The following is a 54,721-nucleotide window of genomic DNA, read 5'->3' as shown; positions in this document are numbered from 1 at the left end:
GCCCAGGGGTTGGACGACATCAACCCCTCGAAGCTGATGCACACGTGGCGGGCCAGGTCGGCGGGCGCCTCGGGGCGGCCGTGCGCGGCCAGGTAGGCGGGGCTGGCGCAGACGACGCGGCGCACCTCGCCGACCTTGGTGGCGATGAGGCCGCTGTCGGCCAGCTCGCCGATGCGCAGCGCCAGGTCGACATGCTCCTCCATCAGGTTGACGATGCGGTCGACCTGGATCAGCCGGACATCGACGTCGGGGTACTCGCGCAGGAATTCGACGACGACCGGCAGCAGGTGCAGCCGCCCGAACACCACCGGTGCCGAGATGACGAGCTGGCCGTGAGGCCGGGCGTAGGCGCCCGAGGCGGCGCGCTCGGCCTCGTCCACCTGCTCCAGAATCTGGCGGCTGGCTTCCAGGTAGTCGCGGCCGGCGTCGGTCAGCTCCAGGCGGCGCGTCGAGCGGGCGATCAGGCGGGCCTTGAGCTGGGCCTCCAGCAGCGTGAGCTTGCGGCTGACGGTGGCCAGCGGCTGCTCCAGCTTGCGCGCTGCGGCGGAGAGGCTGCCGGCTTCGGCGATGGCGACGAACACGGTCATGGCTTCGAAGCGGTCCATTGACGCCGACCCTTCCAGATATCGAGAGAAAGATTACGAATCCTGCCGACTGGTGCTGCCGGGCGCAAGTTTCTACATTCACGCCACCATCTCTCAGGAGCCCGCCATGTCCCGCCCGCCCTTCCCCCCGTTCTCACCGGCCACCGCCGTGCAGAAGGTGCGCATGGCCGAAGACGCCTGGAACAGCCGCAACCCAGCGCGCGTCGCGCTGGCCTACACGCCCGACGGCCGCTGGCGCAACCGCTCGACGTTCGTGACCGGCCGCGAACAGATCGAGGTCTTCCTGACCGCCAAGTGGGCACGCGAGCAGGACTACCGGCTCATCAAGGAGATCTGGGCGCATGGCGACGACCGCATCGCGGTGCGCTTTGCCTACGAATGGCACGACGCCGACGGCCAGTGGTGGCGCAGCTACGGCAACGAGAACTGGGCCTTCGACGCGCAGCGCCTGATGCACACCCGCCACGCCAGCATCAACGACGTGGCCATTGCGGAGGCCGAGCGCCTGTTCCACTGGCCTCGGGAGGGGTCAGGCCGGCGGCCGAACGAGCACCCGTCGCTCAGCGACCTGGGGCTGTAGCCATGAAGCCCGCGCTCGCCACGCCCAGCGATGTCGCCTTCACGCCCACCGTCAAGGCGCTGCAGACGCGCAAGGGCTCGCGCCACGCCTACGCCCGCATGGAGCAGGGCGGCGGCTGGGAGAGCCGCATCACGCCCGAGCTGAAGGACGAGATCGAGGCGCAGATCAGCGTCATGCTGGCCACGGCCAATGCCGAGGGTCAGCCGTATGTGCAGCACCGCGGCGGCCCGCCGGGCTTTTTGCATGTGCTGGACGAGCACACCATCGCCTTCGCCGACTTCGCCGGCAACCGCCAGTACATCACCCAGGGCAACCTGAGCGAGAACCCGCGCGCCTTCCTGTTCCTGATGGACTACGCCGCGCAGCGCCGCATCAAGATCTGGGGCCGGGCCCGCGTCGTCGAGGGCGATGCCGAGCTGATGGCGAAGCTGATGCCGGCCGGCTACCCGGCGCGGCCCGAGCAGGTCATCCTGTTCGACGTGGAAGCCTGGGATGTGAACTGCCCCCAGCACATTCCGCAGCGCTTCGAGGCCGCGGACGTGCGGGCGGCCATCGAGGCGCGCGACGTGCGCATCGCCGAGCTAGAGCAGCGGGTCGCCGCGCTGACCGCCGCCGGCTGACTCGCAGGGTTCACCGCGCGCCGCGCTGCTGCTCATGCAGGCGCTGCAGCACGTCGCGAATGCCGGCGCCTTCGCTGATCTGCGGGTTGGAGTAGCCGTCACTCTTGCCGGCCTCCTTCTCGCGAACCTCGATGAGCTTGCGGGCGGCCGCATGCGCCTCGGTGAAGGACCAGGTCTCGCGCAGTGCGTCCTCGTACATGGCCCGGCCAAAGAAGGTCAGCTCCGAGCGCCGGCCGCAGCCGTAGGAGGTGTGGTCCGCGTCGGCCGCCGTCATCACCAGCGTGCCGTCGCCCGCCAGCGGTGCGATCCAGCTGCCCGAGTAGCAGGCCGAGACCGAGATCACGCGCCAGCGCACGCCGGCCTCGTCCAGCCAGCGCTTGAGCAGCTCGGGCGTCATGGGCTCGGTCTTCAGCGGCCAGGTGTTGCTGGCCAGCTTGCCGTCGGCGCCGCCGTGCGAGGTCAGGTGCACGAACAGAACGTCGCGCTCACGGTCCATGACCGTTGCGACATGCGCGATGGCCTTGCGCAGGTTCAGCGGCGTGGCCCAGGGCAGCGTCGTGGTGGTCGCGGGGTTGACCACCAGCTCCACCATGCGGCCGTTGGCACCGAAGCGCTCCCGCATCGTCCGCGCCACGACAGCACTCTCGCGCATGAACACGTCTTCGGCGGCGTAGGGCGCATAAGTCAGGCCGTAGACATTCACCCGGTTGGGGTGCGGCGGCTGCAAAGCGGCCAGCGCATCGTCGAGCAATTGCGGCTGCGCGGCGACAACCTCATCGGTCAGCGCCAGGCCCGCGTGTGCAGCCTCAACGTCGGCGGGCGCTTCTGGCCACCAGAACACCACAGGCGCCAGCCAGCCGCTGACCGCCAGCGGCACGGGCATGAGCAACAGCACGGCAGCGCGCGCCAGATTCGACCCTGAAACACGCCAAAGCAGGGCCACCTGAGCAAGCCCTGCCCAGCACATGGGCATCAGCCATGCAGACCACTGCAAGGGGACGGGCCAGTCATCACTCGGGCCGAGTACAGCCCTCAGGCTCAGCAGCACGGCACTGAAGCCCAGGTTGAACACCAGCCATCCGCTGAATGAAACGGCGAAAAGCGTAGCCGGCTTGACGGTTTCTCCAGACCTCGCCACGACCCAGCAAAGCCAGAGGATGACGGCAACTCCGGTCCATCCATTCAGAAAGCCGGCCCACACAAACGTAGGCGAACCCTCCAGCAACGCCCGCTGCACAGTCATCGCTATGGGGTACGTCGCCAGCACCAGCGCCGCCACCGTCAGCGGCCGAGCCTCCAAGCCGTCCCAGCGCGGCGCACGGAAAGTGAGCACGCGAGTGCCTTCCCTCACCCAGGCCAGGCTGCCCGTCGCCGTTTCGTTCTCGAACTCCGTTGGCATGCGCGGCAGAGCCGCAAACTCGCCCGCCGCCTGCTTTTCTTCATCCATCCGCCAGCCCCTTCCACTGCCGGGCATCCTAGCGACGCGCCTAGCCGATGTACTCGAAGCGTTTGCGCACGACGCCGTCGACCTCCAGCGTCCCCGTGAACATCTCGAACGGCCGAATCCACCAGCCGCTGTCGTCGTAAAGCGTCTGGTAGACGACCACGACCTCCAGCGTCTCGCTGTGGCGGGCGACGCCGAACACTTCGTACTCGCCGCCCTTGTAGTGGCGGTAGCGGCCGGGGGCCAGGTGGGGGAGCGGGGGCAGGTCTGGTTTCATGCCCCGATTTCACCTCAGGGTCTGAAAGCAGGGTCGCTCTCAGCACCCTTGCGCGGTGTCCAGCCCAGCCCGTAGTACTCGCCGCGGTCGCGCGCCCAGGGGTCGAAGGCGTTGACGACGCCGGCCAGTTCGGCGCTGAGCTCGGGCACCGTGCGCAGCAGCACGCGTTTGAAGGGCGACACCTCGACGCGGTGGCCGTTGCTCTCGCGCGGCTCGAACTGCTTGCCCGTGGGGCCGTTGTGGCTGACCCATTCGACGCCCAGCTTGCCGTAGAACTCGGGCCGGAAGCTGCTGGTGAAGAAGCGGTCGCTGAACAGCCGGCGCGACGCGTTCAGGATGAAGACCTGGAACTGTGTCTCCGAGATCGCATAGCCATGCGGCCGCGTGAACTCGGCGAGCCAGCCGACCACCGTGTCCACGTCCTCGATGTTGTCGACCAGGCTGCCGTCGGGCTTGCCCAGGCAGTCGTTGATGGGGCTGCCGTCCAAGTTCTTCTGCGCGGCGGTGATGACCTTGCTCGCATCGCATTTGTGCTGGCCGTAGATGCTGCGCAGGTCGGCTATCACCTGGACCTGGCGGGCGCGCTCGGGCGAGTCGGCCGGCAACCGCGCGTCGATGAAATCGTCGAAGCTCGTCAGCTGGCGCAGCCCGTACTGGCGGCGGAATTCGTTGAAGCGCGGCACGCCGTGCTCGCGGTCGCGGATCAGGTCCAGCGCGGCGACGTCGATCTTGCCGGTGCTCGACTGCAGGCGCGGCAGCGGCAGGTTCTGCAGGAAGGCCGGGCTGTTGCCCAGCGTCAGCAGGCCCAGGCGCTGGCGGCCCATGGACAGCGCCCAGTCGGCCGCGCCTTCGTTGGCCAGCGCGCCGGTGGCCTTGGCTCTGAAGGTCTCGATGACCGGCACCTTGGCGGCGATGCGGTTGGGGTCGGCGTCCCAATGGCGGAGCTCGATGAGGTCGGGCACCAGCGAATGCAGCCGGTAGACGCTGACGAACTCCTCCGGGAAGTTGAACGGCGAGCCGAAATGGTTGACGCCGCCATTCACGTGGTCGGGGTTGGCGAGATCCCAGATGTCGTCTTTCGTCGCGTCATGGCGGGCGAAGAAGCGGTCGCTGGTGTAGACCCGCGCGCCCAGCCCGAAGATGCCCGGCCCCGAAGCCAGGGCCGAGTACCACTGGCCAGCCTTCTTGGCGTCGGCGCTCTTGCCGAAGTTCTGCACGACGACGGCCTCCAGCGCGTTCTCGACCCAGCGGTGGCCGTCGAACAGGCCGCCCCAGTTGGCATTCATGGCGAGATTGAGCGGCTCGTCGTAGAGCAGCTGCGGCGTCCATTCGATGGTGTGGATCTTGGCGATCTCGGCGGCAACGACCAGGCGGGCCACTTCGAAAAGCACTTCGGGCGACACGTCGCGGTAGCGGATGACGCTCGTGGGCTGCGTAGGGTCGCGCAGGCCCGAGTCTTCATCCGGCGCGGCGGCCGCGCGGCGGCGGAACTCGGCGACGAAGGCGTTGTGCTCGCGCGAAAAGATCGTGTGATAGAAGCCGACGCCGATGCTCCAGTTGTCCGCCTGAGCGGCCGTGCCCTGGCCGGCCCACTGCGGGTTGATGGGGTCGCCGGGGCCGAAGACCGGCAACTGGCCCAGCGCCTCGCCGGCACCCGGCCGCGTGCCCGGGTGCATCAGCAGCCGGGCTGCATCGGCGGGGTCGCGCTTCACGCGCAGCCGCGACGTGGCGTCGTAACCGTAGATCTGCGAGGCGTCCCACCAGGCCGTCACCTTGTTGGCATGGGTGCGAAAGGCGCGGGCCAGCGGCTTCGTGCCGTCGGCCGCGGTGTAGCGCGGCGGCGCGCTGCTGTCGGCGACAAAGCTGGCGTCGATGCGGTCACCGGGCCGGCAACCGAGCTTGGCCGCGTCGCCCGCGCAGCCCACCGCCATCCACTGCGGCCCGTTGTGCCCCTCCTCCATGTGCGAGAACCAGTCGTGCGTCATGAACTGGATCCAGAACGCGGCCAGCACATTGAAGAAGGGCGCCTTCTGGTAGTCACAGTTGGCATCCACCGCCGCGCCCGGCAGGCCCTGCCCGTCGCGGCACTTGGCCGGGTCGCTCTGGGCGCGCGTGAAAAGCTTGCGGCTGATGAGCTGCGGGTCGGGCTGCAGCAGCGACAGGCGGTCGCCGTGGCGGTTGCGGGCCAGCGGGTCGCCGCTGCTGTCGGGGTAGGTCGCCTCGAACTGCACATTGCGCGCGAACAGGGCGCCGGTGGACCCCATCCTGGGGTTGCGCAGGTCATTGCAGATGCCGTCCAGCTGGCGCCAGCGGATCAGCTCGCCCCGGCACAGCTGCGGCCCGTCGCCGCCGACCGCCGCATGGAAGGGCGAGCCGGCGTCCAGGCGCATCGAGGGCCAGGTCTTGAGCGCCGTGCCGGGCACGCCGTCGCGGCCCAGCGCGTAGTCGGCGAAGGAGCCGGCGTTGTCGAACAGGTTGAACTTGATCAGCTCCATGCGCTGGTATTCCAGGTCCAGCAGCGCGCCGTCGACGCCGCGGCCATTGGCGCCGAGATGACTCCCGACGCCGCTGGTGCCCGGCAGCAGCGAGGCCGCATCGCCTGTGGCCCAGTAGTTGGACCAATCGACATACGGCGTGGTGCGGAAGGCCGCGGCCCTGTCGCCGCCGCGGCAGCGCGCCACCTGCTCGCCCACCTTGCCGTTGAAGCGCTCGCTGCGCTCATCGGCCACCTTGCGGAAGCCGCCTACGACCATCGCGGTGCAGTTCCCGGTGTCGTCCAGGCTGGCCTGCGGCGTGGTGCTGATGCAGCCGGCCAGCAGCAACAGCGGCGCGAGCAACCAGGTCAGGCAACGTGTCATGCGAGTCTCCTCAGTTGTTCCGCATCCGTCGGGCAACATAGCGAGCGCGCCACCGCAGCGTCAATCCTGCGACGGCGGAAAAAGATTCACCTTGAGGACGGCCGTCGCGGCCGGGCCCGCCACACGCAACCCTCGAACCCGCCATGGACACGACACGACGCCAGCTCCTGCACTTCAGCGCCGCCGCCTCAGGCCTGCTGGCCGCCTCGGCCCGCGCCGGCAACGGCACGCTGCTCGCGCCACGGCTGCGCGCGGGCGACACCATCGGCCTGGTCAGCCCCGCCAACGCCACCTTCGAACGCGAGCCGCTGAAGATCGCCGTGGAATCCCTGCAGGCGCTGGGCTTCAAGGTCAAGCCGGGCCAGCATGTCGCCGCACGCCGCGGGCCGTTCGCCGGCACCGATGCGCAGCGTGCCGCCGACATCAATGCGATGTTTGCCGACGACTCGGTGGCCGGCATCCTGGCGATGACCGGCGGTTCGGGCTGCAACCGCATCGTCGACCAGCTGGACTACGACCTCATCCGCCGCAAGCCGAAGTTCTTCGGCGGCTTCAGCGACCTGACCAGCCTGGTCAACGCCATCCACCGCCAGACCGGCCTGGTCGCCTTCCACTGCCCGGTGGCGGTGTCGGAATGGAACGACTACTCGGTGCAGAGCTTCAAGGCCATCGCGATGAATGCCGAGGCGGCCGTGCTGCGCAACCCCGCCGTGAAGCCGGTGGACGACCTCGTCGCGCGCGAGGAGCGCATCACGACGATCCGCCCGGGTCGCGCGCAGGGCCGGCTGGTGGGCGGCAACCTGACGGTGCTGGCGTCGCTGGCCGGCACGCCCTATTTCCCCGACTGCCGCGGCGCCCTGCTCTTCCTCGAGGACATCAACGAGTACATCTACCGCGTCGACCGCTGCCTCTCCACGCTGCGCCTGACCGGCGCGTTAGGCCAGGTGGGCGGCGTGGTGCTGGGCCGCTTCACCAAGTGCGAACCCGGCGAGGGCTATGGCAGCCTGACGCTGGACGAGGTGTTCGACGACTACTTCCTGCCGCTGAATGTGCCGGTCTTCCGTGGCGCGGCCATCGGCCACATCAAGCGCAAGCTGACGGTGCCGGTGGGGGCGGCGGCGGAGATGGATGCGGAGGCGGGGACGATCCGGCTGCTCGCGCCGGCCGTCGCCTGACCTCGGCGACCGCACCGCATGCCGCCCCCGTCGAACGCCGGCGTGACCGCCCGACGGTGAAGGCTTCGCCCCCGCCGCCGCAGCGGGGCAGGCGTGCTCAGCGGTCCAGCGGCGCCGGATTCGCCAGGTAGGCCTTGAACAGGCGTGCGAACTGCCCGCCGTCCGTGGTGATGTTGGCCGAGGTGCTGCCGCCGCCGCTGAACACGATCGCGAACACGCCGATGGCGGTGTAGTCGGTCGCGTGCGTGAGCATGTACTGCACGTGGTTGTCCCGGAAATGTCCGGGCGTGCCGCCGGGGGTCGCGGAGGGCACGCCCATCGGCGTCTGCCAGTACAGGATGGGCAGCTTGCCGAGCGCGCTTCGCACGGCGCTCCACTCGTCGAGGTTCTGGCGGAAGCTGGGCGTCGCCACGTTGGTCTCATCCCAGTAGAACGGCCCGTTGCCGCGTCCCGCGCACTCGGCCGGCGGCGGGGAAACTTCGAAGCACCCCGCATCGCGATCGCTCGTCTGCGCCACGATGAAGTCGGCCTTGTCGGCCCCCACCTTCAGCATGAAGTTGCCGACGGTGGCGGCATCACGGCCCCAGAAGGACGGCGGGAAGCCGATCTTGGCCTGGGGCGCATAGGTCCGCCCCAGCGTCACCAGGCATCCCGCCAGGCCCACGACGTTGTCCGGCTGGCTGGCGCATTCGGTCACCATGCTCACGCGCGCCGGCTGCTTCGTCGGGTCGCCGCCGGGGGCGCCTGTCAGCACGAAGCCCCAGAAGTCCGGTTCCAGGTTGACCAGCGTGGGCAGGCCCGTCGCACCGATCTTCTGGTACATCAACTTGACCTGGGCCCAGTAGCTGGCCATGAAAGTCGCGTCGTTGATGGCGCTGAGGTTGCCTTCCCCCTTGGAGGCCATCTGGTAGAGCGTGAACATGGGCACCGCGCCGGCGGCCTTGACGTTCGCGGCAACATAGGTGATGTAAGCGCCGTCGGGGCTGTTCCACGTGGGCCAGGAACCGGCGCCCACCCCGACCAGGTAGGTGTCGATGATGTCGGCGCGGATCTGCTGGCTCGTCATGTCCTGGATGGCGTTGCCTGCGCCCAGGCCAGCCAGCATCCGGCTGGGCACGCCCAGCGCGGCGTTGATCGACGCGGCGGACGAAGGCGACGATGCCGGGGCGGAGACCGGTGCCGAGGCCGGCGGAGATGCAGGCCCGGGCGATGGCGGCGACGTCGCGTCAGTGGCTGGCGACGGCGACCCGCTCCCCCCGCAGGAAGCGACGCCCGCCACCAGCAAGGCGAGCGCGATCCAGCGCGCCGTGGACGCGGCATTCAAAGCAGTCGGCATTCTTTCCCTTTCGATCGATATGAATGTCATGCATGGCGGGCAGCCACTTGCCCGACGGTCGACGCACCGGCCAGCGTGACGCCGTGGTTGGTCAGGATGGCCGCGGTGATGTCCGTGGCCGAAGAACGAATTCACGAAAACTCGTGTTTCAGTGACGGGTCAGCGGAGAGACAGGCGGCCAGGGCCGCCCGGGCCATGATCCGTTCGCACCGAGCAGGAGTCATGCCCAAGTGCTGACACGCAGCCTTCACCCCGGCATCCGGTGTCGGCGCGGGTCAATCCGTCACGGCTGACGGGCCGCCCACTCCACCAGCGCATCCAGCACCGGCCGCCCCTTGGCCGCCGCCTCCGGGTGGTTGAGCAGCGCAACGAAGACCCAGGGCTTGCCGTTCGCGTCGGGCACGAAGCCGGCCAGCCCCACCGCGTCGCGCAGCGTGCCGGTCTTGAGCCGCGCCTTGCCCGTGGCCGGGCCGTCCTTCAGGCGGCGTGACAGCGTGCCGTCCAGGCCCGCCACCGGCAGCGTGGCCAGCAGCTCGGTCTGCTGCGGCCCCGCGTGTGCCGCGCGCAGCAAGCCCGCCAACTGGGCGGGGCTGATGCGCTCGCTGCGCGACAGGCCCGAGCCGTTGTCCAGCACCAGGCCGCGGTCGTCCAGGCCGTGGGCCGCGAACCAGCCGCGCACCACCCGCTCGGCGGCCTGCAGCGTCGGCTCGCCGGGCTGGGCCGCCTGCGCGCCGAGCTGCAGGTAGATGAGCCGCGTGAGCGCGTTGTCGCTGCTCTTCATGACGCCGCGCAGCACCTCCGCCAGCGGCCGGCCGCGGTGCGTGGCCAGCACGACGGCGCCGGGCGGCGCGGCGGCTTCCACATCGCCGGGGCCTATCGTGCCGCCCAGCTCGGTCCACAGCTGGCGCACCATGCGCGTCGCCAGCCACTGGCGGTCGACGATCTGCAGCGGCGCGCGCTGGCGGCAGCCGGCCGGGAAGGCGCCCTGCAGCGTCAGCGTCCAACCGTCGCCAGCGGGCTGCACGGCGGCGCTTTTCCAGTCCTCGTCCCAGTCCTTGCACAGCCGCGTCGACAAGGTCATCGCGCGGGCGTCCACGTTCAGGCCGGGCAGCGCAGGCAAGGTGCGCGCGACCACACCGTGGGCCGTGGCCTGCAGCTCGAAGTCGAGCAGGCTGCCGTTGAGGTGCAGCGCGTCGGGGATGACGTTGTAGCCAAACTCGGGGGCATCGTCGAACGGCGGCAGGCCCACGTCGAAGCGGGTCGGGTTGAACAGCGTGCGGTCGACGACGAGGCCGCCGCGGATCTCGCGCACGCCGCTCTCGCGCAGCTGGCGCAGCAGCCACCACAGCGCGGGCCAGTCGAGGTCGGGGTCGGCGCCGCCGCGCAGGATCAGCGGGCCGTCGATGGCACCGTCGACCGGCGCCGCGGCCGCCAGCAGCTCGGTACGGCCGCGGTGGTTGATGCCCAGCTTGTCGAGCGCGACCGTGGCCGTGACGAGCTTCATCGTCGAGCCGGGCGACATCGGGTCGTCGGCACGCCGGCTCAGCGCCGCCCGCGAGCCATCCAGCGGCTGCAGCACATAGCCCAGGCTCTGGGCCGGCAGGCCGGCCTTGGCGAGCGCCGCCTGCACCGGGTCGGGCACCGAGGTCGTCGCGCAGCCACTCAACAGCAGCGCCGCTGCCAACCACCAGACCCTCATCAGCAGGCTCCCAGCCGATGCGCGACGAGGCGGGCCAGCGCCACATCCTCCAGGCCGATGCCGACGCTCTTGTAGACGACGATGTCCTGCGGCGAGCGCGGGCGCGGGCGCAGCAGCAGCTCACCCAGCTCGACCAGCCGCTCGGGGGCGATGACGCCGGGGGCGGCCAGCACGATGTCGCCGGCCTCCTGCCGCGCCGCCTCGTGCCACTCGACGACGACCAGCGCCGCCCGCGCCAGCAGCGTGTCGTCCAGCTCGCGGGCCGCCTTGGTGCTGGAGCCCACGGCCGCGACGAAGGCACCGGGCTTCACCAGCTCGCCGTTGAACAGCGGCGTGGCCGAGCGCGTGGCCGTCGCGATGACGTCGGCCTGCGACGCGGCTGTCGCCGCATCGACGGCCGCCACCGGCAACGCCAGGGCCGCCGCCAGCTCGGCCGCGAAGGCCTCGGCGCCGGAGCGCGCGCAGACCAGCACGCGCTCGAAGCGCCGCACGCGGCTCAGCGCCTCGGCATGCGCGCGGGCCTGGATGCCGGCACCGAAGACGGCCAGCGTCTTCGCATCCGGCAGCGCCAGCAGGTCGGCCGCCACGGCGCTGGCCGCGGCGGTACGCAGCCGCGTGAACTCGTTGGCCTCCAGCGTGGCGAGGGCCGCGCCGGTGTCGGCCGAGAACAGGCTGACGAGGAAGTTGTACTTGCCGTTGCGCGCCGAGTAGACCTTGGTGCCGAGCACGGCGGGCAGCACGCCGTCGGCATCCAGGATGGCGCCCATCGCGCTGATGGCCAGCGAGGCGCCGTCCAGGCTCGTGATGGCGCGGTGGCGGGCCAGCACCTGCGCCTGGCCGCGGCCATGCTGGGCGAAGGCGGCGCGCAGCGCGGCGACGGCGCTGTCGGGGTCGAGCACGGTCGCCACGTCGGCTTCGGTGATCAGTCGCATCGAGGGCTCCAGGAGTCTGCGCAGCACTTTAGAGGGGCCGCCGCGCACCGCGGGCGTGCTTTCACGCCAGCATGCATTCCAGCAGGTTATGTGCGGCGCACAAGCATTCATTGAACGCGGCGCAACACCTGGGGTGCGGCCCCCTGGGCGCCCTCGCGCGCGCCCGCCAACATGGCCGGCAATCAAATCAAAAGGAGTAGTCGATGAAGTTGCAGCGTCTGGTGGGGCAGTTGGCGGTGGTGGGTCTGGCGGCTCATGCGGCGGGGGCGCTGGCGCAGGCCGACGGCAAGCGGCTGGAGCGCGTGGAGATCACCGGTTCCAGCATCAAGCGCATCGCGGGCGAGGGCGCACTGCCGGTCCAGGTCATCACGGCATCGGACCTGAACAGCAAGGGCCTGGCGACCGCCGAGGACATGCTGCGCCAACTGGGCGTCAACGGCACGGGCGCCGACAGCGCCATCTCCAACAACAACGTGTTCGGCTCGGACACCGACCGCCTGACCGGCGGCGCGGCCAACGCCAACCTGCGCGGCTTCGGCCCCGGCAGCACGCTGGTGTTGCTGAACGGCCGGCGCATATCCTCGCAAGGCATGAGCGGCGGCGCCGTCGACCTGAACGCCATCCCGATGGCTGCCATCTCGCGAATCGAGATCCTGAAAGACGGCGCATCGGCCATCTACGGCACCGACGCCATCGGCGGCGTCATCAACTTCATCCTGAAGAAGGACCTGGTCGGCGCCGACATCAAGGTCGACTTCTCGCAGCCGCTGGAGTCCAGCGCCGGCACGACGCGCCGCGCCAGCCTCACCGGCGGTTTCGGCACGCTGGACCAGGACCGCTTCAACGTGATGGCCAGCCTCTCCGTCGAGAAGAACGACGTGCTGCGCGGCCGCGACCGCGACTGGGCCAACGGCTTCCAGCCCGAGCGCGGCCTGTCGCCGGACTCGTCCAGCCACCCCTTCGCCAACGTGCTGGGCAACTCGTCCACCGTCGCCGGCACGGCGCTGGGCGGCGCCACCGGCACGGCCGGCTCCACCGTCGGCACGGGCGATGCGGTCCGCTACACCCGCATCAACCTGCTCGCGCTGACCGACGACTGCAGTGACATCGAGACCGGCGTACGCTACCAGGCGCAGCTGTGGAACGCGACCGCGCCGTCCACCAAGTACCTGTGCAACACCGACTACGGCCGCCAGTACATGCTGTCGCCGAAGAAGGAGGCCTACAACCTCGTCACACGCGGCAACGTCCTCATCAGCGACAACCACACGGCCTTCGTCGAGCTGACGGCCTCGCGCACGGCCGTCACCGCCGAGCTGACCCCCAGCCAATTCAGCACGACCAACGCGGCCAACAACCACTACCCGGTCGGCGGCCCGCACTACCTGAACCTGCTGACGGCGGGCGTCAACCAGTTCGACCCGACCAAGCCCATCGCCTACCGCTGGCGCATGCAGGACTTCGGCTACCGCACGCTGGAGAACGTGGCCGACAACAAGCGCCTGCTGGTGGGCCTGGACGGCGTCATCGGCGCGTACGACTACAAGCTGGGCCTGTCGACCGCCAAGGCCGAGGGCTGGACCAACCTGATCGACGGCTACGCCAACATGGGCCGGCTCAACGACGCGCTGCGCACCGGCAAGATCAACCCCTGGGTCAAGCCCGGCGAGAAGCAGTCGGCCGAGGCGATGGCGCTGATCGAGTCCATCAAGGACCGCGGCCGCCTGCAGGGCGGCGACACGACGCTGCAGCAGTTCGACGGCGCCATCTCCGGCGCGCTGATGAAGCTGCCGGCCGGCTCGCTGGACTTCGCGGTCGGCTTCGACCTGCGCCGCGAGACCTTCGAGTTCCTGCCCGAGACAGGCACCTTCACCTGCAGCGACAGCCTGGCCGACGCGCCGACCGCGGCCGACGCCAGCAAGTCCAAGATCGTCTACAACTGCCCCGGCAACTCGGCCATCCCCGAGGTGTCGCGCGACGTGAAGGCCGTCTACGCCGAGCTGGCCGTGCCGGTGTTCAAGGGCCTGGACCTGCAGCTGGCCGTGCGGCACGACAAGTACAGCGACTTCGGCGGTACGACCAACCCCAAGATCGCGTTCCGCTACCAGCCCAACGACATGGTGGTGTTCCGCGGCTCGGTCAACACCGGTTTCAAGGCGCCCAGCTTCCAGCAGCTCAGCCCCAACACCGCGCCGCGCCTGGACACGGCCGACTGGCCGGACCCTGCGCTGTGCCCGACCGACCCGTCGCAATGCACGCTGCGCGTGAACTACATCGACTCCGGCAACCCCAGCCTGACGCCGGAGAAGTCCAAGCAGGGCACGCTGGGCGTGGTGGTGTCGCCGGTGCGTGACATGACGATGTACCTCGACTACTGGCGCGTGGACCTCGACGACCGCATCAAGAAGCTGACGCTGAGCGAGCTGAAGAACAACTACGCGCTGTTCGCCGACCGCTTCAAGCGCGACGCCGCGGGCAAGGTGACGCTGGTGGAGGCCGGCTGGGTGAATGCCGCGGACAGCACGACACGCGGCGTGGACTGGGGCGCGAGCTACCAGCTCCAGCATGCCAGCGGGCTGTGGAAGGCCAACATCAACGGCACCCACATGCTGACCCACAAGGAACGCACCATTGCCACGCAGCCGCTGGTGGAACAGGTGGGCGAGTTCGGCACGCGCACGCTGTACCTGCGCAACAAGTTCAATGCCGACCTGAGCTGGGCCCAGGGCGACTGGGCCACGACCCTGAGCATGGTCTACAAGTCCGGCTACAAGGACGAGGACTTGACGCGCTTCGGCACGCCGCGCCGCAAGGTCGACAGCTACACGACGTTCAACCTGTTCGCCACCTACACCGGCATCAAGAACATGACGTTGACCGCCGGCCTGCGCAACCTCACCGACGAGAAGCCGCCGTTCACGTATCACAACGTCGACAACGTCGTCGGCGCCGGCTGGGATCCGCGCGTGGCCGACCCGTTCGGCCGCACGCTGGCCGTGTCGGCGAGCTACAGCTTCCGCTGAGGCGCAGCGCCCGGCCTGATTCCCGTTGACTCCCTGCCGGCTCGGGGCCGGCCTTCGCAGCCTCGCTCACGCGGGCTGCTTTTTTATTGGAGGGGCGGGGTCAACCCAGCGTCAGCGTGCCGGCCGCCACGTCCAGCTCCGCCATCACCCCCAGCGGCAGCGGCCGGTTGGGCTGGCCATGGCCCGCGGGCCAGCCGGCCAGCACGGGGCAGCGCAGCCGCGGCAGATGGTCGGCCAGCACGGCGTCGGGGCTTTCGGCGCCGCTGAAGCTGCCGACCAGCAGGCCGGCGATGCGGTCCAGCACGCCGCTCAATCGCAGCTGGCTCAGCATGCGGTCGACGCGGTAGGGCTCCTCGCTGATGTCCTCGACGAACAGCAGCGCGCCGTCCACGTCGGGGAGATAGGGCGTGCCGAGCAGCGCACAGAACATCGCCAGGTTGCCGCCGATCAAGCGGCCGCGCGCCTTGCCGCCATGGCTGAGCGCATGCGGCTCCGCGCGCCCGACGACGTCGCCCACGCGCCAGCCGCGCGCCAGGCGCTCGAACAGCGCATCGGTGTCGGCCTGCGCGCCGGGCAGGCCCCAGTCGCTGGCCGGCATCGGCGCATGCAGCGACGGGATGCCGGCACGCGTGCGCAGCGCGTGCAGCACGGTCAGGTCGCTGTAGCCGATCAGCAGCTTGCGGCTGGCCGCGAGCCAATCCAGGTCCAGCCCGTCCAGCAGCCGGATGCAGCCGGAGCCGCCGCGCAGCGCCAGCACCGCGTCGTAGCGCGGGTGGGCAAAGGCTTCGTGCACGTCGGCGGCACGGACATGGTCGGGCGCGGCCAGGAAGTCCAGCGACGGCGGCCCGAAGCAGCTCGGCAGCAGCGTGGCCGCATAGCCGCGCTCGCGCAGCCAGCCTTCGACCGGCTCCAGCCGCCCGGGCTTGGGCGGCCCGGCCGGCGCGATGACGGCGAGATGGGCACCGGGCCGCAGCGGCGGGATCAGGAGTTCGCCTTCAGCCATGCGTGCACCACGCCGCCCAGGGCCGGCAGTTTCCAGGTGGTCGATGCGTCGGGATGCGGCGCGTAGCGGCTGCCCAGGCTGGTGGTCACCGCGATCAGGTAGTGCAGCTCGCCGTCATGCACGATGCCGGCGTCGCTGGCGTAGTTCTGCGTGTTGCCGGTCTTGTGCGCGAACCGCGACGGGATGCCGCGCACCCAGCCGGGCAGACCGCGCAGCGATTCGCTGCTGAGGTTGTGGTGCAGCTTCTGCTCGTCCAGCGCGCGGCGGAGGACGGCGCGGCTGGCGGGGCTGAGCAGCGGCGGCTGCGCTGGCGCGTCGGCATCCAGCCGCCACATCAGCCGCAGCGCATCCCAGGCCGTCATCTGGATCTGGCCGACGCCCGCGCCGGCCACATTGCCCCAGCCCCCGTCGGGCTGGGTGTTGGCGATGCTCAGGCCCGGCAGGCCGTGCGCGGCGAACAGGTCGTGCATCTCGTTGTGCACCTCGCGTCCGCCCTCGCGGCGGATGGCGCCGCGCGCGTGCAGGTGGCCCACCAGCGCGGTGGTCGCCTCGTTGCTGCTGACGGTGATCATGTCGTGGAGCCAGTCGCCCACCGGCCGGGCCGTGCCGGCGTGGGTCAGCGGCAGCGCCCACTCGCTGCGGCCCGCGTCGACGAGCCGGCCGATGCCGACGGCGACCATCATCTTCAGCAGCGAGGCCGGATACGGCGCGACGAAACGCGGCCCGCTGCCGAACCAGGCGGGGAAGTCGATGCGCGACCAGTCCGCCCGCGGCAGCCAGGCGATGGACTCGCCCTGCGCGTCGCGCACGTCGGCGTGGAAGGCGATGTTGTCCACCGGGCCGAAGCCGGCGCCGAAGCGGGCCACCAGGCCCTGCGGGTGCTCGCGCGAGAACAGCACGTTGACGCAGACCGGCGCCGCCCCGCCGCGCGGGAACACCGCGACGGCCAGGTCGACGCTCGGGTGCCAGCCCAGCGGCGCGCCGTCCTGCAGCTTGTCGGGCGTCGTCTCGAAGCGCTGGCTTCGCACCATGGCCAGCAGCGCTTGCGCGAGATCGTCGGCCGTCACAGCGTCAGGCCTTCCAGCGGCAAGGGGCTGGCGCGGCCCGACACCAGCTCGGCCACGATGTTGGCCGTTGCGAACGAGAACGTGAAGCCCAGCGCGCCATGGCCGACGTTGAGCCACAGGCCCGGCACACCGCTGGCGCCGAGGATGGGGGCGCCGCTCGGCGTGGCCGGGCGCAGGCCGGCCCAGGGCGTGGCACGGTCGTAGTCCGCCGCGTTCGGGAAGGTGGCGCGCACCGAGCGCTGCAGCGAGGCGAGCCGGCCGGCGTCCAGGCCGAGGTCGTCGCCGACGAGGTCCACCATCGCGGCGATGCGCAGCTCGCCGCCGATGCGGGCATAGAGGATCTTCTTCTCGAAGTCGGTCACGCTGACCTCGGGCGGGCGGTGGCGCGTGCCGATCGGCGCGGTCAGGCTGTAGCCCTTGAGCGGGTACAGCGGCAGCTCGACGCCGACCGTCGCGGCCAGCGCGCGGCTGTGCAGGCCGGCGGCCAGCACGACGGCGTCCGCCGCGACCTCGCCGGCCGCCGTCCGCACGGCCAGCACCCGCCCCTGGCCATCGCGCTGGAAGCCGTCGACCGGCGTGGCCAGCCGGCCGCGGAAGCGCGCGTGCGACACGAGCCGCGCATGCAGTTCGGTGCAGAAGGCATGGCAGTCGGCCACCGCCTCACCGGGCGTGAAGATGCCGCCGGCCAGCGTCGCTTCGCCGTCCTCGTACTGGGCCAGCGCCGGCTCGAGCGCCACGCAGTCGTCATGCGACAGCGCCTGCTCGGCACCGCTGCCCTTCACCCGCGCTGCCACGCGTGCGAACTCGGCCGGTTGCCGGTAGACCACCAGCTTGCCCGGCGTGCGCAACGCGATCGCCTCGCCCAGCTGGGCTTCGGCATGCAGCCGCGCGAAGGCGGCCTGGCTGTAGGCGCCCAGGGCGAGCAGGCGCTCGGTGGTGCGGCGGTTGACCGGCCCGCGGCAGTTGCGCAGGAAGGCGAGCAGCCAGGACCACTGCGCCCAGCTCGCATCGGGCTTGAAGCGCAGCGGGCCGTCGGGGTCGAGCAGCCAGCGCAACGCCTTCAGGGGCACGCCGGCATCGGCCAGCGGCGAGACGTAGCGGTAGCTCAACTGGCCGCCATTGGCGCGGCTGGCGCCCTGGGCCACTTCGGCCTCGCGCTCGACCAGCGTCACCGCATGGCCACGTTCCAGCAGCGCCCAGGCGGTGGTCAGGCCCACCACCCCGCCGCCGATCACCACGCAATGCTTCATCCTGTCCCTGGACTTCCTGAACTGGCGGCAGCGTAAGGACGCCCTGCGGCCGTCGCCAATGAAACCGGCAGCCACGGCCATAACCGTGCGACATGGGCACGCCGCCCCGCACGGGCTCAGAGCCCGGGCGTCGGCCGGGCTCTGAGCTTGAAGAAGGCGTCCCAGGCATCGCGGTAGGCGAGCTGGGTGTCGGACGGCAGCGAAATGCGCAGCGTGTCGCGCAGCATGGCGGCGCCCTCGGGCGTGCCCAGTGCCATGTCGATGAGGTGGATGGCCGCGCGGCCCCAGGGCGTGCGCGGGCAGGCGACGCCGCTGATGACCGGGTCGCTGGCGCCCTTGACGGGCAGCGCGGCCAGCGGCGTGTCGGCCGCCGGACGGCTGGCCAGCGCCACCAGCGTGTTCGGATAGTCGAGGGTGTAGTCGGCCCGGTCCTGCATCAGCATGGGCAGCAGGTTGCTGCCGTAGTCGCCGCCGAACACGCGCTGCAGCAGCGGGTTGGCGGGCGAGGCGCCGAGCATGGCGTCCAGCGCCGGGCCGTAGCTGCGGCCCTGGGACACCACGCCGCGCAAGGACGCGTCGCCCAGCAGGGCCGGCAGGTCGACCGCGCCCTGCCCGTCCAGCGGGAGATCGCCCTGGCGCTCGTGGCGCACGATGAGCTGCGGCGGCGGTACCAGCCAGGTGTTGGTGAAATACGCCAGGCGCTCGCGCTCGGGCGTGCGGGCGGCCCCGGCATGGCAGGCGCGCTTGTGCTCGCGGATCAACGACCAGCTGCGCTCGGCATTCGCCACCACCGGCTTGAACACGACACCGGGCAGCCGCCCCTGCAGCCACTGCGTCAGTTCGTCGGCCGGGCGCCGCATGCGGTCGCCGTCCGGCACGGCCATGGTGTTGCTGACCACCCAGGTGATTGAGGTGACCACCGGCGGCTCGGCAGCCTGGGCCGCGCCGGCCGCGGCGGCGAGGGCCAGGCCGGCTGTGCGGCTCCGCATGCGGCGCAACCTCAGCTGGCCAGCACGGCGGCCATGGCCTCGGCGGTGGCCTCCACGTTGCGCGTGTTCAAGCCGGCCACGCACATGCGGCCCGAGCGCAGGATGTAGACGCCGAACTCGGTCTTCAGCCGCTCGGCCTGCTCGGGGCTGAGGCCGGTGTAGCTGAACATGCCGCGCTGGGTCAGGAAGTAGTCGAAATTGCGGCCCGGCAGCTTGGCCGCGAGCACGTCGTGCAGTTGGCGGCGCATGGACTGGATGCGCTCGCGCATGTCCTTGACCTCGGCCTCCCACATCGCGCGCAGCTTCGGGTCGGTCAGCACCTTGGCGACGACCTGGCCGCCGTGCATGGGCGGGTTGGAGTAGTTGCGGCGGATCATGAACTTCATCTGGCCCAGCACGCGCGCGGCCTGCTCGGCGTCGGGGCAGACGACGCTCAGGCCCCCGCAGCGCTCGCCGTACAGGCTCATGCTCTTGGAGAAGCTGTTGGCGATCAGGAAGCTCAGGCCCTCGTCGGCCAGCAGGCGCGGCGCAAAGGCGTCCTCCTCGATGCCGTCGCCATAGCCCTGGTAGGCCAGGTCCAGGAAGGGCAGCAGCTGGCGCTCGCGGATGACGGGCACCAGGGCGCGCCATTGGTCCTGCGTCAGGTCGACGCCGGTGGGGTTGTGGCAGCAGGCATGCAGCACGACGACGCTGCGCGACGGCAAGGCCTTGAAATGAGCCAGCAGCGCGTCAAAGCGCAGGCCGCCGGTGGCCGGGTCGTAGTAGGGATAGGTCTCGCAGCTGTGGCCCGAGCCCTCGAAGACGGCGCGGTGGTTGTCCCAGGTCGGGTCGGACAGGTAGACCTTGCTGTCGGGGAAATAACGCTTCAACAGATCGGCACCCACCTTGAGGCCGCCGCTGGAGCCGACGCCCTGGATGGTGGCGACGCGGCCGGCTTTGATCGCCGGGTGGTCGGCGCCGAACAGCAGGGCCTGCACGGCGCTGCGGAAGTTGGCCGCGCCTTCCATCGGGAGGTAGGGCCGCGGGCCGGCGGCCTCGACGACGGCGAGTTCCGCCGCGCGCACCGACGGCAGCATCGGGATGCGGCCGTCGTTGTCGAAATAGATGCCGATGGACAGGTTGATCTTGCCGGCGCGGGGGTCCTTCTGGAAGGCCTCGTTGAGGCTCAGGATGGGGTCGCCGGCGTAGGCGTCGACATGCTCGAACATGGGTGGGCTCCGTTGGGGGAGCGGCGATTATCCAAGCCAGTGCAGCCAGCGGCCGTGCGGATGGCTCCAGGCGAGCGCGCGTTCGGCGATGCGGCCGGCGTCGCGGTGGCGCAGCGTCCACAGCGTCGCAGAGGCGGCCACTTCGCCGGGCGGCAGCGCGGGCAGCGGCGGCGGCTCGTGGGCCTGGGCGCTCAGCGCCGGCAGTTCGCCGCAGATCCAGGCCAGGCCGTGGCGCAGCGCCAGCCGGTCCACCGTCGCGCGCAGGCGTGCGATGTCGGCCTCGCTCAGGTAGTACAGCACCCAGCTCGTCAACAGCACCGGCTGCACGCCGGCCGGCAGGTGGGCCAGCCAGGGTTCGATGGCGGCGATGCAGTCGCCCGCCTGCGTCAGCGTGTGCGGCAGCGCCCGCAGCTGGGCGGCGGCGCGACTGAGGCGCTCGCGGCGGCGCGCGTCATGCGGCCACAGGCAGGCCTGCAGCCAGCGCAGGCCGGCGGGGTCGGCCACGTCGACGGGTGCCGTGTCCAGCCCATCGCGCGAGGCGATCCGCCAACCGGTATGCGGGGGCGGCCGCGTGGCGCTCAGCCAGCGCGACTCGACCTCGGCGCGCACACCGTCGCGCGCCGGGCCGCGCGCATGCCAGGCGCCGTCGTCCGTCTGGTAGCGCAGCGCGAACTGGTCGATGCCCAGGTTCAGCCCGGCGCTGCAGCCGAAATCGAGCAGCGCAACGTCGCGTACGCCGGTGGCGGCCGCAACCGCGCCGAGCGCGGGCCACAGCGCGGCACCGCGGGCGACCTCGTTGGTCTGCGTGGCGCCATGGCGCAGGTGATCGACCAGCGCCGGCCATTCGCGTACCAGGCAGGCCGCCAGCGCCGCGGCCAGGCCGGTGTCGGGCGCCCGCTCGCCGCCCGCGCTCCGGTAGTAGGCCGCCAGCTCGGGCGCCGCGCCGGCCAGCACGCGCTCGTGCAGCGCCGCCAGCAGCAGGTTGGGCTTGCGCTGCTCGGGCGGCGCCTCGGCCAACAAGGCCAAGGCGCTGTCGCTCTCGGCGGCCAGGCCGCACAGCGCGACGTACAGCGGCTCCTGGCTGCACCCCTCGCGGCCGAAGTGCCGCAGCAGCGCGGCGAGTTCATCGCTCGTATTCATGCCGCCAGCATAGGCAGGCGCGGCGCCGCCTTGTGTCGGCCAGCCGACAATCGCGCCATGCCTGATGACGATGCGCTGCGGCGGGTGCTGGATGCCAATTTCCCCGGCCTCGCGCTGCCTGCCCGCGCCGCTGAGCGCCTGCCGATGCTGGTGCGACGGCGCCGGCTGGCTGACGGCCGCAGCCTTTTTGTGCAGGGCCAGCGCACGGCGGCCCTCTACGCGGTGGCGGCGGGCGAGATCGAAACGCGCTTCACGGGCGCGGACGGCACCGTCTCGGTCATCGAGAACGTCGGCCCGCCGCGCCTGTTCGGCCTGGCAGCGTTCGCGGCCGGCCAGCCCGCGGAGTACGAGGCGGTGGCGCGCGGCGCGAGCGAGGTGCTGGCGATCGGCCGCGAGGCCTATGTGCTGCTGATGGACGAGGTGCCCGGCTTCGCACGCGCGCTGATGGCCGAGTTCGCGCGCCGCTACGACGGCACGCTGCGGCTGCTGCAGGCGGCGCGCCACCAGGGCGCGGCGGAGCGCTTCACGCTCGCGCTGGCCCAGCTGGCACGGGAGCGCGGCGCGCCGGCCGGCGACGGCTGGGTCGCCGTGCAGGCCACGCAGTCAGAACTGGCGCGTCTGGCGCATGTGTCGCGCCAGACGGCCAATGCGCTGCTGGCGGCCGCCGACGCCGCCGGCCAGGTGCGGCGCGGTTGGGGTCGCTGGCTCTGGCGGCCGCAAGCACCCCGGTAACGGCGGCACCGCGCGTGCAGGACGCACGCTCGCCCGCAGCGTTACACGTCGCGCCGCCGGGCCGCGGCCGTAATGTGGCGGCACCGGTTTGCGGCTGCTGTCTGCCGCCCGGGTTTGCGGAGTTCCTGCCTTGTCCGATATCCAATCCATCGTCATCGTCGGTGGCGGCACCGCCGGCTGGCTGGCCGCCTGCTACCTGCAGCGCACGCTGGGCGCCGCGCGCCAGAGCCCGCTGCCCATCACGCTGATCGAGCCGCCGCAGGCCGTGAGCCTGGGTGCCGACCTCGCCACCGTGCCGACGCTGCGCGGCACCATGCAGGCGCTGGGCCTGCCAGAGCGCGCGCTGTTCACCGCCGCGGACGCGACGCTGAGCAACGGCCTGCGCTTCAACGGCTGGCGCCGCGGCGGCGCGGCGCCCGACGACTCTTTCGACCATCCCTTCGACATCCCGCCGCCGTTCCACGGCTTCGCGACGACCGCGCACTGGCTCAACCTGCTGCAGCGCGGCCTGACGCGAGAACCGATGGCGCAGGCCTGCGCGGTGCAGACGACGCTGTTCGACGGCCACCAGTCGCCCAAGCTGGTGGATTCGCCGGAGTACCAGGCGCCGGTCAGCTACGGCTACCAGCTCGACGCCGTCAAACTGGCCATGCTGCTGCAGCAAAAGGCGCTGGAGCGCGGCGTGCGCCATGTGCAGGGCGAGGTGGTGCGGGTGCAGCGCGGCGCAGGCGGCATCGAGGCGGTCGAGCTGGCCGACGGCCGCCGCTGCGAGGCGAGCTTCTTCATCGACTGCACGGGCTCGCGCTCGCTGCTGTTGCAGCAGGCGCTGGGCGTCCCCTGGGTGTCGTTTGCCGATTGGCTGCCCTGCGACCGCACCGTCAGCCTGCCGCTGGCCCACGGGCAGGCCCACGGCGCGCTGCGCAGCCACACCACGGCCACGGCCCAGGCGGCCGGCTGGACCTGGGACATGGACCTGCAGAGCCGGCGTGGCACCGGCTATGTGTATGCCTCGCGCTTTTGCAGCGAGGACGAGGCGGTGGCAACGCTGCGTGAGCTCGGCGCCGGCCACAAGCCGCTGGCCGAGCCGCGCCTGCAGCGGCTGCGCGCCGGGCACGCGGCGCGCGCCTGGGAGGCCAACTGCCTGGCGCTGGGCGCCGCGGGCGGCTTCATCGAGCCGCTGGAGTCGACCGGCCTGTACCTCGTCGAGTGGATGCTGCAGCTCTTCGTTGACCATGTGGCGCCGGCTGGCAACAGCGACGCCTGCCGCGGCCGCGTGAACCGCGTCTTCGGCGATTTCTACGAGGAGATGCGCGACTTCATCGTCGCCCACTACGCGCTGTCACAGCGGCGCGACACGCCGTTCTGGCGCGCCTGCACCGAGGAGGCAACGCTGCCCCCGCGGCTGGCCGAGCTGCTGGCACTGTGGGACAGCAAGGTGCCGACGCCGACCGACCTGGACCGGCGGCTGTCGCTGTTCGGCGTGGCCAACTGGTCTTATCTGCTGGCAGGCCTGCAGCGGCTGCCCAGCCGGGGCATCGGCCTGTCGGACCACATTTCGCCAGAGATCAGCCTCAAGGCCATGGCGCATGTGCAGGGCATCCGCCGCATTGCCGCGGCGCAGTCGCCGACGATGCGCGACTACCTGCTGAGCCTGGACGGCGTGGTCACTTCACACGCCGCGCATTGAGCCCCTCGCCCGGTCGTGCCGCTGAACGCGGGGACGGCTGGTCGGGCCCCCGAGCGGACGGCACGGACCGCCGTGTCAGCCAGCCGCCAAGGCGGCTTCGATGTCGCCGCGCAGTTTTTCCGGCGCGTCGTTGGGCGCATAGCGCTTGATGACCTGGCCGTCGCGGCCGACCAGGAACTTGGTGAAGTTCCACTTGATGGCCTCGGTGCCAAGGAAGCCGGGCTTCTCGCTTTTCAGGAACTTCCACAGCGGATGCGCGTCGCCGCCGTTGACCTTGACCTTGCCCATCATCGGGAAGCTGACGCCGTAGTTCAGTTCGCAGAAGCTCGCGATCTGCTCGTTGCTGCCCGGGTCCTGCCCGCCGAACTCGTTGCTCGGGAAGCCGATGATGACCAGGCCCTTGGGGCCGTAGTCCTGCCACAGCTGCTCCAGGCCCTTGAACTGGGGCGTGAAGCCGCATTCGCTGGCCGTGTTGACGATGAGCAGCACCTTGCCGCGCTGGGAGGCCAGGTCCGCCGGCTCGCCGTCGATGGAGACGGCCTTGAAGTCGAAGACGCTCTCGCTCATTGATGCCCCTTCGCGCGCTGCGCTGTCCCGCCAAGCGGGGATGTGCCCCTTCGGGCGGCCGTGAGGACCCGTGGATCCTCCCTAGAAAGCGACCCCGATGCTAGCGCCGGGCGCCCCGAGGGTTTGTAGCATGGCGCCCGCCGCGCGGCTGGCCGTCCAATCGCGCGAACTTCGAGGCCATCCCCAAGGGACGGCACCGGTCAGCAACCTGAGAGAAACGCCCACGTTCATGGATCACCTGGCTTGCTTCACCCCGGCCGATCTGCTCGGCCGCACCCCGCCCGACCTGGGCGCGTTCCGTTGGAAGCTGCTGGCCCAGGGCGACTCGTGGTTCTCCAACGCGGCGGCGAAGCTCAACGCCCACGCCAACCTGCTGCAGGAGCTGGTCTTCAAGGAGAAGGTCGCCGCGGTCAACTGCGCCGGCACCGGCAATGCGCTGTCGCACATGGTGGACCTGGAGGCCAGCGCCGATTTCGTCCGCCTGCTGACGGGCACCGATGCGCCGGTCTGGGACGGTGTGCTGCTGTCCATGGGCGGCAACGACCTCATCGCCGCCGCGCGCACGCCGGCGCAGAACTGGAATGGCGAGCCCATCCCGCTGGAGCTGCGCCTGCTGCGCCACCAGACCGAATGGGGCCCGCCATCGGCCGGCGTCGCGCGCTATTTCTCGGAGCCCGGCTGGGCCACCTATGCCGAATACCTGCGCACCAACGTCAAGCACCTGCTGTCACTGCGCGACCAGGGCCCGTCGGCCGGCAAGCCGGTCTTCATGCACTGCTATGCCGTGCCCATGCCGCGCCCGGCCGGCGCCGAGAGCAACGATGACCTGGGCGCTGCCAGCGGGCCCTGGCTCTACCCGGCGCTGAAGGCCTACGGCGTGCCCGCCGCGGACTGGGCCGCCGTCAGCCGGCTGATGGTCTTCCACCTGGCGCAGCTGCTCAAGGGCATGGCGGCCGACAAGGCCACCTTCAGCGGCCTGTTCGTGTTCGATTCGACGACCGTGCCGCTGGCGCTGGCCGCGCCGGGCTCCACCGGCATCAGCGGCGACTGGCACAACGAGATCCACCTCAACCACAGCGGCTGCTTCAAGATCGCCCGCGCCTGGAGCGAGGCCATCGAGATGGTGCTGGAGGGCAAGCACCTGATCCAGCCGACACCCAGCCGCAAGGGCCGCGGCAGCTCCAGCAACAGCTGATCAGCGGTCCACCGGCTTCAGGTCGTCGGAGCGGGCCAGGTCGAGCAGGTGCTCGACCTCTTCCTTGTGCTCCACGAGGTTGCGCTGGTGCCAGCGCCGGATCCACCACATCGTGCCGGCCACCACCACGCCGAAGATGGTGATGGCGCCGAAGGCCGACAGGCCGAAGCGCGTCATGGCCGTGTAGAAGGCGCCCAGGCCCAGGATGCAGGCCTGCTCGTTGAAGTTCTGAACGGCGATGCTGCGGCCGGCGCCCATCAGGTTGTGCCCGCGGTGCTGCAGCAGCGCGTTCATCGGCACGACCATGTAGCCGCCAATGGCGCCCAGCAGCACCAGGAAGGGCGCGGCCACCCAGACGTTGCCGATGACGTTCATGAAGATGACCAGCAGGCCCATCGCGATGCCGAGCGGGATGACCGAGGTCGCGCGGTCCAGCCGGCAGTAGAGCGACGCGACGACGGCGCCGGCCGCCGTGCCGATGGCCACCACGCCGACCAGCGACGACGCCTGCTGCGTGCCATAGCCCAGCGCCGCGGCGGCCCAGGCCAGCACGATGTAGCGCAGGTTGCCGCTGACGCCCCAGAAGAGCGTCGTCGTCGCCAGCGAGATCTGGCCCAGCTTGTCCTGCCAGAGCCGGCTGTTGCAGGAGGAGAAGTCGCGCACCAGGCCCACCAGGCTGTGGGCGATGGGCTGCAGCGGGGACTCGGTGCGCGGGATGCGCAGGTTGAACAGCGCCGCCAGCACGTACAGGCCGACCAGGCTGCCGATGGCGGCCTCGGGTGGCGTGTCGATGCCGGTGTCGAAGAACGGCAGGTCGAAGCCCAGCAGCATGTGGGACACGCGGTCACCGATGAGCTGGCCGCCCAGCAGCACGCCGAGGATGATGGACGCGATCGTCAGGCCCTCGATCCAGCCGTTGGCCTTGACGAGCTGCGACGGCGGTAGCAGTTCGGTCAGGATGCCGTACTTGGCCGGCGAGTAGGCTGCGGCTCCCAGGCCCACGATGGCGTAGGAAAGCAGCGGATGCGTGCCGAACAGCATCATCAGGCAGCCCACCACCTTGATGCTGTTCGAATAGAACATCACCTTGCCCTTTGGGACCGCGTCGGCAAAGGCACCGACGAAGGGCGCGAGCACGACGTAGAAGAGGGCGAACATCGGCACCAGCGCGGCGCGTTGCCACTCGGCGGCGCCGGAGGATCGCAGCAGCTCGACGGCGGCGACAAACAGTGCGTTATCAGCCAGCGAGCTGAAGAACTGCGCCGACATGATGGTGTAGAAGCCGCGTTTCATCGGGCGATGCGCAATCCTGACTGTCTTCTGCTGAGGGCGATAAACCGGGGCGGCGCGGGTTTATAGCACGCGCCCCGTTGCCGGCCGACGCCCCAAACCCGGGCGCAAAATCCGGCCATGCCACGCCCGATCGAAGCCCTGATCCACACCCAAGCGCTCGCCCACAACCTGGCCCGCGCACGCGCCCAAGCCCCGAACGCCCGCGTCTGGGCCGTCGTCAAGGCGAACGCCTACGGTCACGGCATCGAGCGCGCCTTCGAGGGCCTGCGCGGGGCCGACGGCTTCGCGCTGCTGGACCTGGCCGAAGCCGAACGGCTGCGGGCGCTGGACTGGCGCGGCCCCATCCTGCTGCTGGAAGGCGTGTTCGAGCCGCGCGACCTGGAGCTGTGCTCGCGCCTGAAGCTCTGGCATGCCGTGCACTGCGAGCAGCAGATCGACTGGCTGGCCATGCACAAGACGCACGAGCCGCACCGCGTCTTCCTCAAGCTGAACTCGGGCATGAACCGGTTGGGCTTCCCGCCGGCCGCCTTCCGCGCCGCCTATGCGCGGCTGGACGCGCTGCCGCAGGTCGACGAGATCGGGCTGATGACCCACTTCTCCGATGCCGATGCGCAGCGCCAGGGCGTGGACGGCATCGCTCATCAGCTGGCCGCCTTCGAGGCCGCGGCCGACGGCCTGGCCGGCGAGCGCACCATCGCCAACAGCGCCGCGACGCTGCGCCACCCCACGCGCACGGCGGCCGACTGGGTGCGCGCCGGCATCATGGTCTACGGCGGCGTGCCGGACTTCCCCGAACATGACGCCGCGCACTGGGACCTGCAGCCGGCGATGACGCTGCGCTCCAAGGTCATAGCCGTGCAGCAGCTCAACCCGGGCGACACCATCGGCTACGGCAGCGCCTACACCTGCGAGCGCGCCACACGCGTGGGCATCGTCGCCTGCGGCTATGCCGACGGCTACCCGCGCCATGCGCCTACCGGCACGCCGGTGCTGGTGGACGGCGCGAGGAGCCGCACGCTGGGCCGCGTGTCCATGGACATGCTGGCCGTGGACCTGAGCGAGCTGCCGGCCAGCGGCTTCGGCAGCGAGGTGACGCTGTGGGGCGAGGGCCCGCACGGGTCGCGCCTGCCCATCGACGAAGTGGCCCAACCGGCCGGCACCATCGGCTACGAGCTGATGTGCGCCGTCGCGCCGCGCGTGCCGATCAGGAATGCCTGACTTTCACTGGCAACCCCAGCCCGGCGAGATCGAGTTCGACGCCATCCGCGCCAGCGGCCCGGGCGGCCAGAACGTCAACAAGGTGGCGAACGCCGTCCACCTGCGCTTCGACATTCGCGCGTCCAGCCTGCCCGAGGCCGTCAAGGCGCGGCTGCTGAACTGGGCCGACCAACGCATCACGTCGGACGGCGTCGTCGTCATCAAGGCCCAGGACTCGCGCAGCCTGGAGCGCAACCGGGCGGATGCCGTCGCCCGCCTCATCGAGCTGGTGCGGGCCGCCGCGCATGTGCCCAAGGCGCGGCGCGCCACCAAGCCGACCTATGGCTCCAAGCAGCGGCGGCTGGAGGGCAAGGCCAAGCGCAGCGGCATCAAGGCCGGGCGGCGTTCGCCGGTCGAGTAGCGACGAACAGGCTGACGAGACACAGCCCCATGCCGCCAACGGCCAGCGGTGTGACCTGCCAGCCTTCCAGCGCGGCCGACACGATCAGCGCGATGACCGGCACCAGCACGCCGACCAGCGCCGCCTGCGCCGGCCCCTTGCGCTGGGCCAGCTTGAAATACAGCGTGAAGGCGATGACCGAGCCGAAGGCGGCCAGGTAGACCAGGCTGGCGACATAGGTCCACGCCCCGTCGAAGGACAGGCCGCGCCCGGTCGCAACCGACAGCAGCAGCAGGAAGGCCGCGCCATAGCCCATGCTCCACGCCAGCACCGGCACCAGCGGCAGGCCGCGGCGCGTCAGCACCAGCGTGAAGAAGCCGCCGACGACGGCGACGACGACCGCGAAGAAGCTCAGGCCCAGGCCCAGCACCGCATCCGGCCGCGCGCCCGCGGACGCGAGTTCCGGCCAGAAGATCAGCGCCACGCCCAGCACCGCGCCGCTGCTTGCTGCAAGGAAGCGCCGGCTGACCGGCTGGCGCCACAGCAGCCAGGCGACCAGCGCGTTCATGAACACCATCAAACAGAACAACACCGCCACCAGACCGCTGGGCACGAAGCGCTCGGCCTCGTAGACGGCCCAGTAGTTGCCCGCGTACTGGACGACCCCGGTGGCCAGCGCATAGCCATGCGCATAGCGCGGCAGCTTCAGCGACACGCCCTGCCAGCGCGCCAGCGCCGCCAGAAGCACGGCCGACAGCGCGAAGCGCCAGCCCACCGAGGTGAGCACGGGCACCGTGCTGCTGAGCTGGTAGAGGATGACGTGCCAGGTGCTCGCCCAGATCAGCACCGGCGCCATGAACAGCAGCCAGGTGGGCAGGCGGCCCGGCGCCGTCACGCGGCGCGCTTGAACGTGGCCAGCAGTGCGCCGGCCGCAACGAACAGCGAGCCGAACACGCGGTTGAGCATCTTGATGTGGCTTTCGCTCTTCAACGCCGCCAGCACGCGCGCAGCCAGCGCCGTGTAGCCGGCCATGACGACGAGGTCCGTGAAGGCGAGCGTGGCGCCGATGACCAGGTACTGCGGCGCCAGCGCGGCATGCAGGTCGAGGAACTGCGGCACGACCGCCAGCAGGAAGACCGTGCCCTTGGGGTTCACCGCGTTGATGCCCCAGCCGCGCAGCACCAGCTGGCGGCGCGTGGCCTGGATGGCGCCGTCATCGGCCGCGGCAAGGGGCTTGGCCGGCGCGCGCCACTGCTGCACGCCCAGGTAGATCAGGTAGGCCACGCCGGCCCACTTGACCAGCGCAAAGCCCAGCGACGACGCCGCGATCAGCGCGCCCAGGCCGGCGCTGACGAGCACCACCTGCGTCAGGATGCCGAGGATGAGGCCGAAGGTCATGAAATAGCCGCGCCGGAAGCCGTGCGACAGACCCGCGCTCATCGCCGCCACCGCGCCGGCGCCGGGCGACAGGCTGATGGCCCAGGACGCCGCAAAAAAGGCCAACCACACCGAGAAATCCATGACCGGCTCCGTCGAGAAACTGCTGGGCGGCGAGTGTCCCACGCGGCCCAAATCCCCCAGCGGAATCCGCCCATGACCCTTCCCACGGGCGCGACCACGGCAGCGCAGTCCGAGTCGCTGCAGTATGCCGTCAAGCCGAGGCACACGCACTGACGACAATGGCCGCATGGCCACGAGCAAAAGCATCTACACCTGCACCGAATGCGGCGGCACCAACGCCAAGTGGCTGGGCAAATGCCCGCACTGCGGCGCCTGGAACACCTTGACCGAGAGCGCCGCCGAGCCGGCCGGCGGCGCGAAGAACCGCTACCAGTCGCTGGCGCGCAGCCAGCCGGTGGCCACGCTCAGCGAGATCGAGGCCAGCGACTTCGAGCGCACGCCCACCGGCCAGGAAGAGCTGGACCGCGTGCTGGGCGGCGGCATCGTGGCGGGCGGCGTGGTGCTGATCGGCGGCGACCCGGGCATCGGCAAGTCGACGCTGCTGCTGCAGGCGGTGGAGTCGCTGAGCCAGACCGTCAAGGTCTTGTACGTGACCGGCGAGGAAAGCGGCGCGCAGGTGGCGATGCGCTCGCGCCGGCTGGGGCTGGCGGGCAACAAGGTGCGCGTGATGGCCGAGATCAGCCTGGAACGCATCCTCGCCGCCATCGAGGTCGAGGCGCCGGACTTCTGCGTCATCGACTCCATCCAGACGCTGTACTCCGAGCAGCTCAGCTCGGCGCCGGGCTCGGTCGCCCAGGTGCGCGAATGCGCCGCGCAGCTGACGCGCACGGCCAAGGCGCGCGGCTGCGCCATCGTGCTGGTGGGCCACGTCACCAAGGAAGGCGCGCTGGCCGGCCCGCGCGTGCTGGAACACATCGTCGACACGGTGCTGTACTTCGAGGGCGACACGCACAGCAGCTTCCGCCTCGTGCGCGCCATCAAGAACCGCTTCGGTGCCGTCAACGAGATCGGCGTGTTCGCGATGACGGAGAAGGGTCTCAAGGGCGTGGCCAACCCGAGCGCCATCTTCCTGTCGACCCACACCGAGCCGGTCCCGGGCAGCTGCGTGCTGGTCACGCTGGAGGGCACGCGGCCGCTGCTGGTCGAGTTGCAGGCGCTGGTCGACAGCGGCGGTGTCAGCCCGCGGCGGCTGTCGGTCGGCCTGGACCGCGACCGGCTGGCGATGCTGCTGGCCGTGCTGCACCGGCATGCGGGCGTGGCCACGGGCGACCAGGACGTGTTCGTCAACGCGGTGGGCGGTGTGCGCATCAGCGAGCCGGCCGCCGACCTGGCGGTGCTGCTGGCCATCCAGAGCTCGCTGCGCGGCAAGGCCTTGCCGCGCGGCTTCATCGCCTTCGGCGAGGTGGGCCTGGCCGGCGAGGTGCGCCCGGCACCGCGCGGCCAGGAGCGGCTGAAGGAGGCCGCCAAGCTCGGCTTCAGCGTGGCGGTGGTGCCGAAGGCGAATGCGCCGAAGAAGGCCATCGACGGGCTGACCATCCACGCCGTCGAGCGCGTGGAAGAGGCCATCGAGGTGTTGCGCGGGCTGGTCTGAACGGCCGCAGGTTTCCATGGTGCACGGCAGGCCAAACTCTGCTTAGGATGCAGCCTCGAACCGGAGGAAACTTTCATGTCCGACCCCGCCGACCTGAGGCAGCACGTCCGCACCGACTTTCTCGCCGCCCAGCATGACGCCGACTCCCTGCCCGGCTGGGTTTTCAAGCCGGTGCAATTCAGCCAAGGCCCCGCGGGCCTGGTGCTGAACATGAGTGACGGCGGCCTGCAGGTGCTGACCAGCGCGACCGAGCCGCTGACCGATGCGCGCTACGAGGTGGTGCTGCTGCTAGGCCGCGCCGACATGGATTCGGACGACGAGCAGGTGTCGTGGTTCAACGGCGTCGTCGAGCGCAAATGGTCGCGGCCCGTGCCGCGCATGGGCATCCTGCACGGCATGTGCTTCACGGCGCGCAATTCGACGGCCGAGCAGTTCCTGGCGGGCCACCAGGCGGCGCTCGAATCCGGCCAGTGGGTGCGCTGCGTGCTGTTGAAGGTGCCGGAGTGAGGCCCCTCAGCCAGGCGCGCCCTCGCTGAACGCGGGCGGTCTGGCTGGGTCCGTCCCCGGGGACGGCGATGCTCGCGACTTCGAGCCGCCCGCACATCGCCAGACGGGCCGCCCCAAACCGGCCCGGCGGTCGTGGCAGGATGCGCGCCCATGGACCCTTTGCCCCAGCCCCCTTACTACGCCGTCATCTTCACCAGCCAGCGCACGCCCGGCGACCAGGGCTATGGCGACATGGCCGACCGCATGGTGGCTCTGGCGGCCGGGCAGCCGGGCTACCTCGGCGTGGAGAGCGCCCGCGGCGACGACGGTCTGGGCATCACCGTCTCCTACTGGCGCAGCCCCGAGGACATCGCCGCCTGGCGCCGCCACGCGGAGCACAAGGTCGCCCGCGACACCGGGCGCAGCGACTGGTATGCGCACTACACGCTGCGCGTCGCCAAGGTCGAGCGCGCCTATGCCTGGGCGCGCGAGGACGGCAACCAGGATCCCCGGCCATGAACCCGTGGATCGGCGTGGCCCTGGCGCTCTCGGCGCTCATCCTCGGCGGCCTGCTGCTCGGCTGGCAGGGCGCCATCTTTGCCACAACGGGCATCATCTTCTGGCTGCTGCTGCAGATGTCGCGGCTGATGCGCGTCATGAAGGTGGCCGGCTCCGCGCCCCTGGGGTCGGTGGCCAATGCGGTCATGCTCAACAGCAAGCTGCACGCGGGCATGACGCTGGTGGACCTGATCAAGCTGGCGGGCAGCCTCGGCATCAAGCAGGCGCCGGAGACTTATCAGTGGCGCGACGCGACCGGCGACGCGGTCGAAGTGGTGCTGAAGAAAGGCAAGCTCGCCGAGTGGCGGCTGCTGCGCGCGACGCCTGACGGGCAGGCTTCGTAAAATCGCCGTTTTTCCTTCCTCAGCCTGGAGTACCCGATGGTTCCCGCCCCCCTGCACGACCGCGACGGCAAGATCTGGATGGACGGTGAGCTCGTCGACTGGCGCGACGCCAAGATCCATGTGCTGACCCATACGCTGCATTACGGCTGCGGCGCCTTCGAGGGCGTGCGCGCCTACGACACCGTCAACGGCACGGCTATCTTCCGGTTGCAGGAGCACACCCAGCGCCTGTTCAACAGCGGCAAGATCCTGCGCATGAAGATCCCGTTCTCGGTGGAGCAGGTCAACGAGGCGCAGCGCGCCGTCGTCAAGGCCAACAACCTCAAGAGCGCCTACATCCGCCCGCTGATCTGGATCGGCTCCGAGAAGCTGGGCGTCAGCCCCAAGGGCAACCAGGTGCACCTGATGGTGGCCGCGTGGAGCTGGGGCGCCTACCTCGGCGAAGAGGGCCTGAAGCGCGGCATCCGCGTGAAGACCAGCTCCTACACGCGCCACCACGTCAACATCACGATGACGCAGGCCAAGACGGTGTCCAACTACACCAACTCCATCCTGGCCAACATGGAAGCCACCGACGACGGCTACGACGAGGCGCTGCTGCTGGACGCGTCGGGCTTCGTCAGCGAAGGCGCGGGCGAGAACCTGTTCGTCATCAAGAACGGCGTCGTCTACACGCCCGACCTGTCGGCCGGCGCGCTGAACGGCATCACGCGCAACACCATCTTCTCGATCTGCCAGGACCTGGGCCTCAAGCTCGTCGAGAAACGCATCACCCGCGACGAGGTCTACATCTGCGACGAGGCCTTCTTCACCGGCACCGCCGCCGAAGTGACGCCCATCCGCGAGCTGGACCGCATCGAGATCGGCAGCGGCTCGCGCGGCCCCATCACCGAGAAGATCCAGTCGGCCTTCTTCGACATCGTCAACGGCCGCAACCCCAAGTACGCCGAATGGCTGACCGCCGTCTAAAAGCAAGACCATGAGCACCATCCAGACCCCCGCCGCCACCGTCGAAGTCACCGCCAAGGACTGCAACGACAACGGCACCGTCTTCTGCCCCAACCCCAAGATGGCGCTGTGGAGCAACCACCCGCGCGTCTTCATCGACCTGAGCCATGGCGGCCAGGGCCAGTGCCCCTACTGCGGCACGGCCTACAAGCTCAAGGCCGGCGAGGTCGTCGGCGGACACCACTGAACTGACAGCCATGCCGCGCAACCCCGCCCAGCAGGCCGCGCTGCTGGCCTCGCCCGACGACACCGAGGCCCAGTTCTACGAGGCCCTCCAGCACGCCGACCTCGACCGCCTGATGGCGCTGTGGGGCGACGACGAGGAGGTCGCCTGCGTGCACCCGGGCGGGCCGCGCATCGTCGGCCTGGTCGCCATCCGCGCGGCCTTCGACGCCGTGTTCAAGCGCGGCACCGTCAACGTCCACCCCGAGCGCGTGCGCCGGCTGCACAGCGGCGACTGCGCCATCCACCACGTGCTGGAACGCGTGCAGCTGCATGACGATGGCAAGACGTCCTGGGTCATCTCGACCAACGTCTACCTGAAGACCGCACTCGGCTGGCGCATCGTGCTGCACCACGCCAGCCCGGGCAATGCGGGCGATGTCCAGGAGCTCGTCGCCGACGCCGGCACTCTGCACTGATGCAGTACCGCGCGCCCCGCTGGCTGCCCGGCGGCCATGCCCAGACCATCTGGCCTGCCCTCTTCAGCCGCCAGCACGACGGCACCCGGCCCAGTTGGACGCGCGAGCGCTGGGACACGCCCGATGGCGACTTCATCGACGTCGACTTCCTGGCCGATGCGCCGCCGGGGGCACCGCTGTTCGTGCTGTTCCACGGCCTGGAGGGCGACCGCACCAGCCACTCCAGCGTCGCCTTCGCCAGCGTCGCCCGCGCGCGCGGCTGGGCGATGGCGCTGCCCCACTTCCGCGGCTGCTCGGGCGAGCTGAACCGCGCGCCGCGCGCCTACCACTCGGGCGACTTCGAGGAGATCGGCTGGATCCTGCAGCGCCTGCGCGAGCGCCACGGCGCGCCACTCATCGCCGCCGGCGTGTCCCTGGGCGGCAATGCACTGCTGCGCTGGGCCGAGGAAGCCGGCCACGGCGCCGCGCACACCGCCCGCGCCGTCTGTTCCATCTGCTCGCCCATCGACCTCGCCGCGGCAGGCGCGGCAATCGACCGCGGCTTCAACAAGCAGGTCTATGCGCGCCGCTTCCTGCGCACCATGATCCCCAAGGCGCTGCGCAAGCTGCAGCAACACCCGGGCCTGTTCGACGGCGAGCGGCTCCAGCGTGCGTCCACCATCTACGAGTTCGACAACTTCTTCACCGCGCCGCTGCACGGCTTCAAGAACACCGAGGACTACTGGGCGCGCGCCGCGGCCAAGCCGCACCTGCACTGCATCCGCATCCCGGCCCTGGTGCTGAACGCCCGCAACGACCCTTTCGTGCCCGGGCACAGCCTGCCGCATGCCGCTGAAGTGGGTGCTTATGTGACACTCTGGCAGCCCGGCCATGGCGGCCACGTCGGCTTTGCAGCCGGCGGCCTGCCTGGCCATCTGCTGACGATGCCGGAGCAGGTCTGCGACTGGTTGTCCAAGCACCGCTGAAGGACGCACCCGATGGATGACATCGTCCAGGCCGCGCTGAAGAAGTGGCCCAACGTTCCCCACTGCTACGGCTGGCTGGCACTGGACGCGCGCGGCGACTGGTACATGCGCGACGAGCGCATCCAGCAGGCCGGCCCCTTCCCGCGGGTGAAGGGCAGCCGCATCGACCACGACAAGCTGCTGTCCTTCATCGGCCGCAACTATGACAGCGATGAACGCGGCGCCTGGTTCTTCCAGAACGGCCCGCAGCGCGTCTACGTGGAGCTGGAATGCACACCCTGGGTCTGGCGCCTGCAGCCCGACGGCCGAGTGCAGAGCCACACCGGCCGCGATGTGCGGGTCGAGTCGGTCTGGCTGGACGAGACCGGCCATCTGTACCTGCTTGCCGACCTAGGCTTCGGCCTGGTGCACACCCAGGACATGGGCCTGGCCGCCGAGGCCGTCGAGGCCGGCCGCTGGGCGCCGCAGGACTGCCTGGCCGCCAAGCTGCCGGCCCTCTACCGCTTTCAGCGCCGGCCGCACGCCTGAAGCCCCTCGTCCAGCCGCGCCTCGCTGAATGGGGCACATCTGACCGGTCCCCGCGGGGACGGCGATGCCCGCGGCATGAAGCCGCGAGCACATCGCCTGCGGGGGCGCGCAGCCGGGCCGCGCAGAAATGACGAAGCCCGCCAAGGGCGGGCTTCCGGCAGGGCGCGAAAGGCTCAATTCGCGGCCGAGGCGGCTGGAGCCGGCATCTTGGGCTCGTCGAACTTGGCGCCACCGGCATTGGCCATGTAGACCACGGCGCGGTGGATCTCGAAGTCGCTGAAATCGCCGCCGCCTTGCGGGCCCATGTTGCCCTTGCCCTTCAGCGCCGAGGTCAGCAGCGCCTCGACACCGCTCTTGACGCGGGGGCCCCAGGCGGCGGCATCGCCCAGCTTGGGTGCGCCGGCGGCGCCGGTGGCGTGGCAGGCGGCGCACTGTGCCTGGAAGACCTGCTCGCCGCTCTTCATCGCAGCGGCATCGTTGGCGTCCTTCACCTCGACATGGCCGACCGGCGCGATGCGCGCGGCGACCGCCTGGGCCTCCAGCGCCTCAGTCCCGGCGGCGGGCTTGCTCGCGGTGGTCACGTAGTTGGCCAGCAGGATGATGACGATCACCGGCACCACGAAGGAAAACAGCACGGCCCATGCCAACTGCTTCGGGGTCTTGATCGGCCCTGTATGGGCATCGTCCTGGTGGTGATCGTGGCTGGCGCTCATGGATTCCTCTTGTCGATCCTGTCGGTCTTCTGGGCTCTCGCGTGCCGTTGCAGCGCGCGACACGAAAAACCGTCGAATTATAGGCGGGCGCCATCACCTGCCCCGGGCGGTAGAAGCCCGCTGTTAGAATCTGCGGCTTCGCGCCCGTAGCTCAATGGATAGAGTACTGCCCTCCGAAGGCAGGGGTTGTTGGTTCGATCCCAACCGGGCGCGCCAGACTTAGGCCATGCAAGTCCCTGACATGCATGGCCTTTTCTATTTGGCGGCCCCCGCGCGAACCGTGCAACGGACTTGAGGTGGGCCAAAAGTGGGCCAAAGACGTTCCCGCCAACAGACTTGGACGTCACCCCAACGTAGCCACCCGCGGACTGGCATCCGGAGGCGACAACCGTCCTTTGGACCGTGGTTCGAGAAATTGCCTCCCACCCATACCTTGGCCGTCAGCCGTACTCGGAGGTACAGGCCCTCGCCATCGGCGAGCAGGTATTCGGTGTTGCGCGGCTGTGCCGCCTTGATCAGGAGCTCGTTAAGTTGGCCCATGGTGTACCCAAAATCGACTGCGGTTGAAAAGCAGTCTGGGGTACACCGGTGGGTACACGCAACGACGAGACTTAGTTGGATTCTCCGGGACTTCCTGAGCCGCCTTTTTAAGGCTAAGTCCTTGATGAACAAGGGCTTTTTAGCATTCTTGGGATCGTCCGGGATGAAGCGATGGTGGCCTGGGGCGGAATCGAACCACCGACACGCGGATTTTCAATCCGCTGCTCTACCAACTGAGCTACCAGGCCTTTGTTTGGTTCCACCGAAACGACCGGTGGCCGCTCAGCGAAGTCCGCGACTGTAGCACAAGCTGCGCAGCTTTGACCAGCTCAGGCGCCGCTGCCACGCTTGTTGCGGGTCAGGTCCACGCCCAGCTGCTTGAGCTTGCGATACAGGTGCGTGCGCTCCAGGCCGGTCTTTTCGGCGACGCGGGTCATGGAGCCGTTTTCCTTGGCGAGGTGGAACTCGAAGTAGCTCTTCTCGAAAGCGTCGCGTGCCTCGCGCAGCGGGCGGTCGAGTTCGAAGCTCTGCTCCGACGCGAGCGCATTGCTGCTGCTCGGCAAGTGATTGACGAGGCTGACGCCATGGCCGGTCGCCACCGGCAGGCCGAGGCTGGTGGGGTCGGGGCGGGTGTAGCTGGGCAGGCCGACGGCGGCGGGCGCGGGGCGCGGCGGGGCGGTCTTGACCAATGCCTGCTCGACGGCGCGCAGCAGCTTCTGCAGCGTGATGGGCTTTTCGAGGAAGGCGATGGCGCCGAACTTGGTGGCCTCGACCGCCGTGTCGATGGTGCCGTGGCCGCTCATCATGATGACCGGCATGGTCAGCAGGCCCGCACCGCCCCATTCCTTGAGCAGCGTGACGCCGTCGACGTCGGGCATCCAGATGTCGAGCAGCACGAGGTCGGGGCGCGAGCGTTCGCGCGCCGCGCGCGCCTGGGCGGCGTTCTCGGCCAGCTCGATGGTGTGCCCCTCGTCGCTGAGGATTTCGGACAACAGGGCGCGGATGCCCAGTTCGTCGTCGACAACAAGAATGGTGGCCATGAATCCTCAGGTTTTGGCGCCTTGCGCACCGGGCTCGGTGGCAGCTGCCAGATTCGAAAATGATAGCGAAACTTGCGCGCCCGTCACGGCGCCCTCCGGCGCACCTTCCGCGGGAGGACCCGCATCGGAAGCGGCATGCAGGTTGCGCAAGGCGATGCGGGCGCCATGTTCGTCGGCGATCTTCTTGACCACGGCCAGGCCCAGGCCGGTGCCTTTGCTCTTGGTCGTCACGTAGGGCTCGAAGGCGCGCTTGAGCACTTTGTCGGCAAAGCCGGCGCCGTTGTCGATGATGTGCAGGCGCACGGAGCGCGGCGCGCCGGCGTCCGTCAGCGACAGCGATGAGCGCACGATGACGCGGCCATCGGCGCGCTCCTGCACGGCGTCCAGTGCGTTCTGCACGAGGTTGTGGATGACCTGGCGCAGCTGGCTGGCATCGCCCTTGATGCACGGCAGGTTGGGCGTGAGGTCGGTGACCAGGCGGCCGCGGTCCTGCGGCTCGGCGTAGAGGCTGAGCACCTCACGGATGAGGGCGTTCAGGTCCAGCGGGTGCAGCTGGGCCGACGGCAGGCGCGCGTAGTCGCGGAACTCGTTGACGAGCTGCTTCATGGCCTGCACCTGGTTGACGATGGTCGCCACCGAGCGCACGAGCATGGCCTGGTCGGCGCCTTCGAGCTTGGCCTCGAGCTTGTGCTGCAGGCGCTCGGCGGAAAGCTGGATGGGCGTCAGCGGGTTCTTGATCTCGTGCGCGAGGCGGCGCGCGACCTCGCTCCAGGCGGCCGAGCGCTGGGCCGACACGACCTCGGAGATGTCGTCGAACACGACCAGCCGGTTGGCCTGCGGCAGCGGCGCGCCGCGCACCAGCAGCGTCAGCGGGTCCTGCTTGGGGTCGAGTTGCAGCTCGAAGGATTCCTGCCACAGCTCGCGTTCGCTCTCGGCACCGATGTGCTGCTCGAAGCGCTGGTCCAGCGACGCGGCGAACTGCTCCAGGCCCGGCACGTCGGCCAGCGGGCGGCCGACGTAGGCCGACAGCGGCAGCCGCAGGATGCGCGTGGCGCCGGGGTTGACGGTCTCCAGGTGGCCGTTGGCGTCGAAGACGAGCACGCCGGCGGTCAGGTTGTCGAGGATGGTCTGCAGGTGGGTGCGGGCGGCGTCCAGCTCGACGACGGTGCGCGAGACCTGGGCGCGCGCGTCGGAGAGCTGGCCGGTCATGTCGGCGAAGGACCGCGTCAGCCCGCCGAGCTCGTCGCGCGTGGCGAGCACCGGCCGCACGGACAGGTCGCCCTGCGCGACATGGCGCATGCCGTCGGCCAGCATCAGCAGCGGCCGTGCGAGCTGGTTGCCCAGCGTGACGGCCAGCAGCAACGCCGCGAAGACGGCCAGGATGAGCACCAGCGTCAGCGTGCCGAGGTACATGCGGCGCAGGCCCACGCGTTCCAGCGAGCGCTGCTGGTATTCGCTGTTGGCGGTCTGCACGGCCAGCGCGTTGCTGAGCATGCTGGCGGGCACGCGCTGTATGACCATCAGGTAGCGCTCGCCCAGGCCCAGGCGCAGCTCGGTGTTGGGCAGCAGGGCCAGCGCGCGGATCTGCGCGCCGCCCTGCAGCGCGGCGGCCTCGTCCTCCAGGCCTTCGAGCTGGCTGGCCGGCGCGCCGCCGCGGGCCTGGCGCAGCAAGGTGCTGCTGGGCCGGTCGGGCGTGAGGTGGCGGGTGTCGCCGCCGCTCTCGAGCAGGATCTGGCCATTGCCGCCGACGAGGGCGACGGTGCGTGCGCCGAGCTTGTCGCGCAGCCGCTCCAGCGCCAGCAGCTGCGGCGTGCTGGCGTCGGCGAACTGGTCGGCGGCGTCACGCGTGCGGCTGCCGAGGTCGGACACCATCGCGTCCAGCGTGCCGCGGCCGAGGTTGAGGCCGGCCTCCAGCGCACTGGCCAGGCGCACGTCGAACCAGGTCTCGATGCTGCGGTTCACGAACTGGTAGGACACCGCGTAGATCATCAAGCCCGGCACCACGCCCACCAGCGCGAAAATGCCCGCCAGCTTGAACAGCAACCGGCTGCCGAAGCGCCCGCGGCGCACGCGCACGACCAGGCGCACGGCGGCCGTCAGGATCACCAGCGTCAGCACCGCGGCGACGCCGACGTTGACCCAGTAGAGCCAGTGATAGTGGCGCTCGAAGACGCCGCGCTCGGAGGTGGTGCCGACGATCAGCACGAAGGCGAGCACGCCGGCCACGCCGATCAGGGTCACCAGCGTGATGACCCAGCCCCAGCGCGCGACCTTGTTCATTTCAGGGTGAAGTCGGGCGCGAAGTTGCGCTTCTGCTCGATGCTGAGTGCAAAGCCGGATTGCAGGCCGATCTGCATCGGGCGCGGCAGCTGGCTGACGTCGAGCTTGTAGCTGAACTCGAGGTAGTAGCCGCCACCGTCGTCGAGGTCCTTGGGCTCGGCGATGCGCCAGCCGCTCTGGCCGCGCAGCACGGTGAGGGCCTCGTCGAGCGTCGCGAAGCTCTGGTGCAGGCCGCCGTTGGAGACGCGGTACTGGCGGGTCAGCGATTGCCAGGCCAGGCGCCAGGTGCGCTCCACGCGGGACACGCGGGCGTCGCGCCAGTACCAGCGGCTGCGCAGCACGGCGGCCTCGGCGACGAAGTACAGCGGCACGCCCTTGTGCAGCGCGTCCTCGGCAGGGCGGCTGAGTTCGAAGCGGGCGGTGAAGCTCAGCTCCAGCCCGTCGTCGACCCGCTGCGTGGCCAGGTGGGCCAGCTCGACGCCATCGGCCCGCGCCAGCCCCGGCAACAGGGCGAGCAGCGCAGAGAAGAAGGCGGCGATGGCGATGCGGGCGAACAAGTCAGGGTTTCGTGATCAGGGCGTAGAAGAAGCCGTCCAGAGGCGGCCCGGCGTTTCCTTGGGAGGCATTCTCGGCCACGGGCAGCAGATGGCCCGTGAACCCGGGCACGGCGTGGGACTTCGCGCCGGGCTGGCGTTGCAAAAACGCGTCGAGCTGGGCCTGGCCTTCGGCGCGGAAGACCGAGCAGGTCGCGTAGACCAGCCGGCCGCCGGGCGCCAGCAGCGGCCACAGGGCGTCCAGCAGCTCGGCCTGGATGCGGGCCAGCGCGGCGATGTCGTCCGGCCGGCGCAGCCAGCGCACGTCGGGGTGGCGGCGCACGATGCCCGAGGCGCTGCAGGGCGCGTCGAGCAGGATGGCGTCGAAGGGTGCGCCATCCCACCAGGTGGCGCTCTGGCGGGCGTCGACGGCCTTCAGCGTCGCGTGCTGGCCGAGGCGGTTGAGCGTGTCCTGCACGCGGGTCAGGCGCTGCGCGTCGGCGTCCAACGCAGTCAGCTGCAGGTCGGGCTGCAGTTCCAGCAGGTGCGCGGTCTTGCCACCGGGCGCGGCGCAGGCGTCCAGCACGCGGGCGCCGGGCTTCAGACCCGCGCCGATGACGAGCGGCGCGGCCAGCTGGGCGGCGGCGTCCTGCACGGACACCCAACCCTCGGCAAAACCCGGCAGGGCCGACACCGGGGCGGGCTTGTCCAGCACGACCGCCTGCGGCGTGGGCGCGCCCAAAAGCCGGGCACCCATGCCGAGGGCGGCGAGGCGCTGGACGTAGTCGGCCGCCGTGGTGCGCTGCGCATGCACGCGCAACGTCATCGGCGGCGGCCGGTTGTTGGCGGCCAGGATGGCCTGCCATTGCGCCGGCCAGTCCAGGCGCAGCTTTTCTATCCACCACGCCGGGTGGTTGAAGGCGCCCTCGGGGCTGCGCTCGGCGGCGGCCACCAGCGTGTCGCGCTCACGCAGGAAGCGGCGCAGCACGGCGTTGATGAAGGCGGCGCTGGCCGGCGCACGCAGCTTGGCCGCGTGAACGGCCTGGTCGACCAGCGTGTGGTCGGCATAGGCCGGTTCGGGGTCGGGCCACAGCAGGGCCAGCGCGGTCAGCAGCAGCGCATCCACCCGCGGCGGTGGCGCCTTGGGCGCGAGCTGCTTGCGCGCCGCCTCGGCCCCGCCCAGGCGGCGCAGCGCCATGAAGGCCAGGGCCTGGGTGCCGGGCCGCAGGTCGGCGGGCACGCGGGTCAGCAAGTCGGTGAGGGAGCGGCCCTCGCGCACGCCCTGCACGGCATCGGCGGCCTGGGACAGCAACCGGTGCAGCGGGGCGGAAGCGCCGGACGAAGGGCTTTGGGACATCGCGCCAGTGTAGAAGTGCCCTTTCGGCCGAGAATCCGCCGCCATGAACGCCCCCGCCCCCGACGCGCCCGTCTCCGAACGCATCCGCTACCGCCTCGTGTCGGCCGGCTGCCGCCACCATGCCAACGACAACATCGCCGCCTTCATCGAGCCCGGCGAGCTCGATGCGCTGCAAGCCGAGGTGCAGGCCAGGATGCAGGAGGTGCTGAAGAGCCTGGTCATCGACACCGAGAGCGACCACAACACCCAGGACACCGCCAAGCGCGTGGCCAAGATGTTCGTGCGCGAGGTCTTTGCCGGCCGCTACGCCGAGACACCGGCGGTGACCGAGTTCCCCAACATCAGCCGCTTGAACGAGCTGATGATCGTGGGCCCCATCACCGTGCGCAGCGCCTGCTCGCACCACCTCTGCCCCATCATCGGCAAGGTGTGGATAGGCATCATGCCCAACGAGCACTCCAACCTCATCGGGCTGTCCAAGTACGTGCGCCTGACCGACTGGATCATGAGCCGCCCGCAGATCCAGGAAGAGGCCGTCATCATGCTGGCCAACGAGCTGGAAACCCGCGTCAAGCCCGACGGCCTGGCCGTCGTCATGGAGGCCGACCACTTCTGCATGCACTGGCGCGGCGTGAAGGACATCGAGGCGGCCATGACCAACAGCGTCATGCGCGGCGCGTTCCTGACGGACCCGAATCTGCGTCGGGAGTTCCTGTCCTTGATGCCGAAGAAAGACGCCTGATCTCAGACGAAAGCGCGTGTATTCGCCCGAGCGCCGGGCCGCTCCCAAGCCGGCCCGCCAGGGCGATGTGCTTGAGGCTCAATGCCTCAAGCATCGCCGTCCCCTCGGGGGACCGACTGGTGTCGCCGCGTTCAGCGAGCGACAGCGGGCGAGGGGCTCACAGTGACCTTGCCTCGCTGAACCCGTACAGGTTCGCCAGCACCCGCGTCGGGAATTGCTGCAGCGCCTCGTTGTACTGGCTCACGGCCTGGTTGAAGACCTGGCGTGCGAAAGCGCGCTGCCGTTCGATGAGCTTCAGCTCGCTGACCAGCGCATCGATCTCCGTCTCGCTGCGCAGCTCGGCCTGGTGGTCCAGCAGGGACATCAGCCGGGTCAGCGCCGCCGCATGCAGCGCGCTGGCGACGGCCAGGCTGCCGACCGGGTCGGGTGCCCAGGGCTTGGCGCGCGACGCTTGGGCCGCGGCCTGCGATTCCGCCTGGGCGCTGGCCAACGCGTCGAAGGTCGCCTGCTCGCTGGGCAGCCGCGGCGCGACCGCGGCGAGCAGCTTGTCGCAGGCTTCGGAGCGTGCCTTCAGGTGCGCGTCCAATTGCGCGAAGGCCTCGCCGATGGCATTGCGCAGCGACATCAGCCGGTTGTAGGCGCCGACGCCCCAGAAGAACAGCAGCGCCGCCGCAGCGACGCCGATCCACTGCCACGTCGTCATGCCGCGGCCTGGTAGCGCGCGAACCCCCTGGCCCGCAGCGCGCAGGCCGGGCAGTGGCCGCAGCCATGTCCCCAGTCGTGCAGCTCGCCGCGCTCGCCGAGGTAGCAGGTGTGGGTCTCCTCGACGATGAGCTTCACCAGCGCCTCGCCGCCCAGCTGCTCGGCCAGGCGCCAGGTGGCCGCCTTGTCGATGAACATCAGCGGCGTCTCCAGCGTCATGGGCGCATCCAGGCCCAGGCTGAGCGCGACCTGCAAGGCCTTGAGCGTGTTGTCGCGGCAGTCCGGGTAGCCGGAGAAATCGGTCTCGCACATGCCGCCCACCAGCACGCTCGCGCCGCGCCGGTAGGCCAGCGTCGCGGCGAAGGTCAGGAACAGCAGGTTGCGGCCCGGCACGAAGGTGTTGGGCAGGCCGTTGGCCTGCAGCTCGATCTCGCGTTCGCTGGTCAGAGCCGTGTCGCTGATCTGGCCGAGCAGGCTCAGGTCCAGCAGGTGGTCGGCGCCCAGCCTGTCGGCCCAGTGGGGGAACTGGCGCGCGATCTGCGCGCGCACGGTGTTGCGGCAGTCCAGCTCGATGCGGTGGCGCTGGCCATAGTCGAAGGCCAGCGTCTCGACCTCGGCGTAGCGGTCCAGCGCCCAGGCCAGGCAGGTCGTGGAGTCCTGGCCGCCGGAAAAAAGCACCAGCGCTTTACGTGTGTCGGTCATGGGCGGGATGCTACCTTTGCCACCCCTTCGGCTCCCTGGCAAACCCCATGCGCCACGTCCCCTTTCGATGGCTCGCCGCCTGCGTTCCCGCACTCGCATTGCCGGCGCTGGCGACGGCCCAGTCGCGCATCGACGAAGTCCTCGTCTACCCCGGCGGCGCCCAGGTCACGCGCCTGGCCACGGTGGCGGCGGGTGCCAAGGCGCTGGTGCTGAACTGCCTGACGGCCCGCTTCGACCCCGACTCGCTGCAAATCGACGCGCCCGCCGGCGTCAACCTCGGCCCGGTGCAGGTCGAGACACTGCCGCGCGAGCGCGTGCCCGATTGCGGCAACGGCCCCCTGGACGAGCAGGTGCGCAAGCTGGAAGTGCAGCGCGACCTGCTCTCCGCGGAGGCCAGCGCACTGGAGACCAGCTTGGGCTACCTGAAGGCCCTCGGCTCGGGCGAGGCGCGCTCGACGCCCGCCACCGGCATCGCCGCGACGGCCGACAGCATCCGCAAGGCGGCGCAGGAGGCGGTGCTGAAGCAGCTCCAGCTGCAGCGCCAACTGGCCGACCTGGACAAGCAGCTCGCGCCACTGAAAGGCGAGCGTGACCGCATGACCGCCGCCAATCCGCAATGGCGCAGCCTGCGCGTGCGGCTGTCCACTGCGCGCGACGTCGAGCTGAAGCTGAACTACCGCGTGACGCAAGCCGGCTGGGCGCCGAGCTACCGCGCGCTGCTGGACACGGCGAGCGGCGCGCTGAACCTGGAGCGCCTGGCCCAGGTGTCGCAGCAAAGCGGCGAGGACTGGAAGAACGTGCGGCTGCGGCTGTCCACCGCCCAGGTGGCCCAGAAGGTGGGGCAAGGCTTGCCCCGGCCGTGGCAGCTCGACCTCGCTGTCCCGCGCCCGCCGGCACCCGCGTTGGGCGTTGCCAATGAGGTCGTCGTCACGGGCCAACGGGCCGCCCTCGTCAGTCGTCTCGCCGCCGAAGACGCAGTGGGCAAGCTGGAGAGCTTCGACCTCGGCGTGTTCGAGGGCAGCCACGCCACCGAGTTCGTGCTGCCGCTGCGCGTCAACATCGACAGCGGCACGCAGCGCGCCAGCCTGACGCTGGGCAGCGAGAAGCTGCAGGCCAAGGTGCTGGCCCGCGTGCAGCCGCAAACCGAGGCGGCGGCCTACCTGGTGGCCGACGCCGCCAAACCGGCCGGCGCCTGGCCACGCGGCACCGTGCAGCTGGTGCGCGACGGCGCGCTGGTGGGCAACAGCACGCTCAACGTCGCCACCGGCGAGGAACGCCTGGAGCTGCCCTTCGGCCGCGACGACGCCGTGCGCGTGCAGATCGAACCCGAGCAGCGCAACGCCGCCAACACCGGCTTCATCGGCGCGCGGGCCGAGCATCGGATTGGGCGGGCGTGGGTCGTCGAGAACCGCCACACGTCGGCGGTCACGTTGCAGTTCATCGAAACCGCGCCGGTGTCGCAGCACGAGGACATCAAGGTGCAGGCCCAATTCAGCCCCGCGCCCACGACGCAGGCCTGGCGCAAGCAGCCAGGGCTGGTGCTGTGGGAGCTGCCACTGGCTGCGGGGCAGAGCCAGCGGTTCACGGCGGAGTACGTGGTCAGTGCGCCGAAGGAGGCGCAGGTGACGGGGTTGAGGTAGGGCGGGTCGCGACCCGCTATCTGTCACGCCGTTCCAGGCGCCGGACTCGATTGCTGGCGGGTCAGACGACCCGCGCCCCCGGCTGCGTCGAGAGATTGCGGGCCCGACGGGAGCGGATTGTTTGCTCCGTGTCGGGCCGGCCACGCGCCGGTTGTGCACAACGCATTGCGCGCCGACCGCCAGGCATCACGCGCAGGTGATCATCACGCTGTGATCGTGCGAGAGGTCGGTCGACGATGTGACCGTCACGCTCTGCCCCGCCTTCAACGCCGCCAATTGCGTCGGGCTGAGCGTGATCGTGTGAGCGTGGGTTGAACTGCCCTGAATGCTGTAGCTGAGCGCGCTCGTCGAATTGAGGTCTGCCGCCTGGATCGACAGCGAGTGCCCGTGGTTGCCGGAGATCGCCGCACCGGTGGAACTGCAACTGCTGAGACCGTTCGGCGCTGGGGTGGCGGCGCCGTCGCTCCCGCCGCCACCACAGGCCTGCAGCAGCAGCAAAACCGTCCCGCCCGAGGCGGCACCGAGAAAGCCCTTGCGAGTCATCTTCGTGTTCATCAAACCACTTCTCCTTGGCCGCGCGGGCCCCGCATGCAGGCCGATGGGCCTGCGTTCATGCTCAGTGGGTACCGAAGCGCGTGCACAAGGTTCAGATGTTCCGAAATTTCACGGCCGAGCGATGGCGCTGTGCGGGGCTTGCAGCTCGAACCGTTTGTGATTTGAAGAGTAGAGCGGGTCGCGACCCGCTCTACTCGGCTGTTCGGCTGTTCGGCTGTTTCAAGGGTCCCCTTTGGAGGAGCCGAGAAGCGCAGGACGGCGAGGCGTGCGCGCAGCGCACTTCGTCAACTGACTCCGCGCAGCGGTTTGACCGCAGCGTAGCGAAGGGAGTTCTGCGCGGGCCTCGCCGTTCGAGCATCGCAGGGAACCCGGAGCGAAGCGAAGGGCGACGGAACAGGGGCGACTTTTTGCCTTCTTTTTGGTCGCTCAAAAAGAAGGTCGCCCGCCGGGGCGAACTCCCGGCATCGGCCTCACACGAATGGCCGCTCGCTGATCACCACGATTCGTTGGGGTTCACTGCGTTCACCCCAACCTGCCGAGCTGGAACTCGAAGGCCCGAGCTTCCGCGATCCGAGACGGTCTCGAAAGGGGCCGCAAACACCGCAAAATAACCCACTCCACAAGGTCCTTCGAGACGCTCTTCGGCACCGGTCCGACTGGCCGCTATATGCCGACTCCGGGTGGCCGGATTACGCCGACTCCTGACAGCGGGGTGTCTTGCATGGACGGGATGCTACCTTTGCGATCTCTAGCTCCTGGCAAGCCCATGCTCCAATCCGCCTGATGCATGCGCCGCATCAACTTCTGAGAGGTCTCACCGCCCTCATGCTCCTCCTATGCGCCGGAGCAGCGCACGCTATCGGCGATTCTGGCGGCTGTACCCTTGATCGCATCTGGATCGACACGTTGAAAGACGGCACACCGGCCGCACTGGCGACACAAGTCAGCACGCGGACCGAGCGCGCTTGGAAAACATTGGCGCCGCGGGAGCGCAAGCTGCTGTCGTCGACACCGCGCGCGCTGCAGGAGTGGCAAGCCTTACAGAAGAACAAATTGCTGAATGGCAGCAGTGTTGGCTGCGCCGAGGGCGTACCCATTGATCGTGCGATTCTGGGCGGCAACCTTGAAGTGCTGCGATGGTTGTTGCAAGAAGGTGCAGACCCCAACGGCCCGAGCGGGCTAAACACGGTTTTTGACCGTTGCCCCTCGGCACCATCTCGGCGCGGCGGAACGTTTGACCGCGAGCAAACCGCGGCTCTCTACAAACTTCTGATTGCCCATGGCGCCGACATGAACGGCACGCAACCGGAACTGAACTTCCGTGCTGGAAATGCGCTGACGTCCTGCCATTCTCTTGACATGCTGCAGCTATTCCTTGACATGGGCATGAACCGCTCGCCACAACATGGAGACGTCAGAGTTCTAAACGCACCCTTGCAAAGCGCGGTATGGGCCGCGTTGAGCGACCCTGGGCACTTGGACAGAGTGCGCGTTCTAGCTCAAGGCAACGCCAACGATGTACGCGGTACGGAGATCGAATCGCGGCTCTACCGCTACTGCCGGTACTCGGCAAGGTGGGCGGCGAACTGCAAATTGCTTGAGCCCCTGCTGCGTGTCAGCCTAGGCACCTGGCCAGCGATGGCGCCGATCGCTGGGAACACGCTTCCCGCGGATGCCTTCAGCGCCCATCGCGAAGCCTGCCACTTCCCGGAAGTCGCCTTTGTCAAAGACTTCGAGATCGCCGTCGTAACGCGCAGCAGGGGCATCGCCACAGGTATGACATTTCCTGGCGCCTCCGAAGAAGCACGCGAGGTTCAAATCATCGTCAATTCGCCAGGCAAGCCCGTGTTTCTTGTACTCAGTGCACAAACACCAAGGATCTGGTTGATACGGCACACAGCGGGCACGCAGATCATGGCGGTCGTGATTCACCGTGAGCTTGCCAACAAGTCGGCGCCCCAGGCGGTGCTTGGCCTGGATAAGAAAACCTTGCTCGCGAACGTCCATTGCCAGGTCGATTTCACAGACGACGGTCATATGGATGCGCGTGACCGCCGTCGGCAACGAAACGATTCTTTGGACCCCTTCGACCGTGGACTGCCGTTCAAGACCTACGGATCGACGTCAGCCGTCGACGCGATTGTGGTGGGCGAACCAATGACGGCCTCCACCTGGCGCTCTGTTTCGGCTGCTCCGACCGCAGACCCGCGTGCGTTGGGTCTTCAAGATTTCCGTTTTGCTCCGAAGGTGATGCCCACCGGCCGCTAAGCACGGAGGTCATGGCTGGTGCAGAGCGTCTCAGCCGTACGGGCACCAGCACATCCCCGGCGGCTCAGCCCCTCACCTCACCCTGCCCCAACACCACCCACTTCATCGACGTCAGCCCCTCCAGCCCCACCGGGCCGCGGGCGTGGAACTTGTCGGTGGAGATGCCGATCTCGGCGCCCAGGCCGTACTCGAAGCCGTCGGCGAAGCGCGTGCTGGCGTTGACCATCACGCTGGCCGAGTCGACCTCGCGCAGGAAGCGCATCGCGTTGGGGTGGTTGGTCGTCAGGATCGCGTCGGTGTGGTGCGAGCCGTAGCGGTTGATGTGCGCAATCGCCTCATCGAGTGAATCGACCACCTTGATGCTGATGACAGGCGCGAGATATTCGGTGGACCAGTCTTCCTCGGTCGCCGCCACCGCGCCGGGTACCAGGGCCAGCGTGCGCAGGCAGCCGCGCATTTCCACGCCCTTGGCCTTGAAGATGGACGCGATGCGCGGCAGGAAGGCCGGCGCCTGGGCCACATGCACCAGCAGCGACTCGGTCGCGTTGCAGGGGCTGTACTTCTGCGTCTTGGCGTTGTCGACGACCTTCACCGCCTGGTCGAGGTCCACCTCGGCGTCGACATAGCTGTGGCAGTTGCCGTCCAGGTGCTTGATGACGGGCACCTTGGCCTCTGCCGAAATGCGCTCGATCAGCCCCTTGCCGCCGCGCGGGATGATGACGTCCACCCATTGCGGCTGGCTGATGAGCAGGCCCACGGCGGCGCGGTCGGTCGTGTTGACAAGCTGCACGGCGGCGCGCGGCAGGCCGGCTTCTTCGAGCGACGCACCAACGATCTCAGCCAGCGCGAGGTTGGAATGAATCGCCTCGGAGCCGCCGCGCAGGATGCAGGCGTTGCCGCTCTTGATGGCCAGCGACGCGGCCTCGATGGTCACGTTGGGGCGGCTCTCGTAGATCATGCCGAACACGCCCAGCGGCACGCGCATCTGGCCCACGTTGATGCCGGTCGGGCGGCGCTTCACGCCGGTGATCTCCCCGATGGGGTCGGGCATGGCGGCGATCTGCTCGCAGCCTTCGGCCACGGTGGCCAGCGTCTTGGCGTCGAGCTTGAGGCGGTCGCGCAGCGGGCCGCTCAGCTCGGCGGCGCGCCCCAAGTCGCGGGCGTTGGCCTCCGCCAGTGCCGGGCCGGCCTCGCGCAGCCGGCGGGCCAGGGCCAGCAACGCGTTGTTCTTGGCGGCCGTGGGCGCGGCGGCCATCAGCGTGGCGGCAGCGCGCGCGGCGCGGCCGAGGTCGTCCATGTAGGCAGTCAGGCTCATGGCAGCGATTGTCCCAAAGGGCCGCGCGCCGGCGCTTCGTGAACGCCTTAGGCAGCCTTACTCGACGTCCAGCGTGTACGTCACCGCCTGCGACATCCCTGGCAGGATGCCGCCGAAGTTCAGCGTGTAGCGGCCCTTCTTGAGCGGACCGAGCGCCACGTAGAAGCCATTGCCGGCCGCCCGCGTGTCGTCGTCATCGGTGATGTTGAAGCAGCGTCGCGTGGCCTGGCGGTGGGCCGCGAGGCCGTTGAAACGCTTGCCGTTGACCTCCAGCACCAGGGCCGTAGGCGCGGGCGTCAGTGCGGCGGCGCGTTGCTTGAGCGAGGCGCAGGACTCGTCGGCGTCGTCGGGCTCGAAGGTCACGTAGTTGATGAGCGGAAAGAACAGCGTCTTGCCCGCCGGCACGCGGCAGCTGCGGATCGTGCGCGCCGTGCCGTAGGTGCCGGCCAGGAACCAGACCGGGCCCGACTGGCCGAAGGCGCAGAAGCGCCCGTCGCGGTCGGCGACCGGGCTCTCGTCGTCATCGAAGGACAGCGCCCAGCGCCACCAGCGCTTGGACCATTCCTCCTGTGAGGCGCCAGCGATGGCCTTGGCCGGCGGAATCAGCGGCACGGTCTGGGCCCGGGCCGGCTGGGCGGCAGCCAGCAGCAGGGCCGCCGCGAGGGTGAAGGGGAACTGCATCGAATCTCCGTGGCGCGTTGTTTCAGCCGCCAAACATCATGCGGCGCGCGACGGCGGTCTTCAGCGGCGTGGCCAGCTGCAGCCCCGCCAGCGCCAGGCCGCGCAGCGCCGGCAGCCCCGGGAGGCGCCAGGCGAAGCTGCGGGCGAGGAAGTCGGTCGCCGCGATCATGGGCCAGCGGTCGGGCGCGCGCTGCCAGTCGACGCGGGCGAGCACGGCGTCCAGGTCCTGGCCGGCTGCAGTGGCCGCCTCTGCCCATTCCCGCAACGCGTCCACCAGCGCCTGGGCGTCGCGCAAGCCGAGGTTGAGCCCCTGGCCGGCCACCGGGTGCAGCGTCTGCGCCGCGTTGCCGATGCGCAGCGTGCGGCCTTGCAGCAGTCGCGTCTCGGCGTTCAGCCCGAGCGGGAAGCACTTCAACGCCGAGATGCCGGTCAGCGTGCCGGCCACGGCGGGTAGTTGCTGCTGGATGACGACCAGGCGCTGGGCGTCGGTGAGCGTCGCGATGTCGTCCTCGGCCTGCGGCAGGCACCAGACCAGCGCCGCGCGCGCGCCCTGTGCGTCGTCCGGCAGCGGCAGCAGCGCCAGCGGGCCGTTGCGCGTGAAGCGCTCGATGGCCAGGCCCTTCAAGCCGGGTGCGGCCAGGCGCACGCTGCCGACCCAGGCATTCTGGTGGTAGTCGCTCGCGATGGCCTTGCGCTCCTGCTCGGCGAACACGCCGCCCTCGGCCACGACGGCCAGGTCGAAGCGCTCGGCCAGGTGCGCCTCGCCGCTGTCCAGCTCGACACCGCCCGCGTCGGAGCGGATCGCGTTCACCGGTGTCGCAAAGCGCGTGAAGAGGCGCTGCGGCGCCCGCGCGGCCAACGCCAGCCAGCGCTGCTGCAGCGGCGCCACCAGTGCGCCGTAGGGCAGCACGGCGCCCAGCTGCGGCGTGCCCAGGTCGGCCGCGCGTATCCACACCTCGCCGGCCACCGGCGCGGGCGGCGCCTGGCTGACGTGCACGGTCTGGATGGCCTGGGCCACCTCGGGCCGCCACGCCGAGAGCCGCTGCAGCAGCCGGATGCTGCCCAGGTTCAGCGCCAGCGTGCGCGCGTCGCCGCTGACATCGCGGTCCAGCGGGCGGGTGTCGAAGAGGTGGATTTCGGCGACCTGGTGGTCGGCCAGGCGCTCCGCGGCCAGCAGGGCGAGGGCGAGGCCGGCGGGGCCGGCGCCGATGACGGCAAGCTTCATGGCCGCAACGATACCCGCCCGGCCCGCAGGCGCATGGCAACCGGCTTAAGCTGCCGCCCTTCCCTCCCCCCCAACAGGACTGCCCCGCCATGCAATACCGCCGCCTCGGCCGCGCCGGCCTCCAGGTTTCCGAACTCTCGCTCGGCTCCTGGGTCACGTACCACAACCAGGTCGACACCAAGGCGGCCACCGAGATGCTGGCCGCGGCCTTCGACGCGGGCATCAACTTCTTCGACAACGCCGAGGTCTACGCCCAGGGCGAGAGCGAGGTCGTCATGGGCCAGGCCTTCAAGGCGCTGGGCTGGAACCGGCTGGACTACATCGTGTCGAGCAAGTTCTTCTGGGGCCTGGCGCGGGACGGCGTGACGGTCAACCGCAAGGACACGCTGAACCGCAAATACCTGATGCAGGCGGTGGACGCGTCGCTCAAGCGCTTCCAGCTGGAGCACCTGGACCTGATCTACTGCCACCGCCCGGACCCGCACACGCCCATCGAGGAGACGGTCTGGGCGATGAGCGACATCATCCGCCAGGGCAAGGCGCTGTACTGGGGCACCAGCGAGTGGTCGGCCGCCGACATCCGCGCCGCCTGGGAGATCGCCGAGCGCCACCACCTGCACAAGCCGGTCGTGGAGCAGCCGCAGTACCACCTGTTCCACCGCCGCCGCGTCGAGCAGGAGTACGCGCGCTTGTACGACGACATCGGCCTGGGCCTGACGACCTGGAGCCCGCTGGCCTCGGGCCTGCTGACCGGCAAGTACCGCGGCGGCATCCCGACCGGCAGCCGCGCGTCGCTGGACAGCATGGCCTGGCTGCGCGACCAGGTGCAGGACAAGGCCAAGAACGACGCCGTCGGCCGGCTGGCCGAGATCGCCGCCGAGCTGGGTTGCGACACGGCGCAGCTGGCCATCGCCTGGGCCAACCGCAACCCGCGCGTGTCCACCGTCATCCTGGGCGCGAGCCGGCTGGCGCAACTGCAGCACAACCTCGGCGCGCTGGCCGTCACGCCCAGGCTGACGCCGGACGTCGTCGAGCGCATCGACGCCATCACCAAACCCCTCGCCGGCTGAGGCCGGGAACGATTCACATGCACTGAGGGCAAGACCCGGCCGGCCGGGGGCCATTGCTGGCTGAGAATGCCGGCCATGTGGGTTTCCATAACAAGAGGGTGTGCAGCCCTGCTGATCGCCGCGGGGCTGGCAGGTGCGGCGGCCGCCGTGGTGCCGCGCTTCGAATCCATCGGCGAGCCGGGCGCGGTGCGCGACAACGTCGTCTCGGCGCTCGCCATCGACGCCCGCGGCCTGCTGTGGGCCGGCTCGCCCGAGGGCCTGCTGCGCTTCGACGGCTATGGCTTCCGCCGCTACCCGCTCACCGCTCCCGACGGCCAGCTGCTGCCCGAGCAGTTCGTGCGTGCCATGCTGCCCGACCCGCGCGGCTGGATGTGGGTGGCCGCGGGCAACAGCGGCCTGGTGCGGCTGGACCTGGCCAGCGGCCGCTGGGACCGCTGGGCCCGCGACGGCAGCTCGGCCGACGACACCGCGCCCGCCGCCAACACCGTGCGCGCGCTGGCGCTGGAAAAGGACGGCACCTTGTGGATAGGCGGCAGCGGCGGCCTGGACCGCTTCGACGTCAAGACGCAGCGCTTCACCCACCACCGCGGCAAGGAAGACGGCCTGCCCGACCCGCGCGTGCAGACGCTGCTGGTGGACCGCCAGGGCACGCTGTGGATAGGCAGCTGGCGCGGCCTGGCGCGCAAGGCGCCCGACGGTCCCATCGAGACGCTGGACCTCGGCATCGGCGACCAGCTCGTCACGCTGATCAGCGAGACGCTGGACGGCCGCATCATCGTCGGCACCGCCCAGGGGCGGCTGCGCGCGCTGTCGCCCGGCGGCCAGCCGCTGCCCTTCAGCCCCGGCGCCCAGCCCGGCGCCACCTCCAGCGTCTGGCCCGTCATGGCGATGGCGCAGCCGGACGCCGACGAGCTGTGGTTCGGCGATGCCTCGGGCCTGTCGCGCCGCAGCGCGACCGATGGCACGCTGATCGAGCGCCTGCCGGCCGCCGGCGCCGCCATGGCGCCGCGCAGCGACGTGCGGGCGCTGGTGCGCGATGCCTCCGGCACCGTCTGGGCCGGCAGCTACGGCGGCGGGCTGATGCGCCACGTGCCGTCGCTGCCGGGCCTGAGCATGGTGCGCGATGCCGTCGCCACGGCCTCCGCGACGCTGGACGTGCGCAGCATCCTGCAATTGAACAGCGGCGAGGTCTGGCTGGGCACGCTGGCCGGCGGCATCGAGCGGCGCGACCGCCAGCTGCAGCCCATCGGCCACATCGCGCCGGGCAGCAGCGGCCTGCCGCCGGGCCGCGTCAACGCGCTGGGGCAGACGAAGGACGGCTCGGTGTGGGTGGCGGTGGACACGCAGCTGCTGCGCTTCGACGCGCAGGGTCGCTGGAAGGAGACGCTGCGCAGCGGCAATGCCGTGCCGCGGCGCTTCCAGGCCACCGAGGACGGCGCGCTGTGGATCGCGACGCTGGACGGCATCATGCGCTGGACGCCCGAGCGGCCGCAGATGCG

The 54,721-nt window shown here is 70.1% G+C and carries 52 protein-coding genes and 2 tRNA genes (2 of these 54 running past the window's edge); 25 read left to right on the top strand and 29 right to left on the bottom strand.

The features are described 5' to 3' along the window. Window positions 1-605, bottom strand: the 5' portion of a protein-coding gene (locus ASD35_RS01625) for a LysR family transcriptional regulator (protein ID WP_056873154.1). Its footprint begins 289 nt before the window's first position; 605 of the gene's 894 nt are visible here — the first part of the coding sequence; the start codon lies at window positions 603-605; the stop codon falls past the left edge of the window. Between the two features lie 106 nt (window positions 606-711). Here ASD35_RS01625 and ASD35_RS01620 point away from each other — a divergent pair, with 106 nt between their 5' ends. Together ASD35_RS01620 and ASD35_RS01615 are read left to right on the top strand one after the other, a co-directional pair. Then, window positions 712-1,185 carry a nuclear transport factor 2 family protein gene (locus ASD35_RS01620; protein WP_056873153.1) on the top strand — a complete coding sequence of 158 codons (474 nt, stop codon included), beginning with the start codon at window positions 712-714 and terminating at the stop codon, window positions 1,183-1,185. Between the two features lie 2 nt (window positions 1,186-1,187). Next, the gene (locus ASD35_RS01615) at window positions 1,188-1,805 is read left to right on the top strand and encodes a pyridoxamine 5'-phosphate oxidase family protein (protein WP_056873152.1); all 618 of its coding nucleotides are present in this window, start codon (window positions 1,188-1,190) and stop codon (window positions 1,803-1,805) included. Between the two features lie 10 nt (window positions 1,806-1,815). On the opposite strand, the gene ASD35_RS27500 is transcribed toward ASD35_RS01615, so the two are convergent. The 3 genes from ASD35_RS27500 to ASD35_RS01600 all read right to left on the bottom strand — a co-directional run bounded on the left by ASD35_RS27500 (window position 1,816) and on the right by ASD35_RS01600 (window position 6,384). Then, window positions 1,816-2,700 (bottom strand): C13 family peptidase, encoded by an 885-nt coding sequence (locus ASD35_RS27500; RefSeq protein WP_056873151.1) that lies wholly within the window; start codon window positions 2,698-2,700, stop codon window positions 1,816-1,818. A gap of 592 nt (window positions 2,701-3,292) precedes the next feature. Then, entirely contained in the window at window positions 3,293-3,526 is a 234-nt protein-coding gene (locus tag ASD35_RS01605) for a DUF1653 domain-containing protein (protein WP_056873150.1), read from the bottom strand. Between the two features lie 14 nt (window positions 3,527-3,540). Then, window positions 3,541-6,384, bottom strand: a complete 2,844-nt coding sequence (locus ASD35_RS01600) for a peroxidase family protein (protein ID WP_157275304.1) — start codon at window positions 6,382-6,384, stop codon at window positions 3,541-3,543. A gap of 143 nt (window positions 6,385-6,527) precedes the next feature. Between ASD35_RS01600 and ASD35_RS01595 the strand changes: the two genes are divergently transcribed. Further along, entirely contained in the window at window positions 6,528-7,559 is a 1,032-nt protein-coding gene (locus ASD35_RS01595) for an LD-carboxypeptidase (protein WP_056873149.1), read from the top strand. A gap of 97 nt (window positions 7,560-7,656) precedes the next feature. Here ASD35_RS01595 and ASD35_RS01590 read toward each other — a convergent pair whose 3' ends face one another. After that, complete coding sequence (locus ASD35_RS01590) at window positions 7,657-8,625, bottom strand: hypothetical protein (RefSeq protein ID WP_157275303.1); 969 nt, start codon at window positions 8,623-8,625, stop codon at window positions 7,657-7,659. On the opposite strand from ASD35_RS01590, the gene ASD35_RS26910 reads away from it, so the two are divergent. Further along, entirely contained in the window at window positions 8,597-8,974 is a 378-nt protein-coding gene (locus tag ASD35_RS26910; protein ID WP_157275302.1) for a hypothetical protein, read from the top strand. The two genes, ASD35_RS01590 and ASD35_RS26910, sit on opposite strands and share 29 nt — an antisense overlap. Before the next feature lie 204 nt (window positions 8,975-9,178). Here ASD35_RS26910 and dacB read toward each other — a convergent pair whose 3' ends face one another. Both dacB and ASD35_RS01575 read right to left on the bottom strand, forming a co-directional pair. Next, window positions 9,179-10,594 (bottom strand): D-alanyl-D-alanine carboxypeptidase/D-alanyl-D-alanine-endopeptidase, encoded by a 1,416-nt coding sequence (gene dacB, locus ASD35_RS01580; protein ID WP_056873146.1) that lies wholly within the window; start codon window positions 10,592-10,594, stop codon window positions 9,179-9,181. Beyond that, entirely contained in the window at window positions 10,594-11,526 is a 933-nt protein-coding gene (locus ASD35_RS01575) for an ornithine cyclodeaminase family protein (RefSeq protein ID WP_056873145.1), read from the bottom strand. The genes dacB and ASD35_RS01575 overlap by 1 nt, the downstream gene beginning before the upstream one ends. A 203-nt stretch (window positions 11,527-11,729) precedes the next feature. Between ASD35_RS01575 and ASD35_RS01570 the strand changes: the two genes are divergently transcribed. Continuing rightward, window positions 11,730-14,549, top strand: a complete 2,820-nt coding sequence (locus tag ASD35_RS01570) for a TonB-dependent receptor domain-containing protein (protein ID WP_056873144.1) — start codon at window positions 11,730-11,732, stop codon at window positions 14,547-14,549. A 100-nt stretch (window positions 14,550-14,649) separates the two neighbouring features. On the opposite strand, the gene ASD35_RS01565 is transcribed toward ASD35_RS01570, so the two are convergent. From ASD35_RS01565 to ASD35_RS01540, 6 genes are read right to left on the bottom strand one after another with little or no spacing between them, the layout of a single operon-like run. Continuing rightward, complete coding sequence (locus ASD35_RS01565) at window positions 14,650-15,552, bottom strand: LD-carboxypeptidase (RefSeq protein WP_056873143.1); 903 nt, start codon at window positions 15,550-15,552, stop codon at window positions 14,650-14,652. Beyond that, window positions 15,531-16,619: a serine hydrolase gene (locus ASD35_RS01560; protein WP_056873142.1), complete on the bottom strand. Its 1,089-nt coding sequence runs from the start codon at window positions 16,617-16,619 to the stop codon at window positions 15,531-15,533. The genes ASD35_RS01565 and ASD35_RS01560 overlap by 22 nt, the downstream gene beginning before the upstream one ends. Next, complete coding sequence (locus ASD35_RS01555) at window positions 16,616-17,950, bottom strand: D-amino acid dehydrogenase (protein WP_157275301.1); 1,335 nt, start codon at window positions 17,948-17,950, stop codon at window positions 16,616-16,618. The genes ASD35_RS01560 and ASD35_RS01555 overlap by 4 nt, the downstream gene beginning before the upstream one ends. 35 nt (window positions 17,951-17,985) lie before the next feature. Next, window positions 17,986-18,858, bottom strand: a complete 873-nt coding sequence (locus tag ASD35_RS01550; RefSeq protein ID WP_157275300.1) for a hypothetical protein — start codon at window positions 18,856-18,858, stop codon at window positions 17,986-17,988. Window positions 18,859-18,869: 11 nt separating this feature from the next. Continuing rightward, on the bottom strand, window positions 18,870-20,066 hold the full coding sequence (locus tag ASD35_RS01545; RefSeq protein ID WP_056873139.1) for an amino acid aminotransferase: 1,197 nt from the start codon (window positions 20,064-20,066) through the stop codon (window positions 18,870-18,872). A 27-nt stretch (window positions 20,067-20,093) separates the two neighbouring features. Beyond that, window positions 20,094-21,206 (bottom strand): DUF2332 domain-containing protein, encoded by a 1,113-nt coding sequence (locus ASD35_RS01540; protein ID WP_056873138.1) that lies wholly within the window; start codon window positions 21,204-21,206, stop codon window positions 20,094-20,096. 57 nt (window positions 21,207-21,263) lie between these two features. On the opposite strand from ASD35_RS01540, the gene ASD35_RS01535 reads away from it, so the two are divergent. Together ASD35_RS01535 and ASD35_RS01530 are read left to right on the top strand one after the other, a co-directional pair. Then, on the top strand, window positions 21,264-21,938 hold the full coding sequence (locus ASD35_RS01535) for a Crp/Fnr family transcriptional regulator (protein ID WP_056873137.1): 675 nt from the start codon (window positions 21,264-21,266) through the stop codon (window positions 21,936-21,938). Window positions 21,939-22,068: 130 nt separating this feature from the next. Continuing rightward, window positions 22,069-23,625 (top strand): tryptophan halogenase family protein, encoded by a 1,557-nt coding sequence (locus ASD35_RS01530; protein WP_056873136.1) that lies wholly within the window; start codon window positions 22,069-22,071, stop codon window positions 23,623-23,625. A 75-nt stretch (window positions 23,626-23,700) separates the two neighbouring features. Here the strand turns inward: ASD35_RS01530 and ASD35_RS01525 are convergent, their stop codons facing one another. Further along, on the bottom strand, window positions 23,701-24,192 hold the full coding sequence (locus ASD35_RS01525; RefSeq protein WP_056873135.1) for a glutathione peroxidase: 492 nt from the start codon (window positions 24,190-24,192) through the stop codon (window positions 23,701-23,703). A gap of 229 nt (window positions 24,193-24,421) precedes the next feature. On the opposite strand from ASD35_RS01525, the gene ASD35_RS01520 reads away from it, so the two are divergent. Next, window positions 24,422-25,387, top strand: a complete 966-nt coding sequence (locus ASD35_RS01520) for a hypothetical protein (RefSeq protein ID WP_056873134.1) — start codon at window positions 24,422-24,424, stop codon at window positions 25,385-25,387. Here ASD35_RS01520 and lplT read toward each other — a convergent pair whose 3' ends face one another. Continuing rightward, a complete protein-coding gene (gene lplT / locus ASD35_RS01515; protein ID WP_056873133.1) occupies window positions 25,388-26,680 on the bottom strand; it encodes a lysophospholipid transporter LplT in 1,293 nt (430 codons plus the stop codon). Between the two features lie 117 nt (window positions 26,681-26,797). Between lplT and alr the strand changes: the two genes are divergently transcribed. Together alr and arfB are read left to right on the top strand one after the other, a co-directional pair. Continuing rightward, window positions 26,798-27,898 (top strand): alanine racemase, encoded by a 1,101-nt coding sequence (gene alr, locus ASD35_RS01510; RefSeq protein ID WP_056873132.1) that lies wholly within the window; start codon window positions 26,798-26,800, stop codon window positions 27,896-27,898. Then, a complete protein-coding gene (gene arfB / locus ASD35_RS01505) occupies window positions 27,891-28,298 on the top strand; it encodes an alternative ribosome rescue aminoacyl-tRNA hydrolase ArfB (protein ID WP_056873131.1) in 408 nt (135 codons plus the stop codon). Before alr ends, arfB begins: the two co-directional genes overlap by 8 nt. Here arfB and ASD35_RS01500 read toward each other — a convergent pair. Both ASD35_RS01500 and ASD35_RS01495 read right to left on the bottom strand, forming a co-directional pair. After that, window positions 28,267-29,172: a DMT family transporter gene (locus tag ASD35_RS01500; protein ID WP_056873130.1), complete on the bottom strand. Its 906-nt coding sequence runs from the start codon at window positions 29,170-29,172 to the stop codon at window positions 28,267-28,269. The two genes, arfB and ASD35_RS01500, sit on opposite strands and share 32 nt — an antisense overlap. Continuing rightward, the gene (locus ASD35_RS01495) at window positions 29,169-29,798 is read right to left on the bottom strand and encodes a LysE family transporter (protein WP_056873129.1); all 630 of its coding nucleotides are present in this window, start codon (window positions 29,796-29,798) and stop codon (window positions 29,169-29,171) included. Before ASD35_RS01495 ends, ASD35_RS01500 begins: the two co-directional genes overlap by 4 nt. Before the next feature lie 166 nt (window positions 29,799-29,964). Here ASD35_RS01495 and radA point away from each other — a divergent pair, with 166 nt between their 5' ends. From radA to ASD35_RS01450, 9 genes are all read left to right on the top strand, one after another. Next, on the top strand, window positions 29,965-31,329 hold the full coding sequence (gene radA / locus ASD35_RS01490) for a DNA repair protein RadA (RefSeq protein ID WP_056873128.1): 1,365 nt from the start codon (window positions 29,965-29,967) through the stop codon (window positions 31,327-31,329). Between the two features lie 75 nt (window positions 31,330-31,404). Further along, the gene (locus ASD35_RS01485; protein WP_056873127.1) at window positions 31,405-31,836 is read left to right on the top strand and encodes a hypothetical protein; all 432 of its coding nucleotides are present in this window, start codon (window positions 31,405-31,407) and stop codon (window positions 31,834-31,836) included. Between the two features lie 150 nt (window positions 31,837-31,986). Further along, window positions 31,987-32,334 (top strand): antibiotic biosynthesis monooxygenase, encoded by a 348-nt coding sequence (locus ASD35_RS01480; protein ID WP_056873126.1) that lies wholly within the window; start codon window positions 31,987-31,989, stop codon window positions 32,332-32,334. Continuing rightward, window positions 32,331-32,717, top strand: a complete 387-nt coding sequence (locus ASD35_RS01475; protein ID WP_056873125.1) for a hypothetical protein — start codon at window positions 32,331-32,333, stop codon at window positions 32,715-32,717. The genes ASD35_RS01480 and ASD35_RS01475 overlap by 4 nt, the downstream gene beginning before the upstream one ends. Window positions 32,718-32,753: 36 nt before the next feature. Then, window positions 32,754-33,686 carry a branched-chain amino acid transaminase gene (locus ASD35_RS01470; RefSeq protein ID WP_056873124.1) on the top strand — a complete coding sequence of 311 codons (933 nt, stop codon included), beginning with the start codon at window positions 32,754-32,756 and terminating at the stop codon, window positions 33,684-33,686. Between the two features lie 10 nt (window positions 33,687-33,696). Continuing rightward, entirely contained in the window at window positions 33,697-33,912 is a 216-nt protein-coding gene (locus tag ASD35_RS01465) for a zinc-finger domain-containing protein (protein ID WP_056873123.1), read from the top strand. A gap of 10 nt (window positions 33,913-33,922) precedes the next feature. Further along, the gene (locus ASD35_RS01460) at window positions 33,923-34,366 is read left to right on the top strand and encodes a nuclear transport factor 2 family protein (RefSeq protein WP_056873122.1); all 444 of its coding nucleotides are present in this window, start codon (window positions 33,923-33,925) and stop codon (window positions 34,364-34,366) included. Continuing rightward, on the top strand, window positions 34,366-35,331 hold the full coding sequence (locus tag ASD35_RS01455) for a YheT family hydrolase (protein WP_056873121.1): 966 nt from the start codon (window positions 34,366-34,368) through the stop codon (window positions 35,329-35,331). Before ASD35_RS01460 ends, ASD35_RS01455 begins: the two co-directional genes overlap by 1 nt. Window positions 35,332-35,343: 12 nt before the next feature. Then, window positions 35,344-35,859: a DUF2946 family protein gene (locus ASD35_RS01450; RefSeq protein ID WP_056873120.1), complete on the top strand. Its 516-nt coding sequence runs from the start codon at window positions 35,344-35,346 to the stop codon at window positions 35,857-35,859. A gap of 173 nt (window positions 35,860-36,032) precedes the next feature. Here the strand turns inward: ASD35_RS01450 and ASD35_RS01445 are convergent, their stop codons facing one another. Then, on the bottom strand, window positions 36,033-36,572 hold the full coding sequence (locus ASD35_RS01445; RefSeq protein ID WP_056873119.1) for a cytochrome c5 family protein: 540 nt from the start codon (window positions 36,570-36,572) through the stop codon (window positions 36,033-36,035). Between the two features lie 140 nt (window positions 36,573-36,712). Here ASD35_RS01445 and ASD35_RS01440 point away from each other — a divergent pair. After that, window positions 36,713-36,788: transfer RNA gene (locus ASD35_RS01440), tRNA-Arg, on the top strand. Window positions 36,789-37,284: 496 nt separating this feature from the next. On the opposite strand, the gene ASD35_RS01435 is transcribed toward ASD35_RS01440, so the two are convergent. The 5 genes from ASD35_RS01435 to rsmB all read right to left on the bottom strand — a co-directional run bounded on the left by ASD35_RS01435 (window position 37,285) and on the right by rsmB (window position 42,322). Continuing rightward, window positions 37,285-37,360: transfer RNA gene (locus ASD35_RS01435), tRNA-Phe, on the bottom strand. A gap of 81 nt (window positions 37,361-37,441) precedes the next feature. After that, window positions 37,442-38,152: a response regulator gene (locus ASD35_RS01430; RefSeq protein ID WP_056873118.1), complete on the bottom strand. Its 711-nt coding sequence runs from the start codon at window positions 38,150-38,152 to the stop codon at window positions 37,442-37,444. Between the two features lie 6 nt (window positions 38,153-38,158). Next, window positions 38,159-40,432 carry an ATP-binding protein gene (locus ASD35_RS01425; protein WP_056873117.1) on the bottom strand — a complete coding sequence of 758 codons (2,274 nt, stop codon included), beginning with the start codon at window positions 40,430-40,432 and terminating at the stop codon, window positions 38,159-38,161. After that, window positions 40,429-40,989, bottom strand: a complete 561-nt coding sequence (locus tag ASD35_RS01420; protein ID WP_056873116.1) for a DUF4390 domain-containing protein — start codon at window positions 40,987-40,989, stop codon at window positions 40,429-40,431. Before ASD35_RS01420 ends, ASD35_RS01425 begins: the two co-directional genes overlap by 4 nt. A gap of 1 nt (window position 40,990) precedes the next feature. Next, on the bottom strand, window positions 40,991-42,322 hold the full coding sequence (gene rsmB, locus ASD35_RS01415) for a 16S rRNA (cytosine(967)-C(5))-methyltransferase RsmB (RefSeq protein WP_056873115.1): 1,332 nt from the start codon (window positions 42,320-42,322) through the stop codon (window positions 40,991-40,993). Window positions 42,323-42,365: 43 nt separating this feature from the next. On the opposite strand from rsmB, the gene folE reads away from it, so the two are divergent. Next, on the top strand, window positions 42,366-43,064 hold the full coding sequence (gene folE / locus ASD35_RS01410; protein WP_056873114.1) for a GTP cyclohydrolase I: 699 nt from the start codon (window positions 42,366-42,368) through the stop codon (window positions 43,062-43,064). 157 nt (window positions 43,065-43,221) lie between these two features. On the opposite strand, the gene ASD35_RS01405 is transcribed toward folE, so the two are convergent. Both ASD35_RS01405 and queC read right to left on the bottom strand, forming a co-directional pair. Continuing rightward, window positions 43,222-43,767, bottom strand: coding sequence for a LemA family protein (locus tag ASD35_RS01405; RefSeq protein ID WP_056873113.1), 546 nt, complete (start codon window positions 43,765-43,767; stop codon window positions 43,222-43,224). Continuing rightward, window positions 43,764-44,468, bottom strand: coding sequence for a 7-cyano-7-deazaguanine synthase QueC (queC, locus tag ASD35_RS01400; protein ID WP_056873112.1), 705 nt, complete (start codon window positions 44,466-44,468; stop codon window positions 43,764-43,766). The genes ASD35_RS01405 and queC overlap by 4 nt, the downstream gene beginning before the upstream one ends. 47 nt (window positions 44,469-44,515) lie before the next feature. Between queC and ASD35_RS01395 the strand changes: the two genes are divergently transcribed. Further along, window positions 44,516-46,108 carry a DUF4139 domain-containing protein gene (locus ASD35_RS01395; protein WP_082579810.1) on the top strand — a complete coding sequence of 531 codons (1,593 nt, stop codon included), beginning with the start codon at window positions 44,516-44,518 and terminating at the stop codon, window positions 46,106-46,108. Window positions 46,109-46,294: 186 nt separating this feature from the next. On the opposite strand, the gene ASD35_RS01390 is transcribed toward ASD35_RS01395, so the two are convergent. Continuing rightward, on the bottom strand, window positions 46,295-46,663 hold the full coding sequence (locus ASD35_RS01390; protein WP_056873110.1) for a hypothetical protein: 369 nt from the start codon (window positions 46,661-46,663) through the stop codon (window positions 46,295-46,297). A gap of 783 nt (window positions 46,664-47,446) precedes the next feature. On the opposite strand from ASD35_RS01390, the gene ASD35_RS26905 reads away from it, so the two are divergent. Continuing rightward, window positions 47,447-48,931, top strand: coding sequence for a hypothetical protein (locus tag ASD35_RS26905; RefSeq protein ID WP_157275299.1), 1,485 nt, complete (start codon window positions 47,447-47,449; stop codon window positions 48,929-48,931). Between the two features lie 64 nt (window positions 48,932-48,995). Here the strand turns inward: ASD35_RS26905 and ASD35_RS01380 are convergent, their stop codons facing one another. Genes ASD35_RS01380 through ASD35_RS01370 form a run of 3 tightly spaced genes read right to left on the bottom strand, consistent with a single transcriptional unit; the run spans window position 48,996 to window position 52,152 of the window. Beyond that, the gene (locus ASD35_RS01380; protein ID WP_082579809.1) at window positions 48,996-50,246 is read right to left on the bottom strand and encodes a glutamate-5-semialdehyde dehydrogenase; all 1,251 of its coding nucleotides are present in this window, start codon (window positions 50,244-50,246) and stop codon (window positions 48,996-48,998) included. Window positions 50,247-50,303: 57 nt separating this feature from the next. Then, complete coding sequence (locus tag ASD35_RS01375; protein ID WP_056873107.1) at window positions 50,304-50,927, bottom strand: hypothetical protein; 624 nt, start codon at window positions 50,925-50,927, stop codon at window positions 50,304-50,306. A gap of 22 nt (window positions 50,928-50,949) precedes the next feature. Then, window positions 50,950-52,152, bottom strand: a complete 1,203-nt coding sequence (locus ASD35_RS01370; RefSeq protein WP_056873106.1) for an FAD-dependent monooxygenase — start codon at window positions 52,150-52,152, stop codon at window positions 50,950-50,952. A gap of 89 nt (window positions 52,153-52,241) precedes the next feature. On the opposite strand from ASD35_RS01370, the gene ASD35_RS01365 reads away from it, so the two are divergent. Continuing rightward, window positions 52,242-53,222: an aldo/keto reductase gene (locus tag ASD35_RS01365; RefSeq protein ID WP_056873105.1), complete on the top strand. Its 981-nt coding sequence runs from the start codon at window positions 52,242-52,244 to the stop codon at window positions 53,220-53,222. Window positions 53,223-53,297: 75 nt separating this feature from the next. Further along, a protein-coding gene (locus ASD35_RS01360) for a ligand-binding sensor domain-containing diguanylate cyclase (RefSeq protein WP_157275298.1) crosses the window boundary here: on the top strand, window positions 53,298-54,721 show its 5' portion. Its footprint extends 1,699 nt past the window's final position; the window shows 1,424 of its 3,123 coding nt (coding positions 1-1,424); it begins with the start codon at window positions 53,298-53,300; its stop codon lies beyond the right edge, outside the window.

The organism is Pelomonas sp. Root1444 (assembly GCF_001426885.1).
Classification (GTDB): Bacteria; Pseudomonadota; Gammaproteobacteria; order Burkholderiales; family Burkholderiaceae_C; genus Pelomonas.
Note: the sequence above shows the minus strand (reverse complement) of the source record. Positions and strands in the feature narration are given on the sequence as shown.

Excerpts from the sequence above, each read along its gene's own strand:
- ASD35_RS01620 (WP_056873153.1), top strand. The coding sequence starts at position 712 with ATGTCCCGCCCGCCCTTCCCCCCGTTCTCACCGGCCACCGCCGTGCAG.
- ASD35_RS01615 (WP_056873152.1), top strand. The coding sequence starts at position 1,188 with ATGAAGCCCGCGCTCGCCACGCCCAGCGATGTCGCCTTCACGCCCACC.
- ASD35_RS01605 (WP_056873150.1), bottom strand. The coding sequence starts at position 3,526 with ATGAAACCAGACCTGCCCCCGCTCCCCCACCTGGCCCCCGGCCGCTAC.
- ASD35_RS01600 (WP_157275304.1), bottom strand. The coding sequence starts at position 6,384 with ATGACACGTTGCCTGACCTGGTTGCTCGCGCCGCTGTTGCTGCTGGCC.
- ASD35_RS01595 (WP_056873149.1), top strand. The coding sequence starts at position 6,528 with ATGGACACGACACGACGCCAGCTCCTGCACTTCAGCGCCGCCGCCTCA.
- ASD35_RS26910 (WP_157275302.1), top strand. The coding sequence starts at position 8,597 with ATGTCGGCGCGGATCTGCTGGCTCGTCATGTCCTGGATGGCGTTGCCT.
- ASD35_RS01590 (WP_157275303.1), bottom strand. The coding sequence starts at position 8,625 with ATGACGAGCCAGCAGATCCGCGCCGACATCATCGACACCTACCTGGTC.
- dacB (WP_056873146.1), bottom strand. The coding sequence starts at position 10,594 with ATGAGGGTCTGGTGGTTGGCAGCGGCGCTGCTGTTGAGTGGCTGCGCG.
- ASD35_RS01575 (WP_056873145.1), bottom strand. The coding sequence starts at position 11,526 with ATGCGACTGATCACCGAAGCCGACGTGGCGACCGTGCTCGACCCCGAC.
- ASD35_RS01570 (WP_056873144.1), top strand. The coding sequence starts at position 11,730 with ATGAAGTTGCAGCGTCTGGTGGGGCAGTTGGCGGTGGTGGGTCTGGCG.
- ASD35_RS01565 (WP_056873143.1), bottom strand. The coding sequence starts at position 15,552 with ATGGCTGAAGGCGAACTCCTGATCCCGCCGCTGCGGCCCGGTGCCCAT.
- ASD35_RS01555 (WP_157275301.1), bottom strand. The coding sequence starts at position 17,950 with ATGGCCGTGGCTGCCGGTTTCATTGGCGACGGCCGCAGGGCGTCCTTA.
- ASD35_RS01550 (WP_157275300.1), bottom strand. The coding sequence starts at position 18,858 with ATGCGGAGCCGCACAGCCGGCCTGGCCCTCGCCGCCGCGGCCGGCGCG.
- ASD35_RS01545 (WP_056873139.1), bottom strand. The coding sequence starts at position 20,066 with ATGTTCGAGCATGTCGACGCCTACGCCGGCGACCCCATCCTGAGCCTC.
- ASD35_RS01540 (WP_056873138.1), bottom strand. The coding sequence starts at position 21,206 with ATGAATACGAGCGATGAACTCGCCGCGCTGCTGCGGCACTTCGGCCGC.
- ASD35_RS01535 (WP_056873137.1), top strand. The coding sequence starts at position 21,264 with ATGCCTGATGACGATGCGCTGCGGCGGGTGCTGGATGCCAATTTCCCC.
- ASD35_RS01525 (WP_056873135.1), bottom strand. The coding sequence starts at position 24,192 with ATGAGCGAGAGCGTCTTCGACTTCAAGGCCGTCTCCATCGACGGCGAG.
- ASD35_RS01520 (WP_056873134.1), top strand. The coding sequence starts at position 24,422 with ATGGATCACCTGGCTTGCTTCACCCCGGCCGATCTGCTCGGCCGCACC.
- lplT (WP_056873133.1), bottom strand. The coding sequence starts at position 26,680 with ATGAAACGCGGCTTCTACACCATCATGTCGGCGCAGTTCTTCAGCTCG.
- alr (WP_056873132.1), top strand. The coding sequence starts at position 26,798 with ATGCCACGCCCGATCGAAGCCCTGATCCACACCCAAGCGCTCGCCCAC.
- arfB (WP_056873131.1), top strand. The coding sequence starts at position 27,891 with ATGCCTGACTTTCACTGGCAACCCCAGCCCGGCGAGATCGAGTTCGAC.
- ASD35_RS01495 (WP_056873129.1), bottom strand. The coding sequence starts at position 29,798 with ATGGATTTCTCGGTGTGGTTGGCCTTTTTTGCGGCGTCCTGGGCCATC.
- radA (WP_056873128.1), top strand. The coding sequence starts at position 29,965 with ATGGCCACGAGCAAAAGCATCTACACCTGCACCGAATGCGGCGGCACC.
- ASD35_RS01485 (WP_056873127.1), top strand. The coding sequence starts at position 31,405 with ATGTCCGACCCCGCCGACCTGAGGCAGCACGTCCGCACCGACTTTCTC.
- ASD35_RS01480 (WP_056873126.1), top strand. The coding sequence starts at position 31,987 with ATGGACCCTTTGCCCCAGCCCCCTTACTACGCCGTCATCTTCACCAGC.
- ASD35_RS01475 (WP_056873125.1), top strand. The coding sequence starts at position 32,331 with ATGAACCCGTGGATCGGCGTGGCCCTGGCGCTCTCGGCGCTCATCCTC.
- ASD35_RS01470 (WP_056873124.1), top strand. The coding sequence starts at position 32,754 with ATGGTTCCCGCCCCCCTGCACGACCGCGACGGCAAGATCTGGATGGAC.
- ASD35_RS01465 (WP_056873123.1), top strand. The coding sequence starts at position 33,697 with ATGAGCACCATCCAGACCCCCGCCGCCACCGTCGAAGTCACCGCCAAG.
- ASD35_RS01460 (WP_056873122.1), top strand. The coding sequence starts at position 33,923 with ATGCCGCGCAACCCCGCCCAGCAGGCCGCGCTGCTGGCCTCGCCCGAC.
- ASD35_RS01455 (WP_056873121.1), top strand. The coding sequence starts at position 34,366 with ATGCAGTACCGCGCGCCCCGCTGGCTGCCCGGCGGCCATGCCCAGACC.
- ASD35_RS01450 (WP_056873120.1), top strand. The coding sequence starts at position 35,344 with ATGGATGACATCGTCCAGGCCGCGCTGAAGAAGTGGCCCAACGTTCCC.
- ASD35_RS01445 (WP_056873119.1), bottom strand. The coding sequence starts at position 36,572 with ATGAGCGCCAGCCACGATCACCACCAGGACGATGCCCATACAGGGCCG.
- ASD35_RS01430 (WP_056873118.1), bottom strand. The coding sequence starts at position 38,152 with ATGGCCACCATTCTTGTTGTCGACGACGAACTGGGCATCCGCGCCCTG.
- ASD35_RS01425 (WP_056873117.1), bottom strand. The coding sequence starts at position 40,432 with ATGAACAAGGTCGCGCGCTGGGGCTGGGTCATCACGCTGGTGACCCTG.
- rsmB (WP_056873115.1), bottom strand. The coding sequence starts at position 42,322 with ATGTCCCAAAGCCCTTCGTCCGGCGCTTCCGCCCCGCTGCACCGGTTG.
- folE (WP_056873114.1), top strand. The coding sequence starts at position 42,366 with ATGAACGCCCCCGCCCCCGACGCGCCCGTCTCCGAACGCATCCGCTAC.
- ASD35_RS01405 (WP_056873113.1), bottom strand. The coding sequence starts at position 43,767 with ATGACGACGTGGCAGTGGATCGGCGTCGCTGCGGCGGCGCTGCTGTTC.
- queC (WP_056873112.1), bottom strand. The coding sequence starts at position 44,468 with ATGACCGACACACGTAAAGCGCTGGTGCTTTTTTCCGGCGGCCAGGAC.
- ASD35_RS01395 (WP_082579810.1), top strand. The coding sequence starts at position 44,516 with ATGCGCCACGTCCCCTTTCGATGGCTCGCCGCCTGCGTTCCCGCACTC.
- ASD35_RS01390 (WP_056873110.1), bottom strand. The coding sequence starts at position 46,663 with ATGAACACGAAGATGACTCGCAAGGGCTTTCTCGGTGCCGCCTCGGGC.
- ASD35_RS26905 (WP_157275299.1), top strand. The coding sequence starts at position 47,447 with ATGCATGCGCCGCATCAACTTCTGAGAGGTCTCACCGCCCTCATGCTC.
- ASD35_RS01380 (WP_082579809.1), bottom strand. The coding sequence starts at position 50,246 with ATGAGCCTGACTGCCTACATGGACGACCTCGGCCGCGCCGCGCGCGCT.
- ASD35_RS01375 (WP_056873107.1), bottom strand. The coding sequence starts at position 50,927 with ATGCAGTTCCCCTTCACCCTCGCGGCGGCCCTGCTGCTGGCTGCCGCC.
- ASD35_RS01370 (WP_056873106.1), bottom strand. The coding sequence starts at position 52,152 with ATGAAGCTTGCCGTCATCGGCGCCGGCCCCGCCGGCCTCGCCCTCGCC.
- ASD35_RS01365 (WP_056873105.1), top strand. The coding sequence starts at position 52,242 with ATGCAATACCGCCGCCTCGGCCGCGCCGGCCTCCAGGTTTCCGAACTC.